A 57,671-nucleotide genomic window follows, 5' to 3' on the forward strand; every position below is an offset into this window, starting at 1 on the left:
CGCGGCGGGGCACGCCTCGTATTGGCGCCAGCTCGGCATGTTCCTCGTCCCGTTCCTGCCGTTCATCGGCAACTCGCTGATCCGCGCGCAGGAGTACACCGCCGACAACCACGGCTACTGCAATCGGCACACGGGCGCACCGGCCGCGATGGGCACGCTGGCGGCGGGCAAGTACCTGAACACGCTGGTCGGCTTCGACGAGATGGCCGACCGGGCGGCGATGGAGAAGGGCTTCTTCGTCTGGGTGGTCAACGCGATGTCCTCGCACCCGGTGCTGACCTGGCGGATGTGGGCGCTGCGTGACCGGAGCAGGCACGGCAAGCTGTGGTTGCGGCCCGCCCCGCCGGCGGGCGCGATGCCACCGCAGGGCTACCCGGGTAGCTACCAGACTCCGGCGCTACCGCCGAAAACCGTTCCGTAGCAAGCACCGAGTGCCGCGGGTCGAGCCCCGCGGCACTCGCCGGTGCTCAGTCGAACTCGGGATCTTCGGTGCGAGTGCGCTTGAGCTCGAAGAAGTGCGGGTAGTCGGCCAGCGTCACCGACGCGTCCCACAGCTTGCCCGCCTGCTCGCCGCGCGGGATCCGGGACAGCACCGGACCGAAGAACGCGGTGCCGTTGATGTGGATCGTCGGCGTGCCGACGTCGGGGCCGACCTTGTCCATGCCGGCGTGGTGGCTCTTGCGCAGCGCCGCGTCGTAGTCGGTGCTCTCGGCGGCCTTGGCCAGCTCGGCGGGCAGGCCGACCTCGGCGAGCGAATCGGCGATCACCGCGGTGAGGGACTCCTTGCGCGAGTCACGCTTGTACTCTTCGCGGCGGTTGTGGATGCGGCTGCCCATCGCGGTGTAGAGCGGCAGCAGCACCTTGTCGCCGTGCTCCTGCGCGGCCGCGATGGCGACGCGGACCGGGCCCCAGCCGGTGTCCAGCAGTTCCTTGTACTGCTCGGGCAGGCCCTCTTTGTCCTCGTTCAGCACCGACAGGCTCATCACATGGAAGCGCGCCTCGATGTCGCGCACCTGCTCGACCTCGAGAATCCAGCGGGAGGTGATCCAACACCAGGGGCACAGCGGGTCGAACCAGAAATCGGCAACATCTTTCGCGGAGCTTTTCTCACTCACGACGGGTCCTCTCGAATCGCATGCTCGACGGGCGGCGCTGAGCCCCGCCGCTATAGGGAACCAACCACGGCGCCGCCCGATTCGTTCCCGTCCGGTGCCGCCGTTTTCCGGAGATGCCGAGGGCGGTCCCAGTAGGGTTTAGCGGCAGGAGTCCCGGTTCCCTCTCGACAAGGAGTCCAGATGAGTTCTGATCAGCGTTTCGTCATCGTCGGCGGCGGACTCGCCGCGGCAAAGCTGGCGGAGGCCTTGCGCGCCAACGACTTTCCCGGATCGGTGACGCTGATCGGCGCGGAGGAATGGCTGCCTTACGAGCGACCACCGCTGTCCAAGGAACATCTGGCGGGCAAGAAGCAACTGACCGAATTCACCACCCATCCGCGGCAGTGGTACCGCGACCACAACGTCGAGGTGCGGGTCGGCACGACCGTCGAACGCCTCGATCCGGCCGCGAAGACGATCGCGCTGCCGGACGGCTCCACGCTGTCCTACGACAAGCTGGCGCTGGCCACCGGATCGACCCCGCGCACCCTGTCCATCCCCGGCGCCGACGCGCCCAATGTGTACACGCTGCGCAATATCGAGGACTCCGACACCCTGATCGAGTACTTCGCGAGCGCCGCGCAAAGCATCGTGATCATCGGGGCGGGCTGGATCGGCCTGGAGGTCGCGGCGGCGGCCAGGGCCGCGGATCTCTCGGTGACCATCGTCGAGAACGCCGAACACCCGTTGCTCGCGTCGCTCGGACAGGAGATGGGCGAGGTGTTCGCCGAGCTACATCGGTCGAACGGGGTGGATCTGCGCCTCGGCGCTCAGGTCACCGAGATCACTACGACCGAAGGGATCGGGATCAGGCTGGCGACCGGGGTGAAACTCGCCGACGGCAGCGTCATCGAGGCCGAGGCGGTGCTGGTCGCGGTCGGCGCCCGGCCGAACATCGAGCTGGCCGCCGAGGCCGGGCTCGACGTCGACGGCGGCGTGCTCGTCGACGAACACCTGGCCACCAGCAACCCGGACATCGTCGCCGTCGGCGACATTGCCGCACAGCAACATCCGGTGCTCCAGCGCCGAATTCGGGTGGAGCACTGGGCAAACGCGCTCAACCAGCCCGCGGTCGCGGCCGAGACCATGCTCGGCAAGCAGGCCAGCTACGACCGGCTGCCCTACTTCTTCACCGACCAGTACGACCTGGGCATGGAGTACACCGGCTACGCGGCGCCCGGCGACTACGCGCGCGTGGTGACCCGCGGGGATGTGGCGAAACGCGAGTTCGTCGCGTTCTGGCTCGACGCGGACAACCGGGTGCTCGCGGGCATGAACGTGAACGTGTGGGACGTGACCGACCGGATCAAGGAACTGATCCTGGCCGGCGAACCGGTCGATCCCGAAGCGCTGGCGGACACCTCGAAACCGCTGTGACACAGGTCACTTCAAGGAGCGAGCGGATGCGTCGAAACGGCACGCTTGGTTCCGACCTCACCGCGAGAGCGTCACACAGGCGCGCCGACCGGTAGCCGGAAAGAGAACCCGATGAAATACATGCTGATGAAGACCTATCGAACCCCCGCCTTCTGCGACACACCGATCAACGAATGGTCCCCGCAGGAGATCCAGGCGCACATAGACTTCCAGCGCGCCCTCGGCGAGCAATTGGCCAAGTCGGGTGAGCTGGTAGACGCGCAGGGGCTCACCGGTCCGACCGAGGCCCGCATCGTCAGCTCCGACGGCCGCTCGGCGCCGGTGGTGACCGACGGACCGTTCCCGGAGACGAAAGAGTTCTTGGCCGGGTACTGGATCGTCGACGTGGAAAGCCCGGAACGGGCCTACGAGATCGCCGCGCACGCCTCGGCGGCACCGGGGCCGGGCGGTAAACCGATCGGCGAATACATCGAGGTACGGCCGGTGATGAGCGTCCCGGCCAGCGACCAGTGACCAACCGGCGAGTGGTGCCCGACGACACACCGCTCCCGGCGAGGGCCGAGGACCTGTTGCGCGAGTTGGCGCCACAGGTCCTCGGTGCGTTGGTGCGCCGGTTCGGCGATTTCGACACCGCCGAGGACGCGCTGCAGGAGGCGATGCTCGCGGCGGCGACCCAGTGGCCGGTGGACGGACTCCCGGACAACCCGCGCGGCTGGCTGATTCAGGTGGCGCAGCGCCGGATGGCCGACACGGTGCGGGCCGAGGTGGCCCGGCGGCGCAGGGAGACAACGGCGTTCGATCGCGACGTGCCCGACGCGATGCCGGTCGATTACGACGACACGCTCGCCATGTTCTTCCTCTGCTGTCATCCCGCGCTGTCCTCGGCCAGTGCTATCGCGCTGACGTTGCGGGCGGTGGGCGGGCTGACCACGGCCGAGATCGCGCACGCGTTCCTGTTGCCGGAAGCGACCATGGCGCAACGGATCACGCGGGCCAAGAAGAAGCTGGCGACGCTCGAGCGGCCGTTCGCGCGGCCGGGTGATGTACCGCCGGGCAGGAGCGAAGCGACCCGGGATTCGGCAGAGCGGCGGGCTCGGCTCGGGACCGTGCTGCATGTGCTGTATCTGATCTTCAACGAAGGCAGTACGAGTACGTCCGGTCCGGATCTACAGCGCGCGGATGTATCCGCCGAGGCGATTCGTCTTGCGCGCGCGGTGCATCGAATGTTGCCCGACGACACCGAGGTCACCGGGCTGCTCGCGCTCATGCTGCTCACCGATGCCCGGCGTGCGGCCCGCACCGGCAGCCGAGGTGAGTTGATTCCACTCGCCGAACAGAACCGGGCACGGTGGGACCGCGAGCAGATCACCGAGGGCGTCACACTGACGACGAGCACTCTCGCACAAGGACTTACCGGGCCCTACCAGATCCAAGCGGCCATCGCGGTGCTGCACGCGCAGGCGATCAGCACCGAGGACACCGACTGGACCAAGATCCTCGCGCTGTACGACCTGCTCGAAAAGCTTTCGGACAACCCGATCGTCACGCTCAACCGTGCGGTCGCGGTCGCGATGGTGCACGGACCCGAGGCCGGTCTCGAACTCGCTGCGACACTGGACGATCAACTGGCAGGCAACCACCGGCTCGATGCCGTCCGCGGCCACTTACACGAAATGGCAGGCGATTTCGACGCCGCCATCACCTGCTACACCACCGCGGCAGGCCGCACCCCCAGCGCGCCGGAAAACCACTACCTCACCGTCCGTGCGGCCCAACTCCGGCATCGGTGACACGTTTTGCCGCAGCCAGGTGCCACTCGCCCACCGGCCCGTGGGGCAGACTGCTTGGGGTGACGGATAAGACGAGTGCGGGGGTTCTGGTGTTTCGGCGCGGCGGCGCGGGCGTCGAGGTGCTGATCGGGCATATGGGCGGGCCGTTCTTCGCGCGCAAGGACAACGGCGCGTGGTCCATCCCGAAGGGCGAGTACGAGCCGGAGCTGGAGGACGCGCAGGCGGCGGCCAGCCGCGAGTTCCACGAGGAGCTCGGACTGGTCGTGCCGCCCGGCGACTGGATTCCGCTCGGCGACGTGCGATACAGCAGCGGTAAGGGCAAGAAGACGCTGACCATCTGGGCCGTCGAGGGCGACCTCGATCCGGCCGACGTGGTCCCGGGGCACTTCGAGATGGAGTGGCCGCCGCGCTCCGGACGGATGGCCAGCTTCCCGGAGATCGACCGGGCGGACTGGTTCGACCTGGCCACCGCGCACGAGAAGCTCGGCGCGGGCCAGCGACCGTATCTGGATCGGCTGAACGACTACCTCGAGCAGGCCTGAGCGCTACTGCGGCACACCGGTCCAGGCGCGGCCGGTGACGAGTTCGTAGGCCTCCACGTACTTTTGGCGGGTGGCCGCGACGATGTCGGCCGGAATCTCCGGGCCCGGGTACTCCTTGTTCCACCCGGTGGAGGTGGACCAGTCGCGGACGAACTGCTTGTCGAAGGAGCGCTGCGGGCGGCCGGGTTCCCACTCGGCGGCGAGCCAGAAGCGGGACGAGTCGGAGGTGAGCACCTCGTCGCCGAGGGTGAGAGTGTCGCCGTCCCAGCCGAATTCGACCTTGGTGTCGGCGACGATCACGCCACGCTCGGTGGCGTGTGCCGCGCCGCGGGAGTACACGTGCAGAGTGAGGTCGCGCAGCTGCTCGGCGACCTCGCGGCCCTCCTGGTTCACCACGTCGGCGAAGGTGATGGGCTCGTCGTGGCCCTCGGAGGCCTTGGTGGTCGGCGTGAAGATCGGCTCGGGCAGCTTGTCGCCCTCGCGCAGGCCGGGCGGCAGCGCGACGCCGGATACCGAGCCTTCCCGCTGGTACTCCTTCAGCCCCGAACCGACCAGGTAGCCGCGGGCGATGCATTCGACCTGCACCATCTTCAGCGGCTTGACCCGGATGCCGCGGCCGGCGAACTCGGCGGGCACGTCGGTGGCCGAGACCACATGGTTGGGCACGTCGGTGAAGTAGTCGAACCACCAGTTGGACAGCTGGGTCAGCAGCGCGCCCTTGTCCGGGATCGGCGTCGGCAGCACTACGTCGTAGACCGAAACCCGATCGGACGCGACGAGCAGCAGGGTGTCGCCGTCCTCGTACAGGTCGCGCACCTTGCCGGCGTGTACATGCTTCACTCCGCAGCTCCGATCATGGATAGGGTTGGTTCCACCAGGCAGTGTTCAATTCAAAAAACTCCCGCGCGGGCAACCTTACCCAGGTGGCATCGTGGGGAACGCCAGAGCTAGTTCTTCGAACCCGAAGGAGCCTTATGTCCGCACCGAACCTGACTCGCGACCAGGCGATCGAACGCGCGTCGACAGTGACGGTCGATAACTACCGCATCGACCTCGACCTGACCGACGGTGCGGGCAAACCGGGCGAGCAGACCTTCTTTTCCCGCAGCACCGTCACCTTCACCGCGACGCCGGGCGCGAGCACCTTCATCGATCTGGTGGCCCGCGGCGTGCGGTCGGCGGTGCTCAACGGCACCGCGCTCGATGTGTCCGGCTACGACGAGTCCACCGGAATCGCGCTGCCCGATCTGGCCGCGACCAACGAGCTGGTCGTCGAGGCCGACTGCGAATACTCGCACACCGGCGAGGGGCTGCACCGCTTCGTCGACCCGACCGACGACTCCGTCTACCTGTACTCCCAGTTCGAAACCGCCGATGCCAAGCGGATGTTCGCCTGCTTCGACCAGCCGGACCTGAAGGCGACGTTCGACATCAGCGTGACGGCCGCGCCCGACTGGCAGGTCATCTCCAACAGCGCCGTCGTGGAAACCCTTGCGGCAGAGCCGGGTAAGCACGTCTTCCGCAGCACGCCGAAGATGAGCACCTACCTGGTCGCGCTCATCGCCGGCCCGTACGCGCAGTGGACCGACGTCTACACCGACGAGCACGGCAGCATTCCGCTCGGCATCTACTGCCGCGCTTCACTGGCCGAGCACATGGACGCCGAGCGGCTGTTCACCGAGACCAAGCAGGGATTCGGCTTCTACCACAGCAAGTTCGGCGTGCCCTACGCGTTCGGCAAGTACGACCAGCTGTTCGTGCCGGAGTTCAACGCGGGCGCGATGGAGAACGCGGGCGCGGTGACGTTCCTGGAGGACTACGTCTTCCGTTCCAAGGTGACCCGCGCGTCCTACGAGCGGCGCGCCGAGACCGTGCTGCACGAGATGGCGCACATGTGGTTCGGCGACCTGGTCACCATGAAGTGGTGGGACGACCTGTGGTTGAACGAGTCGTTCGCGACCTTCGCGTCCGTGCTGTGCATGGCCGAGGCGACCGAATACACCAGCGCCTGGACCACTTTCGCGAATTCGGAGAAGTCCTGGGCGTACCAGCAGGACCAGCTGCCGTCCACCCACCCGATCGCGGCGGACATTCCCGACCTGGCCGCGGTCGAGGTGAACTTCGACGGCATCACCTACGCCAAGGGCGCGAGCGTGCTCAAGCAGCTCGTCGCATATGTGGGCCTGGAGCCGTTCCTGGCCGGTCTGCGGGCCTACTTCGCCGACCACGCGTACAGCAACGCGACCTTCGACGATCTGCTCACGGCGCTCGAAAAGTCCTCCGGCCGTGACCTTTCCGGCTGGGGCACGCAGTGGCTGAAGACCACCGGCCTGAACACCCTGCGCCCGGACTTCACGGTCGACGACGAGGGCAAGTTCACCTCGTTCGCCGTGCTGCAGGGCGGCGCCGAGCCCGGCGCGGGTGAGCGTCGCGTGCATCGGCTCGCCATCGGCGTTTACGACGACCAGGACGGAAAGCTGGTGCGCACCAAGCGGATCGAGCTCGACGTCGAGGCCGCCGAGCGCACCGAGGTGCCGGAGTTGGTCGGTGTCGCGCGCGGGAAGTTCGTGCTGATCAACGATGACGACCTGACCTACTGCTCGGTGCGCCTCGACGCCGACTCGCTGGACGTGCTCGTCAACCGGATCGCCGATATCGCCGAGCCGCTGCCGCGCACCCTGGCCTGGTCGGCCGCCTGGGAGATGACCAGGCAGGCCGAGTTCCGGGCCCGCGACTTCCTCGCGCTGGTGCAGCGCGGCGTCGGCGCGGAATCGGAAATCGGTGTGGTGCAACGACTCCTGATGCAGGCGAACCTCTCGCTGCGCAGCTACGCCGACCCGGAGTGGGCGGCGAGCACCGGCTGGACCGTGTACGCGGACCGGCTGCTGGAGCTGGCCCGCGAGGCCGAGGCGGGCTCGGACCACCAGCTGGCCTTCGTCAACGCGCTCACCGGCGCCAAGCTGTCCGCCTGGCACACCGAGGTGCTGCGCGAGCTGCTCGACGGTGACCCGGGCAAGGTCGGTCTCGGCGGCCTGGCGATCGACACCGACCTGCGCTGGCGCCTGGTGATCGCGCTGGCGGCGGCGGGCGAGATCGACGCCGACGGCCTCGCTACCCCGTTCATCGATCAGGAGCTGGCCAAGGATCCGACCGCGGCGGGCAAGCGGCATGCCGCGACCGCGGCGACCGCGCGTCCGCAGGCCGAGGTGAAGGAACAGGCCTGGACCAAGGTGCTCGGCGACGACTCGATCTCCAACATCACCACTCGCGCGATCATCGCGGGCTTCGCCCCGGCCGGTCAGAGCGAGCTGTTGACGTCGTATGTCGATCGCTACTTCGCGGAGGTGCCCAGCGTGTGGGAGCGTCGCTCCAGCGAGGTGGCGCAGACCGTGGTCGTCGGGCTCTACCCGGGCTGGGCGATCAGTGACGACGCGGTCGCCGCCGCCGACAAGTTCCTCGGCGGCGATCACCCACCGGCCTTGCGCCGCTTGGTGATCGAGGGCAAGGCGGGCGTCGAACGCGCCCTCCGCGCAAGGGCTTACGACGGGCAGTAACCACCGGTGTAGACCCGACCGAAGGCGACCTTCATCCCCGGAGACGGGGCGAAGGTCGCCTTCGGTCATGTCTACGGCTGGCCTTCAGTCGGTACGGGAGGTCAGCGGTGCCTGTACTCCGGAGTCAGCGGAACAGAGCGGTATTCGCTGTGGCCCACTGGGCGAAGGTGGTGGCGGGGGCGCCGGTGAGGTCGGCGATGGTGGTGGTCGGTTCGGGATGCCAGCCGACCATCGAGCCGGTGATTTCTACATACCATTCGGCGGTGCTCATGGTCCGCGCGAAGATTTCGACCGCCTCGTCGGCGGGGACCTGCCGGACGGTCAGGGTCCGGCCGAGGGCGATGCCGATCTGGGTGATGCGGTCGGCTCGGGTGAGTACTTCCGGGCCGGTGAGTTGATAGGTCTGGCCGTGGTGGCCTTCGGAGAGAAGAACTTTCGCGGCGACGCGGGCGATGTCGCCCATCGCGATCGGGACGCTCTCGACCTCCGGGTATGGGTCGCGGATCTCGTCGGACGCGCGGATCTGTTCGGCCCAGACTGTGGCGTTGTCCAGGAAATCACCGGCGAACAGGTGCGTCCAGTCGAGCCCGGAGCCCTCGACCGCCTGCGCTATCGGCGTCCAATGCGCCTCGCCGGACAGATCCACGATCTGCCGGATGCCCGCCCCCTTGGCCAGCGAGACGACCTCATCGATGGTCTCCAGCATCGGCGCGAGATACATCCGGTCCACGCCCTCGAACGCGGCGGGCAGTGACGACACCCTGCCCAGATACCCCTCGGCGATCTCGACGCCCGCGGGCAGCGCGGCCCGCTCCGGATGGTTGGTCAGTGCTCTGACATCGTCCGCACCGCCCGCGAGCAGGTGGTCGACGACCATGCGTCCGATGTTCCCGGTTGCTCCTGTCACAAGAATTTTCACCCCACCACCGTGCTCCAGTCGCGCGGGGGGCGGCAAACCCCAAATGTGGTGCTAGCGAACAGAAAATTTTCCGCGTCTAGCCCGGCAGCGACCCGCAAACGCCACCGGCGCGCTCACCCATATCGGGTGAGCGCGCCGGAAGCATTGCTCGTGACTCCGCCGCGCGGGCGGATGTGGTCAGCGGCCGATCGCTGCGGCCATCACGCGGACCGCGGAAACCAGGCCGTCGATGAGCTGGCCCTGCCGGAACGAGCTGGACGCGGCGGTGACGCCGAGCTGGCAGACCCGATCGTTCGCGCGGTCGGCGACCTCGCGGCCGGAGCGCACCTCGATCGCCTTGTCGTTGGGCGAGACGGCGATGAGCACCGAACGCGTCGCCTCGGGCGTCGACGGGAAGATCGCGTCCGCACCCGCGGCCGGATCGGCGCCGAGATCGCCGATGTAGACGTTGAACCGCACCTTGGTCGCGCGGGTCGCCTCGGTCAGCACGTTGTCCATCGCGAGCCGCTCGTCATCGCTGAACGGGGCCTCCCGGAACACATCGCCGGCCTCGTGCACGCCGGAGACGCGTCCACTTGTGGTGACCACGTACCCGTGCGGCAGGTCGGCCTCGACCACCGCGGGCCACTTAGAACTTGCCACTTGCCCGGCCTCCGATCAGCTCCGCCTTGGTGGCCTCGATCGCCGCATGATGACCATGCGACGACTCGGCCGAATGATGACCGGTCGAGGTGACCTCGTCGGTCGCACTCCACAGCACCGGCGCCGACGTCCACTCTTGACTGAGGTCGTAGTGGGCGGGCTTCGTACCGGCGAGTGGCTTACCGAGATACGTCAATCCGGCGATCGCGCCGTATATCACCAGCGGGATGCCGAGGAAGACCAGCACAGTCTCGAGAATGCTCACGGTCCAACGGTAGACGATGCTGTGTAGTAGTTCTTCTTCTGGTCACACTCACTGTGCTTCGTGTCGAGTCGTCCGGTCCGTCAGACCAGCCAGGCGGCGGCGTTCGGCGGCAGTTGGCCGCCCTCCAGCGGCGCGCTGGCCAGCAGCACATCGCCGGGCGGCAGCTGGGTGGGCGCCTTCGACGCGTTCAGCACGCAGACCAGGCCGCCCTCGCGGCGGAAGGCGAGACAGCCGGGCGGGCTGCCGTACCACTCGATCCGCGTGCCGCTGAATTCCGGTCGCAGGCCACGCAATTCGATGGCCATCCGGTACAGCGAGAGGGTGGAGCCGAGCTCCTCGAGCTGCGCTTCGACGGTGCGGCCCGCCCAGTCGGCGGGCATCGGCAGCCACGGTGTGCCGGTGGTGAAGCCGAACGGCGGTGCGGCGCCCTCCCACGGGAGCGGCACCCGGCAGCCGTCGCGGCCGCGTTCGGTGTGCCCGGAGCGTTCCCAGGCCGGGTCCTGCAGTACCGCGTCGGGTAGGTCGTCCACGTTGGGCAGGCCCAATTCCGCGCCGTTGTAGATGAATACCGAGCCGGGCAGGGCCAATTCGAGCAGCATCATCGCGCGGGCCCGGTCCTCCCCCACCGCGCCGTCACCGTAGCGGGTGACCTCCCGCTTGATGTCGTGGTTGGACAGCGTCCAGGTGGGCGAGGCGGCGACCGGTGCGACCGCGGCGAGGGAATTGTCGATGGCCGCGCGCACGTCGTCGGCGTCGAAATCGGTTTGCGCCAACCGGAAATTGAAGGCCAGGTGCAGTTCGTCGGCGCGAAGGTACTCGCCGAACCGGACGTTGTCGTTGACCCACACCTCGCCGATCGACACCGCGTCCGGATAGTCGTCGAGCACCTTGCGAATGCGGCGGTGGATCTCATGCACCGCAGGGTTGTTGAAGCGCAGATCGTCGTCGTCGTTGGCGAGCAGGGCGGTCTTGACCACCGCCATGTCGGGCAGGCCTGCCGGTTTCGCCATGCCGTGCGCCACGTCGAGGCGGAATCCGTCGACGCCGCGATCGAGCCAGAACCGCAGCGTCTTCTCGAAATCGGCGGCGACCTCGGGGTTTTCCCAGTTCAGGTCGGGCTGCTCGGGAGCGAAGATGTGCAGGTACCACTGGCCCGGCGTGCCGTCGGGTTCGGTGACCCTGGTCCAGGCGGGACCGCCGAAGATGCTCGGCCAGTTGTTCGGTGGCGCGTCACCGCCGGGGCCGCGGCCGTCGCGGAACAGGTAGCGGGCGCGTTCCGGGCTGTCCGGACCGGCCTCGAGCGCCGCGAGGAACCAGGGGTGTTCGCTGCTGGTGTGGTTCGGCACCAGATCCATCGTGACCTTGATGTTGCGGTAGTGCGCCTCGGCGATCAGCTCGTCCATCGCGGCGAGCCCGCCGAAGAGCGGGTCGATATCGCGGGGGTCGGCGACGTCGTAGCCGCCGTCGGCCATCGGTGAGGTCATCACCGGGCACACCCACAGTGCGTCGATGCCGAGCAGCTCGAGGTAGCCGAGTTTGTCGCGGACGCCCCCGAGGTCACCGACTCCGTCGCCGTCGGAATCCGCGAAGGATCTGGGATAAACCTGGTAGAACACGGCCGACCGCCACCATGGTTGCGTGGTGCGATCCACCGGCACCAGTACGGCGGGTGTATCAGTCACATACGTAATAGTGCCAAAGTTTTGCGGCAAAAACTCTTAGGCGGAGCACCGATCTCAACTTGAGGCAAACCGCCAGCGTCCGCCGGGACGCGCCGAAAACCCTCGGCCCGACTCGGTTCTCGACCGAAACGCCCTTACCAGGGGGTGTTCATCAGCGAATTCGCCGCCATCTCCAGGTAGTCCAGCAACGCCTTGCGATGCTCGTCATCGAGCAGCTCCGGCTCGATCTCAGCTACGGCGATTCGCATGCAACGCAACCACGCGTCGCGCTCCAGCGGACCGATGGTGAACGGGTTGTGCCGCATCCGCAGCCGCGGATGGCCGCGCTCCTCGCCGTAGGTGCGCGGGCCGCCCCAATACTGTTCGAGGAACATGCGCAGCCTGCGCTCGGCCGGGCCGAGATCCTCCTCCGGGTAGAGCGGGCGTAGCACCTCGTCGGTCGCCACCTCGCGGTAGAACGCCGCGACGATCCGCCGGAACGTGTCCGCCCCGCCGACCGCCTCGTAGAACGACGCTGTCGTCTGCTCTGCCGAAGCCGCTGCTGTCTGCTCGCCCGAAGTCATAGACCCTCTCGATTCGCTGGATGCGCCGACGTCCATTGTGCCCGCGCTCGGCATCGGCAGCCCACACCGCGGTTTTCCGCGGCAGTAAATCGCGGACCGGCGGCTCTTCAGCCACAGTTAACCGGACATTGTTGAAAATCACCGTGCAATAGCCGTCGTTCCATGGTCAACTGGGTGGCAATCTCTGCCGAGCTAACAGCATGATCCTGCCAATCATGAAATTGAGGTCCAGATGAAGCAGCGGCACAGCGCCAGGTCACACGAGGCGCGGACACACCGACAACTCCAGCCCGCCGACGTCCACAATCGTGGCTCGGGGGCTACTCCGCTGCATATCCTGTCCGATCATTATCCGGGCGCGCATCACGGTCATCCCGATCATGCGCACCGCTCAGCATCGCCGCCCAGTGAGACTCCGAGCTGGTTGAAGCGCCGGGTGCTGCTTCTGAACGCCACCTACGAGCCGCTTACCGCCTTGTCCGCGCGGCGCGCGATCGTCCTGCTCATCTGCGATAAAGCCGACACCGTCCATCACGACGCCGAAGGCCCGGTAGTCCATTCCGCCGAAGCCGCCGTCGCCATTCCCTCGGTGATCCGCCTGCGCACCTATGTCCATGTGCCGTATCGGGCCCGCGTCCCGATGACCCGTGCCGCCCTCATGCACCGTGACCGCTATCGCTGCGGGTACTGCGGTGGCAAGGCGGAGACCATCGACCACGTCATCCCGCGCAGCCGCGGCGGGGAACACTCCTGGGAGAACTGCGTCGCCAGCTGCGCGCCGTGTAATCACCGCAAGGCCGACAAGATGCTGAGCGAACTGGGCTGGACCCTGCGCTCACCGCTCGTCTCGCCGAAGGGGCCGCACTGGCGGCTGCTGTCCACGACGGCCGACCTGGATCCGATCTGGTTGCAGTACCTCGGCGAAGGGGCCGCCTGACTCACGTGTATTCGATCACCAGGGTCGCCCACGTGTGCGGCTCCAGTGCTTCGAAGACGTGTGGGAGATCGCCCGGGTAGGAGATGTAGTCGCCCGGGCCCAGTTCGACGGGTTCGTCGATCAAGCCGACCTTCGCGCGTCCGCTGGCGAGGAGGACGTGCTCGAAGACGCCGGGGATGTGTGGGTCCGAGCGACGGGCGTGGCCTGGTTCGGCGGTGATCCGGAACAGGTCGCGGCGGGAGTTGGGTGGGCTGGCGGCCAGCAGGGTCGCGCGGTAGTCGGATTCCGCCGCGGCGACGACCGGGCCCTCCCCCGCGCGGATCAGTCGCACGGCCGGGCGCGGTGGATCGAGCAGGCCCGAGAAGGGCATGTCCAGGGCGACGCACAGGGCCCAGAGGGTTTCCAGGCTCGGGTTGCCGGTGCCCGATTCCAGTTGGGAGAGAGTGGATTTCGCGATGCCCGCGCGGTGCGCCACCTCGGTGAGCGAGAGGCCGGCCCTGGTGCGTTCGCGGCGCAGGGCAGCGGCGATCACCGCCTGGGGTGTGCCCGTCGGTGAGTCCTGCTGTGCCACTTGTCCTCCCATCGTGTGGTCAACCACTCAACAGGAAACCATATTGACGGATCGGGTCGCGATGTTCACTATAAGCTACATGCGTTCGATATGGCGAACACTCGGGCGGGATACGTTCTCCGGGATCGTGGCGGTGTGCCTGGCGGTTTTTGTGATCGGTGTGTCGTATGGCGCGACCGCGATCACCACCGGTCTGCCCGCGTGGCTGCCGATCGTGCTCGGCGTGGTGGTGCTCGCCGGGGGTGCGGAGTTCCTGTTCATCGGGATCGTCGCGGCAGGCGGTAGTCCGATCGCGGCGCTGCTGGCCGGGCTGGTGGTCAATGCTCGGCATCTGCCGTACGGGTTGTCGGTGCCGGAGGTGGTCGGTACCGGGTGGCGGCGGTTTCTCGGCGTGCATCTGATGAACGACGAGTCGGTGGCGATGTCGCTGGCCCAGTCCTCTATCGAACGCAAGCGAGCTGCCTACTGGGCGTGCGGTTTTGGTGTGCTGCTTGCCTGGCCGGGAGGTGCCGTGCTCGGTGTGGTGATCGGGACCTTCGTGCCGGATACTTCGGCGTTCGGACTGGACGCGGTGTTTCCCGCGGTACTGCTTGCGCTGATCGTGCCAGCACTGCGGGACATCGCGACGTTGCGTGCGGCTGCGGTCGGCGCCATCGCAGCGGTAGCGAGCGCGCCATTCTTGCCCACGGGAATGCCTGTGCTGGTGGCACTTTCGGGATTGCTCTGCGTAGGTCGAGATCACGGAAAGACAGATATCGCCGAACCTGCTGTGCCAGTGGCGGTTACGAATCGCGAACTGAACACTGTCGAATCAGGTGTCGAATGATATTGGTCGCCAGCATGATCGCCCTTGCCTTGGGAACCTACGCATTTCGCTGGTCCGGTCCAGCATTGCGCGACCGTATTCGCTTCCCAGCCCGCACAATTCGGCTCTTGGAAGTCGGCGCCGTCGTCCTGATCGCCGCTTTGGTGGCCGTCACCGCCCTGCCGACTGCCTCCGGGGAGTTCGGATTCGCGCTCCCCGCAGGCGTTCTCGTCGCCGCCGTGCTGGCCTGGCGCAAACAACCCATCCTCGTGGTTATCCTCGCCGCCGCCGCGACCACCGCTCTACTGCGACTACTGGGCCTGCACTGACCCCGCTGACCGCAGTCGCCGTTCAGGGTTTGCGGCCCACGCCTGCCCAGATCCAGGCGGGTCCGGCATCGGGATCGACCTCGTACAGGGATTCCTCGGCGAGTTCGGGGTGCCAGTCCTCGAGCGTGACCACGCCCGGCTCCACGATTTCGGTTCCGGCGAACAGCTTTTCGATCTCGGCGCGGGTGCGCGGGACCATGGCGATACCGGCGTGCTCGCAGGCCTGCACGGCCTGCGCCGTGGCCGTCGGATTGAAATCCGCGGTGGGGTGACTGATCGTCAGGCTGCTGCCCGAGGGCACCGCCTCCAGTAACCGCGCGATGATGCCCTGCGGGTCGTCCGAATCGCGGAAATACATCATGATCATGGTCAGCGTGATGGCGACCGGTTGCTCGAGATCGAGCGTGGCGGCGATGGCCGGGTCGGCCAGAATCGACTCGGGATCGTGCAGATCGGCGTGGATGAACGCGGTTTTACCCGCCTTGGCACTCGCCATCACCGCGCGGGCGTGGGCGAGCACGAGCGGATCCTTGTCGACGTAGACGATGCGGGCCGCCGGATCCACCTCCTGGGCCACCTCATGGGTATTGCGGGCGGTCGGCAGGCCGGTACCGATGTCGAGGAACTGGGTGATACCCAGGTCGGTCATCGCATAGCGCACGGCGCGACCGAGGAAGGCGCGGTTGTGCCGAACCATGGTGCGGATGGTGGGGACGTACGCGGCGATCCGGTCGCCGAGCGCACGATCGACCGGGTAGTTGTCCGCACCGCCGAGCCAGTAATCGTAGAAGCGAGCCTCATGCGGTTTGGTGGTGTCGATGGTGACCGGCAAACGTGGACCTGACCGACCGTGACTATCCGACATGATGCTCCTCTTCTCGGGGGGCGGCCGCACAGGAATCTGCCAACCTCACCACATCAATGTGTCTCCGACACATAGCGACTCGCCAGAACGTACTGCGCCAGCATATTCCGGTGACTGCGCCCTCCGCCGCGAATCCGTGCTGAAGTGGAACGCGCGCCGACGCCCTTTGTGGGCCGATGTGGGCGGGGAACCTCACCGAACACGCTCATCGATGCGGCGGTCGAGGTGACCGAGGGCCAGCAGCGTGAAGATGTCGGCGAGGACCGGAATGGTGAAGCGCAGCGGTCGCGGCCCGATCGAGTCGGAGATGGCGGCGATGCTGCCGTCGTCGCGCTGGCAGGACAGCAGGTAGGTCGCCGCGCGCGCGGCGGGTGCCGGGTCGTCCTGGCGGCACACGGCGATCAGGGCGTAGGCGGTACTGATCGGGTCGCTGGGTTCCCCGTGTTGCTGTCCCCAGCCGCCGTCGGCGTTCTGCCCGTCCAGCACGAGGGTCATGATCTGTTTGGTCATCTGTAGCAGGTGTGCGGGGTGGTGGCCGGGGTTGCGGGTGGTGGCGAGCAGCGCGCGGAAGACGGTGTGTAGTCGGCTGCTCGACCAGTCCGGCGGGAAGGAGCCGTCCGCGCGTTGCTGGTCGGCCAGGAACTCGAGCCCGGAGATGATGGCCGCGTGGCGGCGTTGCCACTGCGGGGTGAGCGCGTCGACGGCGGCGGCGGTCATGCAGGCTTCCGACGCGGCCCCGGCGATGTAGGTGGGGAACCCGCCGTCGGGGTTGCGGACCGCCATCAGTGATTGCTCGCCGCGGCGGATCGGTTCGCGGTACCGGACGGTGTCGAGGGTGTCCAGGAACTGGATGGCGACCGAGGTGTCGTCGACGTCGGTTTGATAGGCCAGGTCGGTGTAGGACCAGCCGCCGCCGGGCTGCTGCTGGGACACCAGGTGCGCGGCGACGGTGTGCAGGACCTCGCGCGGGGCACCGGCGGCGGCGAGTGCGACACCGGCGGTGGCGGTGCACCAGGTGTCGGTGTTGGCGACGAACGGCAGTCCGCCGTCGTCCCGCTGATGAGCCATGGCCTTGGCAACCCCCTCGCTCACGACGTGCTCGGTGTGCGGGAGGCGGTGCAGCGCGTGCAGCGCCCACAGGTGGATGAGGACGTTGTCCTCCCAGACTTGGCTCTGGCGTTGGGTTTCCAGCAGAATCCGCACGTCCTCGTCGCTGATCTGGTCGTGCCGGTCCGCGGCGTCGGCGAGGACTATCTTCACCGCGGTGACCTGCACTCTGGCCCAGCAGTGCAAGCCGGTCAGGTCGAAGGCGCCCGGGTCCAGTGGGCGCGGGGGTACTAGACCGTATAAGGCGAAGGTCGCATCGAACATGGCGTGTTTGCGAGCGCCGGTGAAGCCGGGTGCGCGAGCGAGGAACACCTCGGCCAATCCCGCAGTGGGACCCGCGGTCGCGGTGCGGGTGAGGGCCAGATCGACCAGGATGCGATCCAGTGGGTCCGTCGTGGCCACGGCACGCAGATAGTCGACGAGGCGAGTCCGCCGCTGGGGTTGCAGATCGGTCCGCTCCAGCAGGTTCAGCGCCAGCACGGACTCCAGGACCCGGCTCTGACAAGGGTCGCGGACCGCGCCGTCGGGACCGACGCGCGCCGTCAGCCGGGACCGCAGGCGCGCGGTTGCGGGAGCGAGGAGCGGCGGAAAAAGTTCAGGGGCCCAGCTGATCTGGGCATGGGTGGGTGTCGCGGGTCGCATGGGCAGTCTTTCGGATGCTCGAGGTCGGTGCGTCGCGCGCCGAGTGCCGTCGCCGCACTTGCCGCGCTGTCGGGGGATACCTCAACATGCTCCTCCCGCAACGGAACTGACGCATCGAAAAGACGATCTTGGTGTGCGGCGAACGCCGGATGATCGCAATTGGCCTGCCCGAGGGCATGTTCCACACAAAGCGGCAGCGCACTACTCGGCCTTCGCGACTAGGTCAGCTCGGGGACAGGGAGATGCTGCCTGCGCGGCGGCGGGCCACCGAGCCGTAGCGAGCGTCTATCCGGAGCCAGGTGTTGGTGGCTCGGATGCGAACGATTTCGGTGGGCAGGATGCGGCGGGAGTCGGCCTTGTCACCGGAGTGCGGGATGAAATCCATTGCGGTGAGGGCGAAGACGACGCGCATCGGGACCTGGACCTGGGTGTCGGCGCCGGAGACGGTGAGCACGGTCTGGTCGAGCAGGGAGGCGGGTGGGCCGTGACTGCTGCCGTGTTCCTTGGCCAGTTGGGCGCCCTGTTCGGCGAGTTCGACCAGGGTGCGGGCGGGTACGTCGTCGATGTGCAGGAAGCCGTCGACCGGCGGTAGCGCGCCACGCCATGCGGAATCCATCGAGTAGCCGAGGTCGATGGGCAGGCCGGAGCCGAGCCCGGCCAGCACCATGTCGGCGCCGACGGTGACGTCGTCGACGCCGAGCTCACCGACGATGGTGCGGACCGCGAGCGCCTCGAAACCCGTTGCCACCCAGGCCGCGACGTACTGATCCCCGCGGCGGCGGATACGTACCACCGCCGCGGGGTCCAGCCGCACCGCCCGAGTCAGGAACGTCGCGAGGTTCTCTCGCTCCGCCGGATCGGACACGTGCAATACGCGTTGTTCTGCCATCACGGCTGTGCTGCCGTTCTGGACCAGCGAATACCGATGCGGATCAGTCCAGCCACTCGGCCAGATAGTCGCGTTCGGCCTCGGTGAGCCTGCGCAGGCGCTGCCCGGACATGTCGAACGCGGCGATCTGGGTGGAGGCGATCACCGCGGCAGGCGAGTCCGGTGCCGCACCCGCGGCCCGCACCTCGTAGCCGATGGTGAAGTCGACCGCCCGCAGCCGTTCGATCCACATCGCGATATCGAGCGGTGTGTCCTCGTGCCTGAGCTGTCCGCGGTAGCGCACCCGAAGGTCGGCCAGCACGCAGCCGGTGCCGAGCGCGGCGGTCGGGCGGCCCGGCTCGAGCAGCCACGGGATGCGCGCCTCCTCCAGCAGGGTCACCATGCGGGCATGGTTCACATGCTGGAAAGCATCCATGTCCGACCACCTGACCTCGACCTGGGTGTGAAAACGCTTGGGCAGCACGACATTGCCACCCGTCGCCTTCCCGCTACCGTTCAACGAGCTGGTCAACGTGGTACCTCCGATTGGGCGCCCACCCCACTCACCATGCTTCGCACTTGCCGCGCGGCCACCGACAGCGTGGCGAGATCGTGGGTTCCGGACTCGAACAACTCCGACAGTGCGGCCCGGGCACGCCCGAGCCGAGACTGGTTCTTCGACTCCCAGTATGCAATCTTCTCGTCCGCGCTCTCCTCCGGGTCACCCGCGGAGAGCACATCGAGGGTCAGCGAGCGCAGCGACGAGTACATATCGTCGCGCAGCGCGAGCCGGGCCAGCGAGTGCCAGCGGTCGCCCCGTTCGAGGTGGCTCACCGCCTGGAGCAGCCAGTCGATCTTGAGGTGCTCGTTGAGCGCGTAGTAGAGCGACCCGACCTCGTCACCGTCGCGATCGGTGATGTCGGCGATGTCCACGATGTCGAGCAGCGGGAACAGGTTGAGCAGCCCGAACACCTCGGTGGCCAGGTCGGTCGGCGCACCGCGGGCGATGAGCTCGGCCGACTGATCGGTGAGCGTCGCGACGTGATGTCCGCGCAGCCAGCCCGGCACCTTCGGCGCCAGCGCCTGCACGTCCTGGCAGTACCGGTTGATCTCCGCGCCGACCGCGATCGGCTGCGGCCGGTTGCTCAGGAACCAGCGCGAGGCCCGGTCCAGTGTCCGTTTGGTTTCCAGCTCCAGCAGGTCACGCACCGCGGTGGCGGCGTCGGCCGCGCGGATCCGCGCCCACATCTCCGGCAGCCCGAAGATCTCGGTGGCCGCCGCGAACGCACGCACCGAGTCGGTGGGCGTCGCGCCGGTCTCCTCGCTCAACCGGTGCGCGTAGGTGATGCCGCCGTAGTCGACCATCTCGTTCACGATCATCGTGGTGAGGATTTCCCGGCGCAGCCGGTGCTTCTTGATCGCGGCACCGAACCGCTCCCGCAACGGTGTCGGGAAGTAGTCGGGCAGCCGGGTGACGAAGAAGGGGCTGTCCGGCAGATCCGTCTCGAGCAGGTCGGCCTTGAGCGAAAGCTTCACGTGCGCCATGAGATTGGCGAGTTCCGGGGACGTGAGCCCCGCGCCCTCCTCCAGCATGCGCTTCAGCTGCGCTGCCGAGGGCAGTGCCTCCAGCTCCCGGTCGAGGCCGCGGCGCGCTTCCAGATCGTCGATGAGCCGCATGTGCACGTTCAGCATCTGCGGTGCGTCGGTGCGGGACATGCCCATCAGGAAGTTCTGCGCCACATTGTCGTCCAGCACCATCTGCGCGACCTCGTCGGTCATCGAGGCGAGCAGCGGGTTGCGTTCCGGCTCGGACAGCTGGCCCGCGCTGACGACGCCGTCGAGCAGCACCTTGATGTTGACCTCGTGGTCGGAGCAGTCGACGCCGGCCGAGTTGTCGAGCGCGTCGGTGTTCATCTTGCCGCCACTGCGGCAGAACTCGATGCGGCCGAGCGCGGTCGCACCCAGGTTGCCGCCCTCGCCGATCACCTTGACCCGCAACTGGTTTCCGTTGACCCGGACCGCGTCGTTGGACTTGTCGCCGACGTCGCCGTTGACCTCGGTGCTCGCCTTGATGTAGGTACCGATGCCGCCGTTCCACAGCAGTTCGGCCGGCGCGAGCAGGATCGCGTGCACCAGCTCCGGCGGGGACAGCGATTCGATACCGTCGGCCAGCCCCAACGCCTTTCGGACCTGGGGGCTGATCGGCACCGACTTCACCGTGCGGTCGTAGACGCCGCCGCCCTTGCTGATGAGCGAGGCGTCATAGTCCGCCCACGACGAGCGGGGCAGCTGGAACATCCGCTGCCGTTCGGCGTAGGAAGCCGCGGTGTCCGGGTTCGGATCCAAGAAGATGTGCCGGTGGTCGAACGCCGCGAGCAGGCGGATGTGCTCGGACAGCAGCATGCCGTTGCCGAAGACGTCACCGCTCATATCGCCGACACCGACGACGGTGAAATCCTGTGTCTGCGTGTCGATGTCCATTTCCTGGAAGTGGCGCTTGACGCTCTCCCAGGCACCCTTGGCGGTGATGCCCATCGCCTTGTGGTCGTAGCCCGCCGAGCCGCCGGAGGCGAACGCGTCGCCGAGCCAGAAGCCGTAGCGCTTGGCCACATCGTTGGCGATATCGGAGAACGTCGCCGTGCCCTTGTCGGCGGCCACCACCAGGTAGGTGTCGTCGCTGTCGCGGCGCACCACCCGGGCGGGCGGTACCACCTCGCCGGTCGCGCGATCCACGTTGTCGGTGACATCGAGCAGGCCGGAGATGAAGGTGCGGTAGCAGCTGATGCCCTCGGCGCCGAGTGCTTGACGATCCGCGACCGGGTCACCGGTGGCGGCCGGTGGCTGCTTCACCACGAAGCCGCCCTTGGCGCCGACGGGGACGATCACCGCGTTCTTGACCGCCTGCGCCTTGACCAGACCGAGCACCTCGGTGCGGAAGTCCTCCAAACGGTCGGACCAGCGCAACCCGCCACGGGCTACCGGACCGAACCGCAGGTGCACGCCCTCGACTCGCGGCGAGTACACGAAGATCTCGAATTGCGGCCTCGGCTTGGGCAATTCGCTGATCTCGCGCGGCTCGACCTTCACCGACACGTAGTCACGCGACATGCCCTCGGCGTCGGTGACGTAGTAGTTGGTGCGCAGCGTCGCCCTGATCAGGTTGAGGATGGCGCGCAGGATCCGGTCGGCGTCGAGGCTGACCACGTCGTCGATCCGGCCGCAGACCTGGCCGTCCAACTCGGCGGCGTGCTCGGCCGAGACGGTGTCCGGGTCGAAGTGCGCCGCGAACAGGTCGACGAACAGCCGTGCCACGTCCGGATAGGTGAGCAGCACCCGGGAGATGTTGGCCTGGCTGTACGGAAAACCGGCCTGCTGCAAGTACTTCGCGTAGGTGCGCAGGATCGACACCGCACGCCACGGCAGCCGCGCGCGCAACACCAGTTCGTTGAGCGGGTCGGCTTCCGCGCGGCCGTACCAGGCCGCCTCGAACGCCTCGGTGAACCGCTCGCGCAGGCCGCGAACCTCCGCCTCCAGCACGGCCGCCCGCTTGGACGACTCCAGCAGTTCCGCGTCCAGGTCCCGGTCGAGCGCGCTGCGCAGCAACTCGGGGCGGGCCAGCAGACCGAAGTCGTAGATCCAGCGTTCGCCGCCGGTGCTCGGGTCGCCGCCGGGCTGGGCCTCCAGCTCCAGCTGGTACGGCCGCTCGTCGACCACTTCGACGCCGAGGCTCTGCAGCACCGGAAGCACCTGGCTCAGCGAGATGCCGGGGCCGGCGACGTAGAGCGAGAACCGCCAGGAACCGGGGTCGGACGCGATATTGCGGTACAGGTACTGATCGATGCCGCCGTCGCGCAGGTGCTCCAGGCGGACGATGTCGGCGAGCGCGCGGCCCGCCTCGAAGTCCTCCTTGTAGGCGTCGGGGAACGCCTCGGAGTAGCGCTGCACTACCGCGGGGTCGAGCATCGTCGAGGTGCTGACCTCGTCGTTCAGCAGGTCTTCCCAGGTCCGGCTCGCCTCGCCGAGCAGCGCCTGGATGCGCAGCCGGTTGGCCTCGGAGGTGTCCGCGGCCGGTGCCGCGTAGCGCGGCGCGCCGTGCTCGGCCTCCGGCATGCGCACCGTGAAATACACACTGGCCAAGTCGCTTTCGCCGACCCTGGCGGAGTAATCGATGGAGACGCCACCCAGTTCACGGACCAGGATGTCCTGCATCTCCAGCCGCACCCTGGTGGTGTAGCGGTCGCGCGGCAGATAGACCATGCACGCGACGAATCGGCCGTAGCCGTCCGCGCGCAGGAACAGGCGCACCTGCCGGCGCAGCCCGATGTTCAGCACCGCGAGGGCGGTCCGGCGCATCGTCTCGGCGTCGGAGGAGAACAGCTCGGTGCGCGGGAAGGACTGGATGACCTCGAGCATCGCCTGCCCGGAGAACGACTCCAGGTCGAACCCGCTCTCCTCGATCACCGCGCGCACCCGACGCTCGATCACCGGGATGTCGAGCACGTTCTCGTGCACCGCGGTGACCGTGAAGACGCCGATGAACAGGTGCTCGCCGACGATGGTGCCCGCGTCGTCGAAGTCGGCGACGCCGATGAAGTACGGGTATACCGAGCGATGCACGGTGGCCGGGACCAGGCCCTGGGTCAGCATCAGCAGCGGCCGGTCGGCGGCGTTGATCGGCACCCGGAAATCGGTGCCGACGTCGGGCCGGAGCACGCCGAGGCAGGTGCCCGGCATCGGGTTGGACGACTCCTGCCCCTGCTCGGCGCTCAGCTGGTAGCGGGCGTAGCCGAGCACGGTGAAGTTGCCGCTGGCCAGCCAGCGCAACAGGTTCGCGGTGTCCACCAGGTCGGTGTCGGCGAACGGCGCGGTGCCCGACTTCGCGGCCAGTTCCAGATCGTCGGCCAGCCTGCTCTGCACGTCCTTGATGGACTCGGTGTCACCGATGACCTGACGGACGTCGGCGACCACGTTCGGCATCGCGGATTCGATCCGGCTCAGCAACGCCCGGCTGGTGGACGGGTGCAGTTGCAGGTGCATCCACGACTCGCGCAGCGCGGTCGCGCCGTTGGTGCCGTCCACTTCGTGCGGTGCGGCGTGCTGCAGCAGCCCGTCCGCATCGCGTTCCACCTCGAAGATCGGGTGGATCACTTCGCTCACGCTGACACCGAGCCGGGTCAGCGATGAGGTGATCGATTCGACAAGTAGCGGCATGTCGTCGGTGACTAGCTGTACCGCCGCGCCGAGGCCGGAGCCGTCGTCGGGGTGATACACCCGGACCAGAGCCCGGTCCGCCGGGCGGTGCATGGCCAACTCCATGTGCCGCCGGAAGATTTGAGTGATGCCGGTGATCGCGCAGTCCACATCGCCCGCGTCGACGTGGCGGAAATACGCCTCCTCGAGAGTCGCAAGTTCGCCGCGCAGTGCCTGCGGCAAACTCGCGGCCCACGCCGCACTGGACAATTCGGACGAGACCGTCATTTTTTCGCCAACTCCTCGGATTCGGTTCCGTAACAAAGCGACGCCGGTCCGAGAGTAGCTGTGCGTGGAAGACGAGGGGGTGAAATCCCTTCCAATCCTGGGGTGTTCACCATCACGGCGGTGTTCGCCACGCGATTGCCCAGCTCGGATGAATGATCTCGGCACAGCATCGTTCGGACGCACGAACGTCAGGTGTGCGCGACAGGGTCTTTCTGCGGCGGCAGCGGGGCCGAAGCACCTCGGTTCAGCTCGGCTACCAGGTCGACGGTGGGGACCGCCGATTGCTCGAACTGTGCCTGCGCATTCACGTGTCCCACAGTAGCGAGATTCGTCACGGCCGTGGGACCGGGTCCAGTGCCGTTGTGCCGGATACGAGACATAACGGGCGTACGGTATTGCGTCGCGCGCCGGGACCGAGTCGTGACGTCGTGTTCGACGCCGGCGACTCGGTCCCGATCAGGTCCGCGGCGGAGGGGAGAGGTCCGCCGACGGATCAGTCGCGGGTCAGCTTGCGGTGCGTAACCCGGTGCGGGCGCGCCGCTTCCAGGCCGAGGCGCTCGATCTTGTTGGCCTCGTAGGCCTCGAAGTTGCCCTCGAACCAGAACCACTTGGCGTCGTTGTCGGAGTCGCCCTCCCACGCCAGGATGTGCGTGCAGGTGCGGTCAAGGAACCAGCGATCGTGGGAGATCACGACGGCGCAGCCGGGGAACTGTTCGAGCGCGTTCTCCAGCGAACCGAGGGTTTCCACGTCGAGGTCGTTGGTCGGCTCGTCGAGCAGGATCAGGTTGCCACCCTGCTTGAGGGTGAGCGCCAGGTTCAGCCGGTTTCGCTCACCACCGGAGAGCACGCCGGCCGGCTTCTGCTGATCCGGGCCCTTGAAGCCGAACGCGCTGACGTAGGCGCGCGACGGCATTTCCTGGTTGCCGACCTGAATGAAGTCGAGCCCCTCCGACACCACCTGCCAGACGTTCTTCTTCGGGTCGATGCCGGACCGGTTCTGGTCGACGTAGCTCAGCTTGACCGTCTCGCCGACCTTCACCTCACCGCTGTCCGGCGCCTCCAGCCCGACAATGGTCTTGAACAGCGTGGTCTTACCGACACCGTTCGGGCCGATGACGCCGACAATGCCGTTGCGCGGCAACGTGAACGACAGATCCTTGATGAGCTGACGGTCGCCGAAGCCCTTGTCCAGGTGCGCGACCTCGACCACCACGCTGCCGAGGCGCGGACCCGCCGGAATCTGGATCTCTTCGAAGTCCAACTTCCTGTGCTTGTCGGCCTCGGCTGCCATCTCCTCGTACCGGCCGAGGCGGGCCTTGTTCTTGGCCTGGCGGGCCTTGGCGCCGGAGCGCACCCAGGCCAGCTCGTCCTTGAGCCGCTTCTGCAGCTTCTGGTCCTTCTTGCCCTGGACCTCGAGTCGCTGGGCCTTCTTCTCCAAGTAGGTGGAGTAGTTGCCCTCGTAGGGGTAGGCGCGGCCGCGGTCGAGTTCGAGGATCCACTCGGCGACGTTGTCGAGGAAGTACCGGTCGTGGGTGACGGCGAGCACGGCGCCGGCGTACGCGGCCAGGTGCTGCTCGAGCCAGAGCACGCTCTCGGCGTCGAGGTGGTTGGTCGGTTCGTCGAGCAGCAGCAGGTCGGGCTTGCTGAGCAGCAGCTTGCACAGCGCGACGCGGCGGCGCTCACCACCGGAGAGGTTGGTGACCGGCTCGTCCGGCGGCGGGCAGCGCAGCGCGTCCATCGCCTGCTCCAGCTGGGAGTCGACGTCCCACGCGTCGGCGTGGTCGAGGAACTCCTGTAGCTTGCCCATCTCGTCCATGAGCTCGTCGGAGTAGTCGGTGGCCATCAGCTCGGCGATCTCGTTGAAGCGATCCAGCTTCACCTTGACCTCGCCGAGGCCCTCCTCGACGTTGCCGCGGACCGTCTTCTCCTCGTTCAGCGCGGGCTCCTGCATCAGGATGCCGACCGTCGCGCCGGGCGCCAGGAACGCTTCGCCGTTGTTCGGCTGGTCCACTCCCGCCATGATCTTCAGCACGCTGGATTTACCGGCGCCGTTCGGGCCGACGACACCGATCTTGGCGCCGGGAAGGAAGTTCAGGAAGACATCGTCGAGCACGACTTTGTCACCATGCGCCTTGCGAACCTTCTTCATTGTGTAAATGAACTCAGCCATAAGGAGGAAGCCTATCGGTGTCGGAAACGGTGAGTTGAACCGGCGGATACCCCTCGCAGCGCGCGGCCAAAAGTGCGCGGCCTGGTCAGGCGTCGGCGTGCTCGGGGTGGGTCGTTCGGGGTGGCGCCGTGGAGGCGGCTGCGACATTCTCCCCCAGCCCGTCGCCTGCCGGCACCTGATGTTCAGCACTGAAGCGGTCGCCAGTATTCCGCATCTCCGACCATCTGGTCACCCGGGCGGTGCAGCGGCCGAGGTCGAGTGAGCGTGCATGCCATCCCAACTCTGACGTCACGCCACCCCCTGACGTCGCGTCAGTTCGGCCGTCCGGAAGCAGAGAGAGCACCGGAACCCAGTCAATGCGTGGGATCTGCCGCTGCATGTCCAGCAGACCATCAGCACGACTGATGTCATCGAGCGAGAGTCTCCCCCTGCAACACTCCGTCCCTTAGCCAGCGGCCACGATCCGGTTCCGTTCAGGCGGGACACTCCAAAAGTTATCCTGCCGACTTCGATACATCCGTGACTGAAACGATCCAGTTACTATCCGCCCAGCCTGGCGCGTGAACTCCTACTAGATCGAGCTGAATGGACACTGGACTGAAACAGCCACGCATTCATTCGATTTCAGATAATCGACCAACCGTCGATAAGTGGGTCTTATCAGCGTTCGAGGATCAGCGGCTTCATGCCGAGCAAGCAGTCTGATCAGGAGCGTCCGTATCGACCTCAGCAACTTCTACGCTCAACTTTGAGACGATGTCTTCCACCGCCTTCTCCCAACCGGGCGTATTCCCTCCAGCTGTATGAATCGCAGCCCGAATCGCGCTGGTACTTACATTCCCCGCGTCAAGTAGATCGTGCGCAGTTACCCGCAGTTTGAGCCGAACAACACCATCCATCTGACGATCTACGCTCGCCGCCAGCACCTGATCGAGCGTCCCGAGGACCGACGACACCTCGCTGATGTGCTTAGCCACCTCGCGCTCGTCACCGGGGATGTCGCCTTGCAGCTTAGCTAGGAATATGGCCTGCCAAATTCGTACGACATCAGGCTCGGGGCGCGCCACCACTTCCTTGCTCACACGCTCGCCAATGCGCGCCTCACGTTGCGACCTGCTTCCGCTACCTTTTTCATACTTGATAGCACGAAGCTCTACATCGAAGCCGAGAGCATGCATCATTCGAGCCAAGCTACGCAGGGTTAGATTCCGACGTCCACTCAGTCTGTTGCTGACTTCCGTCGGCCGCACCTTCAGCAAATCCGCCAGTTGCTTCTTATTCTTTCCGGTCGCATGCATGGCCTCATACACCAGCTCGTTCGCAGCCAGAACAAGTCGCTCCTCAGCGAACAGCGCGTCAGATTCCGATGTACGTCTAAACCAAGTTGTCATTTCCGTTGCGCCCCCTTAAATATCTCACGTGCACGCTCGGCTTGTTTGCAAACCTTCCGATCAGGCGGTTTCTTTGCTCCGTGCGTAGCCACCCAGTTCTCCTCGTGCCTGACCGCGTAGAGCCGGAAACCGGTCCTTGTCTTGATCTCTGAGACAGGTGGACTTCCGGGGCATTGTAGGACTCTCATCTCGTCTGGACTCCGTAAGAAGCCCACCTCGGTGAGTCGAGCGAACCGCGCCCGGAATTGGGCACTGGTGCGGTCATCCAGGCCGGCCAGCCACGCCGAGGCTGCACACTCGCCCCTATGGTCGACCACGCCGTACACAGTCAGTCTCGGACCTTCATAGATGATCTCCAGCTGAAGTGAAGTCATATCTTCACCTCCCTCGCAGTGTAGGGTGCGAACCGCAACCTTGGACAGGTCTGCGGCAAACCCGTTGTTGTAACGTTCAACACCCAGCCCTCATCGACGACACTCCCATGGGTGGATATCTCGTGGCCATGCCGGATCTGCAAGCATGGTTGTTATCAGATCGGGCGGCGCGCCACGGGCCGATGCGGGCCCTCGGTGAGTTGAACCGGCGGATACCCTCGCAGTGCGCGGCCTGGTCAGGCGTCGACGTGCTCGGGGTGGGTCGTTCGGGGTGGCGCCGTGGAGGCGGCTGCGACATTCTCCCCCAGCCCGTCGCCTGCCGGCACCTGATGTTCAGCACTGAAGCGGTCGCCAGTATTCCGCATCTCCGACCATCTGGTCACCCGGGCGGTGCAGCGGCCGAGGTCGGGACCGATGGCGGTGGCCCGCATCTCCAGGTCGCGCCGTTCCACCCCGTCCCTGCTGCGGTATTCGTGCGAGCGCAGCTGGCCGTGCGCGATGATCGGGTCGCCGCGCCGCAGCGAGGCGTCCACGCCCGCCACCAGCCTGCGCCAGCAGCTCACGTTGAGGAACAGGGTGCCGTTGTCGACCCACTCCCCCGTCTTCTGGTCGAGTCGGCGCGAGTTGCTCGCCATCCGGAAGATCAGCATCTGCTCGCCGTTCGGCAGCTCACGCTTCATCGGATTGTTGACGATCGTCCCGACGACGGTCGCATTCGCCTCGTACATGATGACGCCCCTTCGCATTCGGCCCGTGGCGGTTGCCCGGAGACTTCCTCCCCGCGAGGAGGACTTCTCCAGCCTCACCGATGCGACGGGTGATCGGGCGACGCGATCCGAGAATGTGGACAACTTTCGCGAATGTGGATATCCGGTGCTTCTTTCGAGGTCGGCGAAGCGGGCGCGAAAGTGGTTACAGCACCGAGAGATCGGTGTTGGCGCCGCAGAGGACGATCACCGGGCGCTCGTCGGGAGCCGGGACGTAGACGCCGCTCTGCACCGCGGCCAGCGCGGCCGCACCGGCGAACTCCACCACGATGCGGAACTCGCGCCACAGATAGTCGCGGGCCGTCGCGATCGCGTCGTCGGTCACCAGCAGCGAACGCACCTGATAGCGGCGCGTGATGTCCATCGCGATGTTGCCGATCCTGGTGGCGCCCAAGGATTCCGCCGCGATGCTGGACACCTCGACCTCGACGGGGCGGTTCGCCGACAACGCGGCGTGCAGGGTCGGAATGCCTTCCGGCTCCACGCCGACCACCTGCTGACGACGGCCGATCGCCGCCGCGATCCCCGCGACCAGCCCACCGCCGCCGACCGCGGCGAGCACCGACGGACGCCCGCGCACCTGCTCCTCGATCTCCAGGCCGACCACCCCGGCGCCCGCGACGATGGCGGGTAGGTCGTAGGCGTGCAGCTGCAAAGCATTGCGTTCCGCGGCGAGCTGGTTGGCGTAGCCGACCGCTTCGGTGTAAGTCGTTCCGTGCCAGAGCACCTCGGCACCGTGCGACCACATCGCGGCGACCTTGGTGTGTGGTGCCGACTCCGGAACGACTACGGTGCAGGACTTTCCGAGATGCGCGGCCGCCAGCGCGGCGGCGATGCCCGCATTGCCGCCGGAGGCGATGACCACCTGATCGGTGCCGTCCGGGGCCGCCAGCAGCGCGTTGAAGCTGCCCCGAACCTTGAAAGTGCCGCCGTACTGCAGGTATTCGAGCTTCATCGTGACCGGCACCGGACCGTTGGGCCCGGCGACGGTGGTGTGGAAGACCGGCGTCTTACGGATCCGCCCGGCCAGCCGCCTACGCGCGGCCCGCACATCGGATCGATAGATCCGATCGATCGGTCTGTGTTCGGAGAAGACTACGGACCGTTCGTTCACAACCACACCTTGACCAACTCGACTCCACCATGACCTGAGACTTCATGCCCGAAGGCATTGCGCCGTCACTTACTTATGTACCCCTCGGTCACGTTTTGCCAGCTCAGCGAACATCGCGTTGTGCGCGGACAGCGCGGCGTCGTGGTCGCGGTCGGCGGCCCGATCGGTGCGCTGCGCCAGCTTCCGATCGCTGCGCGACCATTGGATGAGCAGCGCGAGCATCACCACCACCAACGGCACCTCGCCGCTCGCCCAGGCGAGACTACCGCCGGTGCGCTGGTCGCCGAGCAGGTCGCCGTTCCAGCCGAGGCCGAGGCCGCGATAGAACCAGCCGCCGAGCACCGTGTTCATGCTCATCAACGCGATGCCGAAGAACGCGTGGAACGGCAGCGAGCCGAACACCATCGCGAGCCTGGTCAGTGGTTCCACCTGGCGCGGCTTGGGATCGATGCCGATGACGACCCAATAGAACAGATAGCCGCTGAGCAGGAAGTGCGCGTTCATCATCAGGTGCGCCGCGTGCGAGTCCGCGTACGTGTCGAAGATCCCGCCGAGGTACAGCGCGTAGAACCCGCCGACGAAGATGACCGCCGCCACAATCGGGTGGGTCAGGAAGCGCGACACCGGATTGTGCACGGCGGCAAGGATCCACTCGCGCGGTCCCGGCGCGCCGGTGCGTCCGGCGGGCGGCAGCGCGCGCAGCGCGAGGGTCACCGCGCCGCCCAGCGCGAACAGGATCGGCGCCAGCATGGACAACGCCATGTGCGCGCCCATGTGCACGCTGAACATCGCGGGCGAATACCGACCGACCCCGGACGAGGTGGCGATCAGCAGCACCGCGCAGCCGGACAGCCAGGCGATGGTCCGCCCGACCGGCCACGCGTCGCCGCGCAACCGCAGGCGGCGCACGCCGAGCAGATACAGCACCGCGAGCACGATCGACAGCGTTCCGAAGATCAGGTCGAAGCGCCAGTCGAACAGCAGCCGTGGCACATTCGGCGGGCCGGCCAGGTTGTAGCCGAGTTCGACCTCGGCGGCGGTCGGGATGCTGGTCGGCGGTGGCGGCGGGGTGCGGCCGAGTCCGACGGCCAGACCCATTGTTGCCGCGAAGACCAATACCTCGACACCGGCGAATCGGATCAGCGCACCGCGGTCCTTCGGGTTCGCGGCGAGTGCGGGCAGTGCGGCGCGGCGCTGCACGAAACCGATCAGGCCGAGCACGATCAGCGCGGTGGCCTTGGCGAGCACCAGCTTGCCGTAGGTGGTGGTGAGCAGTTCGTCCCACGGCACCCGGACCCAGGAGTTGATCACTCCGCTGACGCCGATGGTGACGAACGCGATGGTGGCGGTGAGCGAGAAGCGGCGGGCGGCGAGGTCGGTGTGCGCACCACCGCGGCGCGCGTGCGCCAGTAGCGCGAACAGGCCGCCGACCCACACCGCGGCCGAAACCAGGTGCAGGATCAGGCTGTTGGTGGCGAGGTCGTGCGCGCCACCGGAGGACGAGTGGCCGGTCAGCGCCAGCGGCATCATCGTCACGATCGCCCCGGCGAACAGCACCGGCGTCCAGCCCCAGCGCAACGCGAGCCGGGCACCGACGGCGACGATCAGTGCGAACAGCACCGTGGTGCGCCAGGCGCCGGCCAGCTCGATCTGATCGATGGCACGCCACAGAGCTTCCGGGCGCAGCGTGTCGCCGACCGGCTGCCCGGTGGTGTCGGAGACCGTCAGCGGAATGAGCAGCGCCGCACAGCAAGCCCAGATGAGCGCGAAATTGGAGGCCCGGCGCACCGCGCGATACCCGCCGACGTCGAGCAGGCCGTTCGATTGCGGTGGCACCAGGAACGCGGCGAACAACAGCGACCCGACCGTCAGCGCGGCCGACAGATCGGCGAGCGCGCGCACCGCGGGCAGGCCGTATGTGGTCAGCGCTCCGGGGTCCGGAATGCCGAGCAGACTCAGGGCTTGCGCCGCGGAAAGGCCGACCACCAGCGCGGCGACCACCGCCGCGATCGCGCCCGTCAGCGCGATCAGCACAGCGTATGTCGCCGCCGTCCGGGTGACCTCCAGATCAGGTGAAGCGGACGGGTCCTGCGCTGACGACATACGACTGAGCGTAGTTCGATTGTTATCGCGTAGCCGCGCCGGGTTTGGGCCGATAGGGTGGTCGGCGGATCACGGAGGTGCAATGTCGATCGTGTCGATCGTGTTGATTGCCTTGGTGGCGTTGTTCTTCGCCGCCATGGGCGTCTACGGGCTGTTGCGGCCCAGCCAACTCGTCGACCCGCTCGGGCTGCTCGCCGATCGCGCGGATGCCCGCGCCGAGGTGCGAGCCGTCTACGGCGGTTTCGGTGTCGCGATCGCGGTGGTCCTCGGGTTGGCCGCCGCCGATGTCGGCGACCTGAGAACCGGGGCCTGTGTGGCCGTCGCGGCCGCGCTGGGCGGCATGGCGGTCGGCCGGATCTGGTCGGGCGTCGTGGAAAGCCCGTCCGCCTTCTTCCCCGTTTGGTTCTACCTGGTGCTCGAGGTGATCATGGCCGCAATGCTCGTACTCGCGGTCACGCTGACCCCTTAGCCATCTGGTCGGTCGCTATAATTGGCGCGCTGGACAGCACGACCAATGTCGGCCATGGTGGAACCCACTGCCTCCGTAGCTCAGTTGGATAGAGCAAGGGCCTTCTAATCCCTAGGTCGCAGGTTCGATTCCTGCCGGGGGCGCCACACCCCCTGTGGCCTGCACGAACAGTGCACCACAGGGGGATTACCCACCCAGCACAGCGGTCAAACACCTAGGGCTTTTCGTCAGCATCGGCTGACCTTCATCTACATGTACGGCCGTACCAGTTTCTGCATCTTCGTGATCTAGGATGCCGCGGTGCAGATCTCGATGTGGGTTCCCTACGACAAGAAGCGGCAGAAGCGGTTGGTGAAGTTCGTCCTGCGCTCGCAGCTGATCTCCATTCGGGTTGCGGGCGGGGGGATGGTCGTCCTCGGCCTCCTGTTCCTCGCCCAGGATATTTCGACGGTGCTGGCCTACTTCTTGATGCTGGTCGGCGTCTTCTGGGCGGTGGCGGTTCCGCCGCTCACGGTGCGTCAGACGATAGATAATCAGTCCGCTCTCGCGAAGGACGGATGCCAGCTGACCCTCGATGACGAGGGCGTCACGACGGCCCATCCTCTGATCGAATCGCGGGTTCGGTGGGGCGCGCTGAGTCACGTCGTCGAGACTCCCGAGGTTTGGTACCTCGTACTCAGCAAGATGTCGGCAGTCGCCGTCGCGAAGACACTCATGACAGAAGAGCAGCGAGCCACCTTCGCCGAGTTCGTGCGCGGGTTCCGGCCAGTCGCGAAGTAGCAGTGTCGTCCGGCGGACGCATCGCAACTGCCGATTCCCGCTAACGCCGAGGTCGTCTTACTGCGCCCGCTTCTCCGCGCGGCGGGTATTGCAGCGCTCCCCCTCAGCGACCTGATACAGATCGCCACTTCAGCTAATTCGCAACAGTGTCATGCAGCCTCCCATCCCATTGTCTTTCGGTGACGAATACTTACCGCTACTGACATCTATCGAGAGGAGACACTGTTCATGACGGTTTCGATGGCCGCCCGAGGCACCATCGTGCTCGCCGCCCTCGTCACGATGGCAGGGGTATCGGTCATGGCGCATGCCGATACGGCCGATCAGCAGGCGTCCGCCACGGCGTGCGCGAAGGAGGAAACGGAGTATGCGACATCGATATACGAATATTATGCCACTCGCTTCGATGGAGAAGCGGCTGTAGAAGAAGCAGGCATCAAAGCCCACAGGGGTCTCAATTGGCCATACCGGGAGTATGAAACGGATTGGGAATTCATGAGGGTCACGGCAAAGAAGGAACCCTCAGAGGATTACGATGCACGCTTCGATCGCATTGTTCTGGAACCGATGTCGAAGGCACTGCAACCGCTGCTCGACGCAAAGACCAAGCGGATCAATTCCGTAGAAGAATCGCGGTTGGAAAAAGTCGAAATGAAAAACGCCTACGACAGCTGCAAGGGCAAGAAGCCGCTCTGCGAGAAAGAGTTCAACAAGTACATCGAGAAGTCGGACCCGATTGCAAAAGACCTCGAGCAGAAAGAAAAATCGTGGCTTCCGATGACTGGCGGGCAAGGAGAAGGACTGGAATCGGAGAAGGCATCCGATGAATGGGTCCAGAAGCTGGGTGACGTTTACAAGGAGTACAAGACTTCCATCGAAGGCGACGAGTTGTGGGATGCCATGGTGAAGGCCGTCCAGGATGACGACAAAGCTGCCCACGCTGCCGCGCAGAAGAAGTTCCTGGCCGGCGCCGATGCGGACCTCAACAAGACGATCGACGACTTCGTCACCGCCCGGGAGTCAGCACACGATGCCATGGTCGATGCGATGATCACATTCGAGGATCAGCTCAAGGCCCTGACGAAGTGCATTCAACCCACGTAGCAAAAGCTTTAAGCGAAGCACATGCCCGTTCGAGGATGGCTCCACGAAAACGAGGAGACGGCAACGATGCAGCAACAGAACGGCGGAGTCCGAGCCAGTACGAGCAGGGCGGTCCGACTCGAGTTGTTCGGCGGGCCTGAGGTGCTAACCGTCCAGGACGTGCCCGAGCCGCAGGCGGGCGATACGCAGATCCGATGGCGGGCCGACACGTCCGCGGCAAGGTCGTGATCGACCTCTGACCGCGGCGCTCATCAGTCCTACAGGACGCTGACATAACTCCCATACCGACCGTTCAGGGCATCCTTCGCGGCTTCGGCAATGATCTGGCGGCTGTCTTGTGTGCATCGGATCAGGAACGCCCGCACCCTCGGCCCGGACCATCCGGCCGCCGCGACGGCGGGCCAATACGGCAGGTATCTCTCGTGGAACCTGGCCGCGGTGTATTCCAGAATTTGGTCGACTGCGTCTTCGGGAAGGTTCAGCCGGAGCATGGCTACCGCCCGAAGCGCGCCGTCATCGAGGAGCTCCACGTCTTGTTGCAGGCACCAGAGCACTGAGCGCGGGTCGTCGTCGATTTCGCGGTCGAGTCGTATGATCGCGTCTCCGAGAGCCGCATTGACGGCTGTGGGCTTGCGGGGCCGCAGGGCCCATTCTTTCAGGAGTTCGGCGTCGGCGCGTGAGCCCGTCATGCCGAGTGCCATGACCAGTTGATATTGCGTCTCCCAGGTGCGTTGGTCTTGCATTTCACGCTCGAGCGCACCGCGTATCTCGCCTGATGTCGTCGGATCAGCAAGCGCGCGTAGTCTTTTGGCACCACGCCGTCGCTGCGCTGACGCGCGATCAGTAAGTAGCGCCAATGCCTCGTCTCGCGACAGTGCCATGCTGGTCCGCCTTGCGCTCTTTACGTGCTCAACTGAATATCTCTTGATGCCAGACCCGTCGAGCCTGGATCCTCGGCTGCGCTAAGCGTCATAAGCGCGTCATGTCAGGCCAATGGTCAGCTGAGCGCTGCCCTGTAACGGTCGAACTCGGCTCGAGCCTCCTCCGGGAGCGGCCCGTCTGCTGTCACGATCCCGTACCAGTGGTTGTCCTGTGGGTCCAGGATGCGGTCGAGGGCGCGAACCGCTAGAGCATGCAAGTCCTCGTTAGCGCCGAAGTCAAGATCCCGGGCATACTCACGGCCACTGGTATCGGTGATCAGACCAGGCTGCTGCCGGTCGGCGATCAGTGCGACCACCGCCAGTGCGGGGACGGACACGAAGTACTCCAAGTAGTCCGTGGATACCGCCGAATTGAGCAGCTCTCGAAAACGCTCAGTAACGTCACGGCCGGAATCGACAAGGCCATCCAGATAGTCAAGTGCGCTGTCGTCATCAAAGGCTCCGTGGCCCCAGTTTCCCACGTCTTACTGTCTATCAGAAGGTTGATGAAAGTACACATCCGATACCGGGTACATGTTCATTGCGAGCCCCATAGCACCCGGCCGCCGACGATGACGATGACCCCAATATTATATAAAGCACTCCGGCAAATATTGGTGCCAGACCTCCGTCGAGCCTGGATCCTCGGCTGCGCAAGGTCCGGCACCACACCTTTTGACGAGAGCCCGTTGATCGCTGGGCTTCTCACTCCTATTTTCTCGGCCGGAGAATTCTTCACTCTGCTCGACCGCACCCCAGCGGCCGAGCACCACCTCGCCGACCCGGTCAATTCGGATCAACTGGCGGACGAGGGCGCTGTCACAAGCCAGCGCGCATCGCTCCGCCGCACCCAATCACACCCCCGCTCGCCGATAGCCGATCGGCCATTCACCGACGAGCGGCACCCCATCACCTGTTCAGCGACACAACAACTGTCCTGAATATGCCTCCGCGAGAAGCGAACTCGGCAACTGATTGCCGCAACCGAGCGTGTATTATTTCGGGCAGCCGCCGGTGGTCGGGTTGGTGGCACACAGGGCGGCGCTGCCAGTGCTGGCACTTCCGGTGCCCGCGCTGCCGGTCGAGAGCGGGGTTCCGGCAACGTTGCCGTTGCCGACCTTGACACCACCGCTAACCGAGGAACCGGAGTCACTACTACCGGTGGCCAGCACATCGATCAGGCCGCCCAGCGTGCTCGCCGAACCGGTGCTCGCGACGGGCGCGGCCTCCTCGGCCGAGGCCGTACCCGCCATTGCCAGCATCAGACCCGATGCCACGACCACCGCAGCGCCGATCGCACGAAAATTCCTCATCGAATTTCTCCTCATCAGAAGTTTTAACGCCACCCCGATGGTCCCCACCGAAAGGGGTGGCGGCCGAGTCAACTAAATCTACGGCGACGAATTTTTAACACATCGCCGCGAGGCTTACAAATCGGAGAGATCAAACCTGCGCAAACCATCGCGACCTCGATAAATTGAATCGTCTGACTCTTATGAGCATGTCGAATCGCCCGTACCCACAATTCAGGTACAGGTCGATTTCGATATGTGCGCCAACTGAATTCTTCCCCCGCCGACAAACGCCGGAGAGACCTTCATCGCAGAGATAATATTCGCTACCTCATAAGCCCTATGCGGTGTAGCTGGTGGCGGTGGCGTGTATTTGCCTCACGTAGGTGTCGGAGTGGTTGTAAGCGAAGATGGCTTGTCGCCATCCGCGTGCGGTGGACAGGTCACCACCGGAGGCGCACAAGTAGCGTCCTGCTGCCAGTGCGGCGTCGTCGATGTTGTCCGGGCTGCCGACCTGTTCGCTGGCTGCGGATTTGGCCTTGGCGAGAGTAGTGGCCAGGGTTTTGTAGTCGGTATCGGCACGCACACCCCACCGCTTCCACGTGTCGGGGATGAACTGGAACGGACCCGCCGCCGTCGCATAAACGGTGTGACCAGTGCGCGCCGAGGCATCGGGATCGATGATGCGAGCGTTGCCGTTGGTGCCATCGAGCGCGACACCACGGATCGGAGGTTTCACCAGACCATCGGTGGCGATCTTCGCGCCACGATGACGGCCGTGGTCGCTTTCCACGCGAGCGATACCGGCCAGCGTGGTCCACCCCAGATGACAGCCGGGTTGGGTTTTCGCCAGCACGACCGCGGCATACCCGTAGGCCTGCAACGCCCGCACCGGAATCCCGTACTTGCCGCCTCGGCTGCGCGCCCAATCCTGCAACGGGGCGGCCTGGCGACCGGCCGCGACCAACTGGATCATCGGCACCGGCTCACCGGTGCCGGGCGGCGCGGCCCCGACCTCTCGATCGGGTCCGCGACCGCAGCCCGCGACAGCGGTAGTCACCGCGACTACCGCCACCAGCAACGCCAGAAGAGGCGCGATCCCCCGCCGACCCCGCGCGCTCGATGGGTATCTGTTGCTCATCATCTCTCGAAACTCACTGACACTGTTGCCGATGCCACGTGTCCAACTACGTCACCTACTTGCACGACCGGGCCGTAGTTGTAGGCGTGGTTGCGGTCGGCTTCTTCGACGTCGAGGGCGGTGTTGTCGTGCGCTGTGGGCTCGTCGTCGACGGCGCCCGGGTGGTCGTTGTCGGTGACGGCGTCGTCGTTGTCGTCTTCGTGGGTGTCGTTGCTGTCGGGCACCCCGTCGGCTTCGACGTCGACGGCCGCGGCGGTGTTGTCGTCGCCGGGACAATCACGGTGACGGTGGACGGTTGCGGTGGTGTTGTACCGGCCGGGACAACCACGGTGACCGTCGACGGGCCACCACCAGGAACCTGAGTAGACGGCTGGCGCGACGCCTGCACCGAAATGCTGCCGTCGATCGAGAAGCCGGGGCTCGCGGTCGGTGTCTCCGTAATCGTGGACGGCGCAACGGTTTCGGTCGTAACACCGGTTTCCGTCGTCACCGGGTCTCCGCTGACGTTCTCGATCGGGGCCGAGTCGGTCACCGTCACCGTGGCCGGCGTGACCGACTGATCGCCGCCCACCGGTTCAACACTCGGAATATCCCCCGGCGGGGGCACATCACCCGGTGTCTCGGAAACAGTTGTCGGGAAACTGGTTTCGAGCGGTGTCGTCGTGCTGGCGAGCCCGCCCTGCAGCAGTTGAGTGATGTCATCGAAGCTCTGAGTCCCTGGCGACGCGTCCGACGACGAGGCGGCATCAGTCACCTCGCCTGTTTTTTTCGGATTAGTCGCTGTCACGATCACGACGGTTATCACCGCGATCATCACGACGGCCGCAGCCGCGGCGTAGGGCAAGTGCCGGCGGACGTCACCCGCGGTGACGTAGTCGCTGACCCGCCGCCACCGCCGCACCAGCGGGGACACCGCTTCCTCGCCGGGAGCCGCATCCTCGCCGGGAACATCCCCCTCCGACACATCGTCCGGATCGTCGAAGGCATTCGGCTCATCCGGACTGTGCTGATCCTCGTGGATGCCGGCGGGAATGGCGATGACTTTGGTCGCCTCAGGGTCGTCGTAGCCGGGGTCGTATTTGTCGGGATCTTTGTTGTCGGGTTCTCGCACCAGAGTGCTGCTTTCTTCTCAGAGACGAGTCGCCCCACCGCCTGATGGCATGCGGGATCAACCCGTCGACGGCCCACACGGGCACGTACTACGAGTGACGAACTGTCGGAGGTGTTGATCCGCGGAATCGCGCTGCCCACTCGGTTCCGCGAGTCGCGGGCGGCTGTGCCGGTCAGGCCTGGCACAGCCGCCCGCAATTGGTGATAACGGAGCTAAGAACCAGTCACCACGCCACGCAGAACACGCCCCAAGAACCGCCCATTCGAAGACCCCGACGATCCGTCGCCCTCGTCCGTCCCATCCTGCGACCCGGTATTCAGCGAACCCGACGACCCAGTTGTGGACGAACCCGAAACCCCCGGCCCGGAGAACGATGAACCACTACCGCCCTGATCAATCTGCTCGACATTCGCGATGTAGCGCACCACTGGCAATGGTTGCGCAGACGCGGCCACCGCAGGCAGTGTCAGCGCCCCCAACAAAGCACCAGCGAATATTCCACCAGATATTATGTTGATCTTTTCCATCTAGCCTATTAGCCCCTTCAACTGAACCGACGCAAAGACGCACTGGACTATTCCCATTTCCACCCAGAACATGCCATTCAACGGTGCGATATAGCCGCACGCCCTCCAACGGCGTGAGAGTCAGCCCTATCGCTTCAACGAACCGAATCGACTCCTCAGCGTCTTTCGGATTGGTAATGCACGCCTATTCAAATCACCAGTTCTGAGCCCGTTCTTCACACAGCTACCCATCATCCGAACTGACTAAATCTGCATCAGTGCCGGCGCAGACCCACTACCCGTTCGTTTCCTTTCCGATCGCTCGAAGAACATCCGCTAACCAAATGAGTCCGTAGGAAACGATGTCTTCGTTAGCAATCATTGCCGCAACATTGCTCCACGATTCGGAGATCTGGCCAACCGTCAACCCCGGAGGATCCGAGTACACGTTGTTCATCTCCGCCACCGGCACCGACCAGAAATAGTCGTCATTAATTGATACGTTGCCGTCCGGCGACATACGTCGGACGTGATCAATCAGCACATTGAATGCGTCGATCAATTGCCCATAAGTCATGACCACAGCTGGTTCGCTATTCATTTTATCAGCCATTTCTGATCCTCGCGATCTCATCTTTGAAGTTTTGAATCTCATGCTCCAAGTGCCGCACCCGACCTTCGATGATATTCTGACGAACCTCCTCGCTCGGTGCATTCTTCAGAAACTCTTTGTTGTCATACGCATCGGGGTTGGCCTTGTACGCCTGAAGCTTTGCTTCATGCTCTTTTATTCGTTCCTCCAACGATCTAATACTCTTTTGTTCCTGCGTCGTCAGTTCACGTGGCCGGGTGCCCGCTCCCGCCGCAGTGCCAGCATCTGCCGGGGCAGGCACCGCTTGGGCAGGTGCTGGCACTGCCGCTGCAGCTGGTGGATCGGCTGGCTTCGCAGGGTCTGGCTTGGCCATCTCGTTGCCGAGGTCTATTGCACCCCAGACAGCGCCTGCGGCAGCACCGGCCAACACGGCACCTTCGACAATGGCAGGGATAGCGGGGACAAGGAGGAAGACGAATGTGCCGGTGAGGTCGCGGGAGTTGATCGGGTCGCCGTTGCAGTACTCGTAGCCGTTGGCTGACCCTCCGGGCACGGGGTCGACTTGCAGGAACCGGCCCAGGATGGGCAGGTAGGTGCGGGCTCCCATCTCGAGGGCTTGTTGGCTGGCGAGGTGCTCGATGGGGACGGTGTGCTGGCCGAGGTAGCCAAAGTCCATGCCGCCTTCGGCGGTGGCCGGTATCGGGATGTCACCAAAAGCGCCGGTGCCGGGGTCGATGTTTTGGCCGTACGGGTCGTACAGGTGAATGGTTCCGGTACGGGTGGCGGTGCTGTCTGCGGTGAACAAGATGTCACCATGGACGTTCGGGTATGACCAGTTGGCGTCGTTCGAGGTGTAGTTCTTGGTGAGCACGGCACCGCCGGGCAGCTTCAGCACACGCTGGCGCAGGTTCCCCGAATCGTCAAGGATGAAGTCCGGTCCGCCGGAGTCGGAGGTGAAGCCGTATCGAGTGACCTGTCCTGGTTTGCCCTTCTCCTTGACCGTTCGGGCGGTAATGCGGTCGTTGACATCTCGGGTGTACTGCACCGACCGGCCGGAAGCGGTGGCCGTGGACATATGCCGGAGTGTGGAGTCGTAGCCGAGTGTGTCGGTGCCGATCTTGGTGGTGTTGCCGTAGTTGTCATAGGTCAACGACAGATTTGTGGCACCGCTGGTGGACAGCAGCCGGTCGGCGTCGTCGTAGCAATAGCTGGTAGCGCTGGGTGTGGCGCCGTTGAAGCTGTCGGTGAAGGCGGTGCGGTTGGTATTCAGGCCCGCCTTCTTGTTCGGACCGCACCCGTTGTCACTGTCGAATACGTAGGTCAACTGGTGGTGCGGAACGGTGGCCGCGACCAGGCGGCCGATGCCGTCATAGGTGTAGGAGGAGCTGTAGGCAGAACCGGAATTTGCTGTGTCGGTGATTGTTTCGTCGATGATGCGTTGGTCGCGAGAGCGGGTCACCGCGCTGGTGACCTTGGATCCGGGCACCTCCCAAGTGAACGCAGCCAGTGAGCCCGTGTCGTTGTGGGTAATACCGAGGTTGGAGTTATTGCCATACGCGACGCGCTGCAGAACTCCCGCGTCGTATCCAGGAGTGGCAACTGTGGTCCCGTCCAGGTCCACACGGATCAGGCGGAACGCGTCATCCCAGACGTAGGAGAGAGTCGAGGTGACTCCCTTGACCGTGGATTTCTCGCTGACCTTACGCCCGGCGCGGTCGTATCCGGTTGTCGTGGTGACGCCGGCGGCGTCGGTGTAAGAGGTGATCCGGCCGAGCAAATCGACCACTTTGGCGCTAAACCCACTGTCGTCGCTGACTTTCAGCTCCCGCGGGTCACCGCCTGCCGCGTAGCCGTAGGTGATGGTGCGACCTTTTTGATCGCCCATCGCCGGAAACGACTTCTTCACGGTGCGTCCGCGGGCGTCGTAGTCCAAACACAACCACGGCTCACTGTTGGTCCGCAGCGCGACGACACGGCCAGCGGCGTTGTAGACCGTCTCGACGGTGTTGGTTGAACCGTCGGAGTTCTTCGGCCCGCGAATGGTTTTGACTCTGCCGCCCTGGTTGACAGCAACGGACTTGGCATCACAGGGGTTGGCGCGGGTTTCGTTGTCCCCGTAGTAGGTGGAGGTACCGCGCTTATCAGGATTGGTGAGCTCACCGGTCGGCAACGTTTCGGCCAGTTGGCGAAGAAAGCCTTGACCGGGCCGCTCGAACAATTTTCGGCCAGTCAGGTTGAGCCCGCCCGGATCTCCGGTCTTGGATACCACCAACCCGAAGACCGGGTCGATGCCATTGGCCGGGTCCGAGTAACCCTTGACCACCTGCTTCGACGGTGCCCGCTCGATGTCGCCACCGGAAGTGTTACCGGTGGCCGTGCTGGTTTCGAGGCCGTAACGGGGTGCCAGGTTCTGCCCTGGAACCGTGACCTCAGTGCCTGCACCCGAGCGTGTCCAAGTGAAGTCGAGTGCACCGGTGGTGCCGCCGCGGTTGTAGTAGTCGACCCGAACTCGATGCCAGCTACCAGCGGTGGTGTTGGTGTAGGTGCCGGATACAGCGGTGGCGGCCTTGTCGGTCCAGCTGTCCACCGTGAGCACGTCGTCGATCCACAACCGGACACCGTCGACAACGGTGAACCCGAGTTTGTACTCACCGGTTACGGGGAACTTGACCTCACCAACGAACCGGCCCGACCAGCCACCACTGTTCGCGACAGGCGGCGTCGAACCCCAAATGCGTTTCAGGCTGCCGTCGGCGGTGCCGACACCGGTCGCCCATTCCTTCGGGATGCCCGCGAGGAAGGGGTTGTCGTAGAAGGCAGTCTCCAACCCCGCCAGATTCTCGTCATACCCCTTCCGGGTATGGGGCATGGTGTCAGCGCACTCAGGCTTGGGCAATTGCCCATCGAAGCAATCCGCAGGAGCCGGACCATACTGGTCCGTCGGGCGATCGGCGTGATCATAGATCAACGTCGAACGCCGACCAGTCGTGTCGATCGTGGCTGTCAGCTTGTCTTTGGCGTTCCATTCGGTTCGGACGGTGTCGCCGACGGCGTCGGTCGAGGTGAGCTGGCGACCGGCGTCGTCCCAGGTCACGGTGCGGGCGTATAAAGTATCGAGTCCGCTGACACTGAAGGACGCTTTTTTGTTGACGATTTCGTACCGGTAGTTGCGGGTCACCCGGTAGCCCATGTCGCTGCCGTCCCATTTAGGTGCGGTGACCTGAACCGGCCGCGAATGCGGACGCGCGGGATCGTTGTCGTCGTAGAATGTGTCGTACTCGACCAGCCAGCGTTCGGCGTTCAAGTTGTAGGACGGCAGTGTGGCCCGCCAGTCCACCGCCAGACTGTCACGGACTTCGTTCAGCGGCCCGACCCGGTCGAGTGCCTTCTGCTTTTTCTCGGTGTCGTTACCGGCCTGGTCGTACAGGTATTTCGCGGCATCCAGATCCAGGTAGCTGTAGTCGCGGATCTCTGAACCCGGGTTCTCGATCCGGGCCAGTGCGCCGACGATGTACCAGAGCCGGGTTTCGGTGCCGTCCCAGTACTTGATCCGGCACAACTTCTGTTCTGGCGCGGAGTAGGTGCCCGGCGGCCGGGATACACCGCCATAGCATTTGTCGCTGTTGTCGGTGTTGTAGTACAGGGTGTGCGACCGGCCCGACACCGGGTCCTTGATCTGGGTCAGCCGTGCTGGTGTGCCACTGTAGAGATACTGCAGCGACGCCGGTTTCTTGCTGTCGGCTACTTTCGACACCGCGGCCAGGGTGCCATCGACGTTGAACACCGACACCACACCGTTCTTTGTGACCGAGATCCGGCCACCGGCATCGACAGCAAGGACACCGGCTTCATCCTTGGGCGGGGTGTATCCACCGGCCGAGGCCTTGGCCCAACCGTGTTTCCCACCGGAGGCGTCGGTGAGCACCACCGATCCGTCGAGCATCTCGGCCGCGACGTACTCGCTGCCCATCAGTCCCAGCGTCCAGCCGCCCGGCAGCGGTGCGGGGTCTTGGGCGAACAACCAGTCGGTCGGCACGACCTTGGGCCCGATGTTGTGGGAGCGGTTGTCACCGGTGCCGGTGGTGCTTTTGGCCCACAACACCATTCGTGGCTTTTCTGTCGTGTGGTGATACAGCTCGACCTTGATCGGCACCCGCTGCCCCGCGGTCAGCGACACATCGGTCTTCTTCTTGGCAGTGACCGCGGCGAATTCGTCACCGACCGCGGCAGGGTTCGCATTGTCGTAGGCGAGGGTGTTATCGATCCAGATCTTCGCGCCGTCGATATGGGAGCCCGCGAAGCTGAAATCACCGGTTACCGGAGCCCGAAAGTATCCTTCCCACCGCACGACGAACCACTGCTTGTCCAGCGCGGCAGGTACCGGATCTTCCTTCCACGGCTGGGTGTCCGCGGTACCGGTCCAGGTGCTGCGGTAGTCCAGGTTCACCTGTGGTTCATTGCGCACCATCACCGGCGTCGTATCCGCAGCACCGTTGTGGTCGGCGTCGTTGAAATACGACCCCCGCACACCATGCCCGTCGCCGCCCTGGCGCGAGTTGTACGAGAAGGTCACTCCTGCGGATCCACCAAGTGCCTCGAAGACCGGGCCCGCCGCAGTGGTCTGGAGATTGCCGTTGAACTGGTTGATCGTGACCGGGCCCATCGAGTCGGTCGGTGCAGGCCCCGCGTTACCGATGCGCTTGTCCACGGTGAAGTGCCCGACCCACTTCGACGGGGTCGGCGTCGAACCGCCGGGTGGCACCGTTGCTGCGGTCCAGCTGTAGCGGGCACCGTCACGCAGCACATACTGGGGGACCGTCCACTTCGGGGTGTTCAGGCAGCCGGAGTCGACCACGCTGCCTGAGCGGCCGTCGAAACCGGTGGAAATCTTGAAGCAGTACTTGACCCCGGATCCGGCGGCGCTGACTTCCAGCGTCGGAGTATCGGTTGCGATCACCGAGTCCTCGACCGGGGCAACCAGGTTCACCTGCGGGCCTGGATTGGGATTGGTCGGGTCGGTGGGATTGGTGCCTGTGCCGTCGCCGTAGTCGACGACCAACGCCGCTTGCAACAGCTTGTAGGAGTATGAGCTGGTTTCGGTGCCACCCAGCATGAACCAGGTATTCTTGTCGGTGGCTTTCACGCGGTCACCGAGGAAGCTGGTCAGCGCGGGCGCGGTCAGCGAGCCGGATTCGCCGATGCTGGCCGAGGCCAGTTCCGGGCCGATCGCGTCGTAGCCCAGCGGCGTTTTGGCCTGGTACAGGGTCACCGTGGACGTGGGCTTCATCTCTGCCAGCGGTGCCATCAGTTTCAGGTCCATGCGGGCGCCGGTGACGTTCTTTCCGGCCAATGGTGTGAGGTTGTAGCGAATGGCGGAGCGCCAGAAGGCGTCCCGGCCCAGCCCGGATCTCGCGTTGCCGACCCGGATGCCGCAGTCGTCTTCTGCTGAGCATGGGGCTGCGCCCTTTTGGTAGGCGATGGCCTCGGCTTGCTGTCCGAATCCGAAGGTGTAGGTCGGGTCGACCACCACCGGGAACTTGCGGGCCGAGTCTTTCAGCCACTTCGTGTCGACAGCCACAGTGAGCTGCCACGCCTCGCCGTCGCGGGCCAGGGTGTAGCTGCCGTCGGTACGTGCCGAGGGCGTCTTGTCCTTGTCGTTGCCCGAAGAATCCCAGACCTCGATCGGGGGCAGCGCGGCGACGACCTTGCCTGCCTTGTCACTGATCTTGACGGTCTTGCCTTCCACCTTCGGTGTCAGCGCACCGGTGTTCAGCTTGAACACCCAGCGCCCTTCGCCCACAGCAGAAGCGGCCTTCAGGACGATCGGCTCTTTGATCGCGTCCGCGGACACGTCATAGGTGACATCAGTGTTCGGCAGGGCGTTGGCATAGGTCGCGGTCGAGCCGGTGACCTTACGGCCGGCCTTGCCTGCGCCCTTCAATTCGAGGGTGACCGGAGTGCCGTTCTGGTTGACCCGGAACAGATTCGGGTCATTGGCGAACTCGGCCAGGTCGATCCCGACACCCGTTCGTGCCGCGGTGACCCGCTTGGAATCTTTCTGCTCCACCAGCCGGGTATCGATCGGATCCCAGCCGCCGCGGCTGTTACGGACACTGATCGGCACCTGCGACAACACCATCGTCTTGGTGCCGTTGGTGTTGGTGAACTCGACCGAGTCCTCGGTCCGCGCGGACTCTTTCGACGTCTTCGGATCGAAACCACTCTGCACCGGAGCGGCAGCGGCAGCGCCGCCCGCGAGCAACGGCGTGAAATCCGCCTCCGGCTCCGACGCCTTAGTAGTCATCGAAGGCTTCGCGACGGCCTTCGACAACATCAGCGGGATATCCCGCGGATTCTTCCCTTTCGGCGCCGCGGCGGCCTCCGGAGAAACAACCACCTGCACCAATGTCGCGATCAACGTGGCGACCAAGACGGCCGACCACGAGACCACTTTCAACCGATACCAACTAGCAGGGAACCAACGCACCAACGCGTCGCCCTGACGGCGAAACCTCATCACACTCCACAACACCCGAGCCCATCCCCTTGATAGGCCATCCCCAAATCGGGCGAAAGAGTAGCAACGCAACAAAACAACTCGAGGCGGGATTAATTGTGCACGATCCACCCGGATTGTGAAATAGCTCACTCGACGAGACTCGACGTATGACTTTAGCAAATTTCCATCTGTTGATTCTTCAACTTCATTCCGGGGCAAGCGATTTGAGCTATTCACGCCACCGGACCCATTGTGCCCTATGAGCGACCTGGGCTGCACTCCCTTTGCGCACAGCACTTTTCGATGCCGCCGCCCTCGCGGCAAGAAACACCGCAAACGCCGCATCGTCGGTATATCCGTTGACTCCGAACAACATTGGCGGACACTCTTTCCATCCGGAAGGTCTCACGCCTATGTGACGACGCCAATGATTGGATTGCGGCCCCACCGCAACCCGGACACAGCCCTCAGGAGGCCGAACCCATGGACTCGGTCGCCCGAGATTGCCTACACAACAGCTTCCCGCACGCAACCAAATCAGCTGCGCAGCTTCATATCTGATGAAATATCGGCGTCAGCAACCAGGCAGCACATCATCAGACAAGCAGGCTCGACCTAGGCACCGACCAACCCCAGACACCGGCACGCTCAGGCTTCTCTCAGCTTCCGCTCAGCCTCCCCTAACCCGAATACTCCATAACATCGAGCCGGACGGCTTCACGGCGACAAGATAACCTGTTGCAGCACAAGCATTTTCAGAATCTGGCTGATAACCGGTCACTCGAGACCGCATCCCATCAAGTGGTACAGCAAACCTCGCGCGACAGCAGTCGACGAACACGTCGACCGACGGATCGGTGCCCGAACTGTGGGATAGATCACTACGAATGAGGTCGGCAGTAACTTTCCCGCACGCTCCGATGTCGCGATTGGGCCAGGTGGTGGCCCAACCAGTTGTCCCGACACGGTCAGTCCAACAACACATTCCAACACCGATCCCGGCCAATACTTCGTCGGCGCGCGCCCCGCCGTTCAGTCGGGCAGGGGTTCGGATGGGTCGAGGGTGTCGTCATGCAGCGCGGGGCTGAGAACGGCGATCAACGCCAGCAGGCCCATTGCCGCGGCGATGGTCAGCGCTGTGGTCCGGGTGCCGAAGCTGCTCAGCAGCAGACCACCGACGAACGCGCCTGCGGACGCCGTACCGGAGGAGACGAGCGCGAAGACGCTGCTGACCCGTCCCTGCAGCCTGCCGGGGGTCGCGGCCAGCTGGCGTACCCCGATCACCACGTTCATCAGCGCGCCGGCGAAACCCATTCCGGCCATGAGCAATCCGAACGCGAGGGGCTCGTGGGTAAAGGCTACGGGCGTCATCAGCGCCGTCCAGACGATGAGCGCGCCTGCGATCACGGTGAACAGTCGCACCCGATCGACCACCCTGGCGCCGGCCAACGCCCCTGCTATGCCACCCAGCCCACCTACCAATCCGATGAGACCGACGGACAACGCCGATCCGCCGTGCTCCTTGACGGTGAGCGAAAGTGTCAGTACGAGAACCTGAAAGAGCAGATTGCTCGCTGCGATGAGCCCGAAGGCGGCCCGCAGGAATCGCTGCCGCCACACCCACCGCATCCCTTCGATCACCTCGGCCCGGATATTGCGGGGGGATGCGGTCCGCGGTCCCTGCAGATCCTTGCGGATGAACAGCAACGTGATGAGAGCCAGCAGATGGGCCAGGGCGGTGAAACCGAACGGCACCCAGGAGCCGAGGGTGAAAAGGCCGCTCCCGGTGGGCTGGCCGAGCAACCCGGCGGCCTGTCCACGCGCCTCGTTCTGCCCCATGGCCTGGGGCAGTTGGTCGCTGGGCACGATATGGCCGATGGCCGCCCGCTCGCCGAGCCGGTAGCAGAGCGCGGCCGAGCCATCGACGAACGCCGCCACCATCAGCACGGGCAACCACAGGCTGCCCGAAATCAGCATCGCCACGACCACGACCATGGCGAGCAATCCGGCCAGGTCACTGCCGATCAGCAGCCGCCGCCGATCCCAGCGGTCGACCAGCGCGCCGGCGGGCAGTTGCACCACCAATTGCGGTAGCAGGACGGCGAATCCGACGAGACCCGCGCCGATCGGGCTGTTCCCGTACCACAGCATGAGCAGCGGGTAGGCGACCACGCTCGCGCGCAGGCCGAGCATCGAGAGGCCGGCGCCGGTCCACAGCAGCAGGAAGTCCCGATTACGACGCAGCGGGACCGTCTCGGCGCGCACACCCTCCGGCGCGGACTCGTCGAGCAGACTCACAGGGGTCCACCGGCGGCCGCGACGACGCCGACCCGGCACCATTCCAATACCGCCATCGCGCTGTGCATCTTGTTCTCGGCCTGGTCGAAGGCGATGCTGCGCGGACCGTCCAGCACCCCTGCCGTCACCTCCTCGCCCCGGTGGGCGGGCAGGTCATGCAGGAAGACGGCCTGTGGACTGTCCTGCCACAGCGCCTCGGTGACCTGGAACGGCGCGAAGATCCGGCGCCAGTCGGGATCGGGCTTGCTGGTGCCGGTGGTCTGCCACCGCGTGGTGTAGATGGCGTCCATCCCCGCGGGGAGGTCGGCCATATCGTGCCGCTCGCGCAGCATCGATCCGTGTGCGGCGGCCCAGGTTTCGGCTCGCCGCCGGATATCGGCGGTGAGCCCGTAGCCCCGCGGCGTGCGCAGTTCCAGTTCGGTGCCGGGGAAGCGGGTCAGCCCGAGGGCGAGCGCGGCGGCGGTGTTGTTGCCCTCGCCGACGTAGAGCACACGCAGCCCGGACAGCTGGCCGAAATGCCGCAGCAACGTGCTGAGATCGGTCAAGCCCTGGGTGGGGTGCTCGTCTTCGCTCATCGCGTTCACCACCGACATGCGGTCCTGGGCCGCCCAGACGCGCAGCTCGGCGGGATCGCCCGCGGTCCGCGCCACCAGCGTGTCGAGCATGCGGGACAGCACCCGACCGGTGTCCTCGCTCGTCTCTCCGGTGTTGATCTGCAGATCGGCGCCGTTGTACGCGATGATCTGCGCGCCGAGTCGCAGCGCGCCCGCGGAGAAGGCGGTCCTGGTCCGGGTCGAGGTCTTGCGGAAGTAGATACCGGTCACCGTTTCCGCTAGCGGTCGGCCGGAAGTCGGTGCGCCCGAGGCGAACTCGGCGCCGCGAGTCACCAACGAATGCAGGTCGACATCGGTGAGGTCATCGAGAGAAATGAGATGGCGGATGGCCACAGCGTGCTCCTTTCCAACCTGCAGCGTCGGCGACGGGTCTATCGGTTTTCTATTTAGAGACGCCGTATAGCCGCCGGGGACAGGGTCGACCGGAACCGGGCCGTGGATCGTCCGGTCGCGACCGGCTATCGAGAGGAACGAACAGGCATGCTGATCCTTCGGCGATCCGACGTGGTGGAGACCCTGCGAGACCAGGAATTGGCGATCATCGACGTGGTCGCCGAGGCGTATCGGCTGCACGACGCGGGCAGCACGACACTGCCGCATTCGACGTTCCTGCGCTTCCCGGAGGAGCGACACCGGCGTGACCGCATTATCGGCCTGCCCGCCTATCGCGGCGGCGCCGCGCCGATCGCCGGGATGAAATGGATCGCTTCCTTTCCCGGCAATGTCACGGCCGGCCTGGAGCGGGCCACCGCCACCGTCGTCCTCAACTCGGTCGAGAACGGCCGTCCGACAGCGTTTCTCGAGGGCTCGGTGATCTCCGCCAAGCGCACGGCGGCCAGCGCCGCCCTGGCGGCACGCCTGCTCGCAGGCCCGGACACACCCACCGGCGTGACGCTCGTCGGCTGCGGCGTGATCAACCTCGAGATCCTGCGCTTTCTGGCGGCCGCCCTGCCCGGCTTGGCCGAAGCCACGCTCTACGACCAGGATCCGGCGCGCGCCGAGGCGTTCGCGCGGACCAGCGCCGAGGCCGTGCCCGGCGTGCGGACGGTGCTGGCGAGCACTCTCGACCAGGCCCTTGCCGCCCACCCGCTGCTGTCGCTGGCGACCACCGCGGCCGAGCCGCACCTGGACCTGTCGCCCTGTCCCCCGGGCAGCACGGTACTGCACGTCTCGCTGCGCGACCTGACGGTGCAGACCATCCTCGACGCCGTCAACATCGTGGACGACACCGATCACGTCTGTCGTGAGCGGACCTCGCTACACCTCACCGAACAGCACACGGGTAACCGGGATTTCGTGACCGCGCAGATCGGGGCGCTGCTGCGCGGCACGGCACAGCTGCGGCGCGAGCCGGGGCGGCACGTGGTCTACTCCCCCTTCGGGCTCGGCGTGCTCGACATCGCACTCGCGGAATTCGTGCGGGCGCGAGCGGAGCGCGACGGGCGGGGCACCCGGGTGCCCGACTTCCTCGCGTCGTGACGCGAGCCGGGTGAAAGCTGTTGTGCCGGAGGGAAAACCCTACCTCGGATTGGTCGGTATCCTTGGCTGACCGGTCCGTCGCCGATCGCCAGACTGGAAGACATGCTGAGTTGGCCAGAACATCGTCCCCTCGTGACCCGGCCGCGGCGGGCTGCGCAGTCCCCGGGCCACCGATGGGCGGTGCTGTGCGCTGGAGGCGTTACGGTGCTACTTATTCCATGGTGTGTCATCCTCTTCGCCACCCTGCCGCAGACCGTGCGGGTGGGGAACTGGCCGCTGCTCTGGCTCGGTCTCGACGCCGCGGAGGCCCTCTGCGCGGCGGTGACCCTGCTGTTGCTGCTGCGCCGCAGCCCCGCCGCCGCGCTGAGCGCCTCGGTCGGCGCGGGGCTGTTCTTCGCCGACGGCGTGTTCGACATCGGGACCTCACTGTCCGTCGGTGGATTCACGGTGTCGCTGCTGATGGCGGTGTGTCTGGAATTCCCGGTCGGTATCGCCGCACTGTGGTTCGCCGCGCGGGCGCTGCGGGAGCGGCCACTGCCGTCGGACAATGAGGTCGCCGACGACGTTTCGCGGAGTCCATCGCGCGGGCGCGCCATGGGGAATCGCGCATGACGGCACAGTCCGTTATCACGATTCCGGCGCGCCTGCTGCGCCCGTGGCGGACGGCGGCGTTGTGGACGGCGTGCGCCCACGTGGCCGTCGACGGCGTGGTCGCCGTGCTCGGCGCGCTGGCGGTGACGTGGTTCGCGGTGGCACTCGTCCTGGTACCGATCGGTCTCGGCATTCCGCTGGTGATCGCCGCCAGGTGGACGTTGTACGGGCTGGCGGTGTTCGAGCGTAACCGGTTCGCCGCCACCGGAGGCCGGGAAATCCCGCCCCCGACGCCGCCGGATCTGTCCGGTCCGGTGATGCAGGCCGCCCGCCGCCTGGTCAACGATCGCACGCTCTGGCGCCACATCGGCTACTTCGTCCTGCTGGTGCCGGTGTCGGCGGTGACCCTGGGCGGCCTGCTGATCGCATGGTCGTTTCCGCTGGCACTGCTGCTGATGCAGGTGTATTGGGCGCGCAGGCCGGCGGGCGAGATCGTCGTCGGCCCGCTGGCGCTCGGCGGCATCGGCGGGGCGATCGCGGTGACGGTGGTGACGCTGACGCTCGGCGCAGTGCTGATACCTAGGGGGATGCGGCTGCTGCTGGCGCTGGACGTCGCCCTCGCCGACGCGCTGCTACTCCCGTCGCCGCACGCGGTACTCACCCAGCGCGTCGAGCATCTGCAGCGCACCAGGGCCGCGACCGTCGAGGCGGCCGAGGCCGAGCGGCGGCGCATCGAACGCGATCTGCACGACGGTGCCCAGCAGCGCCTGGTCGCCCTGTCCATCATGCTCGGCCGAATCAGCGCCCGCCTGAAGAAATCCGGCGACCTCGAGACCCGTGCCCTTGCCGAAGAGGCCAAAAGGAATGCGAACGAGGCGATTACGGAACTGCGCAATCTCACCCGCGGCCTGCACCCGCCGGTGCTGACCGATCGCGGCCTGGATGCCGCGCTGTCCGCGGTGGCCGCCCAGTGCCCCATCCCGGTCGAGGTCGACGTGCGCGTGACGCCGCGCCCGTCGATCACGGTGGAGAGCATCACCTACTTCGTGGTGACCGAGGCCTTGACCAACGTCGCCAAGCACTCTCGGGCCGAGCGGGCGCGGGTGGCGATCACCCGCACCGGCGACCGCCTCACCGCGACAATCACCGACGATGGTGTCGGCGGCGCCGATCCGGCGTGCGGCAGCGGGCTACGCGGCCTGACCGACCGCGTTGCCGGTGTCGACGGGCGGATCCGCATCGCCAGTCCCGCCGGTGGCCCTACGGTCATCGAAGTGGAGATGGCATGCGAGTGATGATCGCCGAGGATTCGGCGCTGCTGCGGGAAGGCATCGCGGCCCTGCTGCGGGAGCAGGGCATCGAGGTGTGCGCCACCGTCGGCGATGCCGACGCCCTGCTGAGCGCCCTCAGCGACGACGAACCCGACGTCTGCGTCATCGACGTCCGGATGCCGCCGACCTTCGTGGACGAGGGCCTGCGCGCCGCCTTGACGATTCGCTCCAGCTGGCCCGGCGTTGGTGTGCTTGTGCTGTCCCAGTACGTCGAGGAGCGCTATGCGCTCGACCTCATCGGCGCCGACAAGTCCCGCGACGACCCCGATGGCGGTGGTGGTCTCGGATACCTGCTCAAGGACCGGGTGTCCGAGGTCGAGGACTTCGTCGACGCCCTGGCCCGGGTCCATCGCGGTGAGACCGTGCTGGATCCCGAAGTGGTCAAACAGCTACTCGCCCGGAGCCGCCGACAGGATCCGCTGGCTACCTTGTCGGCCAGGGAGCGTCAGGTGCTCGCGACGATGGCGGAGGGGCGCTCCAATGCCGGAATCGGCGCCGAACTGTTCATCGGCGCGGCCGCCGTGGAGAAACACATCCGCAATATCTTCACGAAATTGAGCCTGCCCGCCGAGGACGGTGACAACCGCCGTGTCCTCGCCGTGCTGCAGTACCTGGGGGTCTCCGAATGACACCGCGGACCCGCCGCTGGTTCCTTGTCACCGGCCTGCTGGTGTTCGCCGTCGTGGTCGCCAGCGGCCTCTCGTTGATCATCGATCATGTGCTTCCGCGAAAACCGTTCTCCGCGACCGCCACCGTCGCCGCGGGCACCAGCCTTCGGGTGGCGGCCGAGGCCGCCGACATCACCCTGCGCGCCGGGACAGACGAATCGGTACACGTCACCGCCACCGGCGACTACCCCTACACCGCCACACCGAACACCATGACGGCGTCCACCGCGAACTCCGTCACGACAGTGACCGGCGGCTGCCGGAGCGCGTGCTCGCTACACCTGGACATCACCCTGCCGGCCACCCTCACGGTCCAAGCCGAGGTCAAGTCGGGCAGTATCACCACGACCGATATCACAGGCCCCCTCACCGCGCGTACTCAATCCGGCTTCATCGAGGTCGCGAACCCGGCGAGTCCGGTCGAATTGCACAGCGGCAGCGGACAGATCGTGGTGCGCGGCAGCCGCTCGAACCGGCTGATCGCCACCGCGGCCAGCGGCGAGGTCCGGGTCGGCTTCACCGCCGTCCCCACCGCGGTGACCATCACCACCGCCGCCGGTCACGTTGACCTGAACCTCCCGACCGCCGAGTACTACATCGACGCCACCAGCCGGTCCGGTACCCCGACGATCGACGTACCCAACAACCGCTACGCCGGCAACACGATCAAGGTCAAAACCGAATCCGGTGGTATCGACATCCACTGACCCGACCTCGGCGCAAAGCCCAGTTGACTGCCGTAACTCTTTGCAGCAGTAGGTATTCCACCACGATAGGAGCTCTGTCATGGCCATGCTCGAACCGAACGACGCCAGCGGGATCCGCTTCCTCACCGACGAGGAAACCGACGCACTCCTGGCTGCCCCGGACGGATCGACCTGGATCGGCCGACGTGATCGCACCCTGCTGCAGGTGGCGGTGCACACCGGGCTACGAGCATCCGAAATAGTCGGGCTCTGCCGCGAGGACGCGCACCTGGACACCGATCCACACCTGTGCTGCCATGGGCCGGAGGGTGCCTATCGGGCGATCCCATTGACCCCGGAAACCGTTGCCGCACTGAGCACGTGGCTCGCCGAAGGCAACGACACCGAGCTGATCTTCTGCACTCGATCCGGCGGAGCACTCAACCCCGCCGCGGTGGAGCGGCTGATCGCCGGCCACGCAGCCACCGCCGCACGCGCCAACCCGGCACTGCGGATCACCGACGTGTCGTCGCACACCCTGCGCCATACCGCCGCACGGTCGCTCCTGCACAACGGCGCCGCCCCGTCGGTGGTCCCGTTCCTGCTCGGATACGAGACCGCCTGACGGGGCGGCGCCAGAAGGAGCGGAAGGCTACTCGCGCACCGCGATAGCCTCCACCGCGCGCGTCCGGCAGAGCAGCCAGGCCGGAATGATGGTCGAAAGACAGGCTGCGGCAACGGTTCCCACGATCGTCACCAGATAGGTGGTGGCATCGATCGACGGGACCACCGAGCCGGTGATCCCCTTGCTGAACGCCGCGAGCGTGAGCAGGGTGACGAAGGTCCCCACGATCACCGAAACCACGCCCACCGCACCGGCTTCCCACCCGAGCATGGCCATGATCTTGGCACGGCTCATGCCGATGAGGCGCAGCGCGGCCAGTTCCCGGCGGCGCTGGAAGGTCGCCATGGCAAAGGTATTCACGACGGCGATGCCGGTGAAGGCGATCACCAGCCCCACGACGAGCGCATTGAGGGCCTCGTTGTTGCGCGACTGAACCGGCGCCGGAGCGTTGTCGGTGATGCCGACCCCCGGGAATGCGGCCGTGGCCGCTTCGATCCTGGCGCGGTCGCCCCCCTTGATCAGAATGGCATTGTCCTGCAGCGTATCGACGTGGGCCGCAAGCAGATCGCGGGGCAGAATCAGGTCACCGAAACCGAGGTTTCGACGGTAGAGAGCCACCACGCGCATCGTGGCCGCGGTGCCGTCGGCGAGGGTCAGTTTCAGTTCCGAGCCCACCTTGGTCTGTGCGCCGTCGGCGGCGTTGTCACTGACCGCGACCGTGTCGGCGGCCATCCCGGCCAGCGAGCCCGCGTAGATCTCCGGGTCGACCATGGTGCTGAGATCAGCCGGCGTCATGCCCTGCACGGAATATCGGTTTCCGTCCACAAAGGCGCTGCCGCCGACCATCTCGGTGACCGCGGCCACGCCAGGCTCCGATCGCAGCGTGGCGGCCAGGGCCGGCGGCACGCCGGCCTGTCCGGTGACGGTGTAGTCCGCGAGAATCCCGTCCCGGGCCTGCACCCCGGCCGCCCCGGCCAGCGTCGGCGCGAGGGACAACGCGGTGCACGTGACGGATACGGCCAGGATGAGTGGGGCGAATCCCGCTGCGAGACGGCGTGGTTCGAATCGGCCCGCGGCGGCGGCGAGGTATCCGCTGACGCGGGAGAAACGGGCGCCTGTCGAGGTCAGGACCACCGCGAGCCCGGCGAGCGGCACGGAGAGGAATCCGGCGGCGATCGCCGGGACCAGGATACCGCCCATGCTGACCGGCAGCCCGGCCTTCTGGGTATGCGCCAGCACCAGCGTGGTCAACACCCCGGCGAATCCGATGATCGCGACCACGCCGGCCACCTTTGCCCACCACGCCGTGCCCCGGCCCGACAGTGCCACCTCGCGCAGTCCCTCGACCGGATGCATCCGGCTGGTGCGCCAGACCGCCACCACGGCGGCACACCAGGCCGCAAGCAGGGTGGTCGCCACGGCGACGGCGGCGGGAATCGGACTGAGCGACAAGCGAAGTGTGGCCGGAATGATGCCGGAGTCGACCAGCCACCCCTGAGAGAGCGCGGCCAGCGCGGTCCCGGCCACCGCCCCCGAAACCCCGGCTGCCAGGCCGAGCCCGATCGCCTCCCGGCCGATCATGGACCGAACCTGCCGGGGCGTCGCGCCGACGGCTCGCAGCAGTGCGATCTCCCGAAGCCGCTGCTGGGTGGCGAGGGTGAAGGTGCCGGCCACCACCACCAAGGCGATCCCCAGGGCGGTCCCGCCCGCGGTGGCGCCCATGCTGATCAGCTTCACCCGGTAGCTCGAGGCGTCGGGAAATTCCTGGGTGCCACGCCCGTCACCGACTTGAACGCTCGCGGGCGTATCCCGAAGCGCCTGCCGCACCGCGTCTTCGGCCGAGGCAGGCCAGACGCCGATCGCCGCCACCTGGCCCTGGTGACCCGCCAGGCGCCGGGCCTCGGCGGTGGAGAAATAGAACAGCCGCTGCCGCAACCCGTGATCGGTGATGCCGGTGACCGTATAGCTGCCGGGCCCGTCGCCGGCGATCACCTGGATCTTGTCTCCGACATTCAGGTTCTCCGCCGCCGCGGTCCCGGCATCAACGACGACGTCACCGGCGCCCGACGGAACGGCGCCGGCGCCCAGGCTCATCGGAGTCATTGCGGCAGAGTCCCATTCGTGCCCCGACGACTCCGGTCCGTCGACAACCTGCCCGTCCTTGACGAGATGTACCGGGAAGGTGAGTTCCGACACCACGCGCGTCACGCCTGGCACGGCGGCGAGGCGGGCGGGGACGGTGTCGCTCACCCAGGCCCGGTCCGGCAGGTCCTTGGTGCGATACCGGGGCGCACCCTTGTGGTACTGCGTCCAATGCACCTGCTGATCGCCGGTGACCACGAGGGGCGATCCCGCATACCGCTCGGGTGCCATGGATCCGGCCAGACCGGTCGCCAGCAGCACCCCGCACAGCGCGACCAGGGCGGCGGCGAAGAACAGGGCGACCAGCGCCGCCTTCCGGTGCCGAACGGTAGTCCAGAACTGGGTCACGACACCCGCTCCAGCTCGGTCATTCGCTTCGCGACGAGATCGGCGGTCGGTGCGGTGATGATGTCGGCCACCCGCCCGTCGGCGAGAAAGACCACGGAGTCGGCGAAGGACGCGGCAACCGGATCGTGGGTCACCATGATCACCGTCTGCGCCCATTCGTCTACCGCTCGACGGAGCAGCTCCAGTACTCGCCGGGCGTTGCTGGTGTCGAGCGCACCGGTCGGCTCGTCGCCGAAGATCACCTGTGGGCGGGTGATGAGCGCGCGGGCGAGGGCCACCCGCTGCTGCTGACCGCCGGAGAGCGCGGCAGGCAGGCGGCCCGCCTGATCGGCGAGCCCCACCAGTGCCAGGGCCTGCTCCACCCGGTTGCGCTCCGCTTTGATTCCCGCCAGGCGCAACGGCAATGCCACGTTCTGCGCCGCCGTGAGCGACGCGATGAGGTTGAAGGACTGGAAGACGAAACCGA

47 protein-coding genes and 1 tRNA gene (2 of these 48 running past the window's edge) are annotated in these 57,671 nt (G+C 66.0%); 19 read left to right on the forward strand and 29 right to left on the reverse strand.

All coding sequences use genetic code 11. From position 1 onward, the window contains the following. Window positions 1-421 carry the final stretch of a M48 family metallopeptidase gene (locus tag ACIBK2_RS16080; RefSeq protein WP_396967840.1) on the forward strand. Its footprint begins 659 nt before the window's first position, so only the last 421 of its 1,080 coding nucleotides appear in the window; the start codon falls outside the window, past its left edge; its stop codon occupies window positions 419-421. A gap of 46 nt (window positions 422-467) precedes the next feature. Here the strand turns inward: ACIBK2_RS16080 and ACIBK2_RS16085 are convergent, their stop codons facing one another. Next, window positions 468-1,115 carry a disulfide bond formation protein DsbA gene (locus tag ACIBK2_RS16085; RefSeq protein WP_396967842.1) on the reverse strand — a complete coding sequence of 216 codons (648 nt, stop codon included), beginning with the start codon at window positions 1,113-1,115 and terminating at the stop codon, window positions 468-470. A gap of 180 nt (window positions 1,116-1,295) precedes the next feature. Between ACIBK2_RS16085 and ACIBK2_RS16090 the strand changes: the two genes are divergently transcribed. From ACIBK2_RS16090 to ACIBK2_RS16105, 4 genes are all read left to right on the forward strand, one after another. Continuing rightward, window positions 1,296-2,531: an NAD(P)/FAD-dependent oxidoreductase gene (locus ACIBK2_RS16090; protein ID WP_396967844.1), complete on the forward strand. Its 1,236-nt coding sequence runs from the start codon at window positions 1,296-1,298 to the stop codon at window positions 2,529-2,531. Window positions 2,532-2,642: 111 nt separating this feature from the next. Further along, the gene (locus tag ACIBK2_RS16095; RefSeq protein ID WP_396967846.1) at window positions 2,643-3,044 is read left to right on the forward strand and encodes a YciI family protein; all 402 of its coding nucleotides are present in this window, start codon (window positions 2,643-2,645) and stop codon (window positions 3,042-3,044) included. Next, window positions 3,041-4,321, forward strand: coding sequence for an RNA polymerase sigma factor (locus tag ACIBK2_RS16100; RefSeq protein WP_396967848.1), 1,281 nt, complete (start codon window positions 3,041-3,043; stop codon window positions 4,319-4,321). Before ACIBK2_RS16095 ends, ACIBK2_RS16100 begins: the two co-directional genes overlap by 4 nt. Before the next feature lie 59 nt (window positions 4,322-4,380). Next, window positions 4,381-4,863 (forward strand): NUDIX domain-containing protein, encoded by a 483-nt coding sequence (locus ACIBK2_RS16105; RefSeq protein WP_396967850.1) that lies wholly within the window; start codon window positions 4,381-4,383, stop codon window positions 4,861-4,863. 3 nt (window positions 4,864-4,866) lie between these two features. Here the strand turns inward: ACIBK2_RS16105 and ACIBK2_RS16110 are convergent, their stop codons facing one another. Further along, complete coding sequence (locus ACIBK2_RS16110) at window positions 4,867-5,703, reverse strand: phosphoribosylaminoimidazolesuccinocarboxamide synthase (protein WP_396967852.1); 837 nt, start codon at window positions 5,701-5,703, stop codon at window positions 4,867-4,869. A gap of 134 nt (window positions 5,704-5,837) precedes the next feature. On the opposite strand from ACIBK2_RS16110, the gene pepN reads away from it, so the two are divergent. Next, window positions 5,838-8,417 (forward strand): aminopeptidase N, encoded by a 2,580-nt coding sequence (gene pepN / locus ACIBK2_RS16115; protein ID WP_396967854.1) that lies wholly within the window; start codon window positions 5,838-5,840, stop codon window positions 8,415-8,417. A 124-nt stretch (window positions 8,418-8,541) separates the two neighbouring features. Here the strand turns inward: pepN and ACIBK2_RS16120 are convergent, their stop codons facing one another. From ACIBK2_RS16120 to ACIBK2_RS16140, 5 genes are all read right to left on the reverse strand, one after another. Beyond that, complete coding sequence (locus ACIBK2_RS16120) at window positions 8,542-9,336, reverse strand: SDR family oxidoreductase (RefSeq protein ID WP_396967856.1); 795 nt, start codon at window positions 9,334-9,336, stop codon at window positions 8,542-8,544. 177 nt (window positions 9,337-9,513) lie between these two features. Then, a complete protein-coding gene (locus ACIBK2_RS16125) occupies window positions 9,514-9,978 on the reverse strand; it encodes a DUF5130 domain-containing protein (protein ID WP_396967858.1) in 465 nt (154 codons plus the stop codon). Beyond that, window positions 9,965-10,243: a hypothetical protein gene (locus ACIBK2_RS16130; protein ID WP_396967860.1), complete on the reverse strand. Its 279-nt coding sequence runs from the start codon at window positions 10,241-10,243 to the stop codon at window positions 9,965-9,967. The genes ACIBK2_RS16125 and ACIBK2_RS16130 overlap by 14 nt, the downstream gene beginning before the upstream one ends. 80 nt (window positions 10,244-10,323) lie before the next feature. Beyond that, entirely contained in the window at window positions 10,324-11,925 is a 1,602-nt protein-coding gene (locus ACIBK2_RS16135) for an alpha-amylase family glycosyl hydrolase (RefSeq protein WP_396967862.1), read from the reverse strand. A 134-nt stretch (window positions 11,926-12,059) separates the two neighbouring features. After that, window positions 12,060-12,488, reverse strand: a complete 429-nt coding sequence (locus ACIBK2_RS16140) for a globin (RefSeq protein WP_379282364.1) — start codon at window positions 12,486-12,488, stop codon at window positions 12,060-12,062. Window positions 12,489-12,720: 232 nt separating this feature from the next. Between ACIBK2_RS16140 and ACIBK2_RS16145 the strand changes: the two genes are divergently transcribed. Beyond that, window positions 12,721-13,425, forward strand: a complete 705-nt coding sequence (locus tag ACIBK2_RS16145; protein WP_357391719.1) for an HNH endonuclease — start codon at window positions 12,721-12,723, stop codon at window positions 13,423-13,425. 1 nt (window position 13,426) lies between these two features. Here ACIBK2_RS16145 and ACIBK2_RS16150 read toward each other — a convergent pair whose 3' ends face one another. Continuing rightward, complete coding sequence (locus ACIBK2_RS16150; protein ID WP_396967865.1) at window positions 13,427-13,996, reverse strand: helix-turn-helix domain-containing protein; 570 nt, start codon at window positions 13,994-13,996, stop codon at window positions 13,427-13,429. Window positions 13,997-14,075: 79 nt separating this feature from the next. Here ACIBK2_RS16150 and ACIBK2_RS16155 point away from each other — a divergent pair, with 79 nt between their 5' ends. After that, on the forward strand, window positions 14,076-14,822 hold the full coding sequence (locus ACIBK2_RS16155) for an AzlC family ABC transporter permease (protein WP_396967867.1): 747 nt from the start codon (window positions 14,076-14,078) through the stop codon (window positions 14,820-14,822). Continuing rightward, entirely contained in the window at window positions 14,819-15,130 is a 312-nt protein-coding gene (locus tag ACIBK2_RS16160; RefSeq protein WP_396967869.1) for an AzlD domain-containing protein, read from the forward strand. The genes ACIBK2_RS16155 and ACIBK2_RS16160 overlap by 4 nt, the downstream gene beginning before the upstream one ends. Window positions 15,131-15,152: 22 nt before the next feature. Here ACIBK2_RS16160 and ACIBK2_RS16165 read toward each other — a convergent pair whose 3' ends face one another. The 10 genes from ACIBK2_RS16165 to ACIBK2_RS16210 form a co-directional block, all read right to left on the reverse strand. Next, window positions 15,153-15,995, reverse strand: coding sequence for an SAM-dependent methyltransferase (locus ACIBK2_RS16165; RefSeq protein WP_396967871.1), 843 nt, complete (start codon window positions 15,993-15,995; stop codon window positions 15,153-15,155). A gap of 192 nt (window positions 15,996-16,187) precedes the next feature. Next, window positions 16,188-17,744: a prenyltransferase/squalene oxidase repeat-containing protein gene (locus ACIBK2_RS16170; RefSeq protein WP_396967873.1), complete on the reverse strand. Its 1,557-nt coding sequence runs from the start codon at window positions 17,742-17,744 to the stop codon at window positions 16,188-16,190. A 223-nt stretch (window positions 17,745-17,967) separates the two neighbouring features. After that, window positions 17,968-18,633: a hypothetical protein gene (locus tag ACIBK2_RS16175; protein WP_396967875.1), complete on the reverse strand. Its 666-nt coding sequence runs from the start codon at window positions 18,631-18,633 to the stop codon at window positions 17,968-17,970. A gap of 43 nt (window positions 18,634-18,676) precedes the next feature. Beyond that, window positions 18,677-19,132, reverse strand: a complete 456-nt coding sequence (locus tag ACIBK2_RS16180) for an acyl-CoA thioesterase (protein WP_396968480.1) — start codon at window positions 19,130-19,132, stop codon at window positions 18,677-18,679. A gap of 8 nt (window positions 19,133-19,140) precedes the next feature. Continuing rightward, the gene (locus tag ACIBK2_RS16185) at window positions 19,141-24,090 is read right to left on the reverse strand and encodes an NAD-glutamate dehydrogenase (protein ID WP_396967877.1); all 4,950 of its coding nucleotides are present in this window, start codon (window positions 24,088-24,090) and stop codon (window positions 19,141-19,143) included. Between the two features lie 493 nt (window positions 24,091-24,583). Then, window positions 24,584-26,260 (reverse strand): energy-dependent translational throttle protein EttA, encoded by a 1,677-nt coding sequence (gene ettA, locus ACIBK2_RS16190; RefSeq protein ID WP_396967879.1) that lies wholly within the window; start codon window positions 26,258-26,260, stop codon window positions 24,584-24,586. 683 nt (window positions 26,261-26,943) lie between these two features. After that, window positions 26,944-27,651, reverse strand: coding sequence for a helix-turn-helix domain-containing protein (locus ACIBK2_RS16195; RefSeq protein WP_396967881.1), 708 nt, complete (start codon window positions 27,649-27,651; stop codon window positions 26,944-26,946). A gap of 610 nt (window positions 27,652-28,261) precedes the next feature. After that, complete coding sequence (locus ACIBK2_RS16200) at window positions 28,262-28,753, reverse strand: single-stranded DNA-binding protein (protein ID WP_396967882.1); 492 nt, start codon at window positions 28,751-28,753, stop codon at window positions 28,262-28,264. 184 nt (window positions 28,754-28,937) lie between these two features. Next, entirely contained in the window at window positions 28,938-29,906 is a 969-nt protein-coding gene (locus tag ACIBK2_RS16205) for a serine/threonine dehydratase (protein ID WP_396967884.1), read from the reverse strand. Between the two features lie 69 nt (window positions 29,907-29,975). Next, a complete protein-coding gene (locus ACIBK2_RS16210) occupies window positions 29,976-32,009 on the reverse strand; it encodes a cytochrome c oxidase assembly protein (protein ID WP_396967886.1) in 2,034 nt (677 codons plus the stop codon). An 82-nt stretch (window positions 32,010-32,091) separates the two neighbouring features. Between ACIBK2_RS16210 and ACIBK2_RS16215 the strand changes: the two genes are divergently transcribed. From ACIBK2_RS16215 to ACIBK2_RS16230, 4 genes are all read left to right on the forward strand, one after another. Next, the gene (locus ACIBK2_RS16215) at window positions 32,092-32,478 is read left to right on the forward strand and encodes a DUF4345 family protein (RefSeq protein WP_396967888.1); all 387 of its coding nucleotides are present in this window, start codon (window positions 32,092-32,094) and stop codon (window positions 32,476-32,478) included. A gap of 69 nt (window positions 32,479-32,547) precedes the next feature. Then, window positions 32,548-32,624, forward strand: a tRNA-Arg gene (locus tag ACIBK2_RS16220). Window positions 32,625-32,778: 154 nt separating this feature from the next. Beyond that, window positions 32,779-33,258, forward strand: coding sequence for a YcxB family protein (locus ACIBK2_RS16225; protein ID WP_396967890.1), 480 nt, complete (start codon window positions 32,779-32,781; stop codon window positions 33,256-33,258). Between the two features lie 228 nt (window positions 33,259-33,486). Continuing rightward, window positions 33,487-34,362 carry a hypothetical protein gene (locus ACIBK2_RS16230; RefSeq protein WP_396967892.1) on the forward strand — a complete coding sequence of 292 codons (876 nt, stop codon included), beginning with the start codon at window positions 33,487-33,489 and terminating at the stop codon, window positions 34,360-34,362. 257 nt (window positions 34,363-34,619) lie between these two features. Here the strand turns inward: ACIBK2_RS16230 and ACIBK2_RS16235 are convergent, their stop codons facing one another. The 9 genes from ACIBK2_RS16235 to ACIBK2_RS16275 form a co-directional block, all read right to left on the reverse strand. After that, complete coding sequence (locus tag ACIBK2_RS16235) at window positions 34,620-35,243, reverse strand: hypothetical protein (protein ID WP_396967894.1); 624 nt, start codon at window positions 35,241-35,243, stop codon at window positions 34,620-34,622. A gap of 116 nt (window positions 35,244-35,359) precedes the next feature. Next, window positions 35,360-35,764 carry a DUF4259 domain-containing protein gene (locus ACIBK2_RS16240; protein ID WP_396967896.1) on the reverse strand — a complete coding sequence of 135 codons (405 nt, stop codon included), beginning with the start codon at window positions 35,762-35,764 and terminating at the stop codon, window positions 35,360-35,362. A 513-nt stretch (window positions 35,765-36,277) separates the two neighbouring features. Continuing rightward, window positions 36,278-36,595 (reverse strand): hypothetical protein, encoded by a 318-nt coding sequence (locus tag ACIBK2_RS16245; RefSeq protein WP_396967898.1) that lies wholly within the window; start codon window positions 36,593-36,595, stop codon window positions 36,278-36,280. 319 nt (window positions 36,596-36,914) lie between these two features. Continuing rightward, window positions 36,915-37,634, reverse strand: coding sequence for a murein transglycosylase (locus ACIBK2_RS16250; RefSeq protein WP_396967900.1), 720 nt, complete (start codon window positions 37,632-37,634; stop codon window positions 36,915-36,917). Between the two features lie 136 nt (window positions 37,635-37,770). After that, a complete protein-coding gene (locus ACIBK2_RS16255; RefSeq protein ID WP_396967902.1) occupies window positions 37,771-38,826 on the reverse strand; it encodes a hypothetical protein in 1,056 nt (351 codons plus the stop codon). 801 nt (window positions 38,827-39,627) lie between these two features. Continuing rightward, window positions 39,628-39,945, reverse strand: a complete 318-nt coding sequence (locus ACIBK2_RS16260) for a hypothetical protein (RefSeq protein WP_396967904.1) — start codon at window positions 39,943-39,945, stop codon at window positions 39,628-39,630. Continuing rightward, a complete protein-coding gene (locus tag ACIBK2_RS16265) occupies window positions 39,938-46,441 on the reverse strand; it encodes a PA14 domain-containing protein (protein ID WP_396967906.1) in 6,504 nt (2,167 codons plus the stop codon). The genes ACIBK2_RS16260 and ACIBK2_RS16265 overlap by 8 nt, the downstream gene beginning before the upstream one ends. 1,014 nt (window positions 46,442-47,455) lie before the next feature. Then, the gene (locus ACIBK2_RS16270) at window positions 47,456-48,721 is read right to left on the reverse strand and encodes an MFS transporter (protein WP_396967908.1); all 1,266 of its coding nucleotides are present in this window, start codon (window positions 48,719-48,721) and stop codon (window positions 47,456-47,458) included. Further along, the gene (locus ACIBK2_RS16275) at window positions 48,718-49,668 is read right to left on the reverse strand and encodes an ornithine carbamoyltransferase (protein ID WP_396967910.1); all 951 of its coding nucleotides are present in this window, start codon (window positions 49,666-49,668) and stop codon (window positions 48,718-48,720) included. Before ACIBK2_RS16275 ends, ACIBK2_RS16270 begins: the two co-directional genes overlap by 4 nt. 147 nt (window positions 49,669-49,815) lie before the next feature. On the opposite strand from ACIBK2_RS16275, the gene sbnB reads away from it, so the two are divergent. From sbnB to ACIBK2_RS16305, 6 genes are all read left to right on the forward strand, one after another. Continuing rightward, complete coding sequence (gene sbnB / locus ACIBK2_RS16280) at window positions 49,816-50,814, forward strand: 2,3-diaminopropionate biosynthesis protein SbnB (protein WP_396967912.1); 999 nt, start codon at window positions 49,816-49,818, stop codon at window positions 50,812-50,814. Window positions 50,815-51,018: 204 nt separating this feature from the next. After that, window positions 51,019-51,426 carry a hypothetical protein gene (locus tag ACIBK2_RS16285; protein ID WP_396967914.1) on the forward strand — a complete coding sequence of 136 codons (408 nt, stop codon included), beginning with the start codon at window positions 51,019-51,021 and terminating at the stop codon, window positions 51,424-51,426. Beyond that, window positions 51,423-52,700, forward strand: coding sequence for a sensor histidine kinase (locus ACIBK2_RS16290; protein ID WP_396967916.1), 1,278 nt, complete (start codon window positions 51,423-51,425; stop codon window positions 52,698-52,700). The genes ACIBK2_RS16285 and ACIBK2_RS16290 overlap by 4 nt, the downstream gene beginning before the upstream one ends. After that, window positions 52,691-53,365, forward strand: a complete 675-nt coding sequence (locus ACIBK2_RS16295) for a response regulator (protein WP_396967918.1) — start codon at window positions 52,691-52,693, stop codon at window positions 53,363-53,365. The genes ACIBK2_RS16290 and ACIBK2_RS16295 overlap by 10 nt, the downstream gene beginning before the upstream one ends. Further along, window positions 53,362-54,111, forward strand: coding sequence for a DUF4097 family beta strand repeat-containing protein (locus ACIBK2_RS16300; protein WP_396967920.1), 750 nt, complete (start codon window positions 53,362-53,364; stop codon window positions 54,109-54,111). The genes ACIBK2_RS16295 and ACIBK2_RS16300 overlap by 4 nt, the downstream gene beginning before the upstream one ends. A 79-nt stretch (window positions 54,112-54,190) precedes the next feature. Continuing rightward, the gene (locus ACIBK2_RS16305; protein ID WP_396967922.1) at window positions 54,191-54,715 is read left to right on the forward strand and encodes a tyrosine-type recombinase/integrase; all 525 of its coding nucleotides are present in this window, start codon (window positions 54,191-54,193) and stop codon (window positions 54,713-54,715) included. Window positions 54,716-54,742: 27 nt separating this feature from the next. On the opposite strand, the gene ACIBK2_RS16310 is transcribed toward ACIBK2_RS16305, so the two are convergent. Together ACIBK2_RS16310 and ACIBK2_RS16315 are read right to left on the reverse strand one after the other, a co-directional pair. Continuing rightward, window positions 54,743-57,205: an FtsX-like permease family protein gene (locus ACIBK2_RS16310; protein ID WP_396967924.1), complete on the reverse strand. Its 2,463-nt coding sequence runs from the start codon at window positions 57,203-57,205 to the stop codon at window positions 54,743-54,745. Continuing rightward, window positions 57,202-57,671, reverse strand: the 3' portion of a protein-coding gene (locus ACIBK2_RS16315) for an ABC transporter ATP-binding protein (protein ID WP_396967926.1). It continues 313 nt past the right edge of the window; the window shows 470 of its 783 coding nt (coding positions 314-783); its start codon lies beyond the right edge, outside the window — the gene reads right to left on this strand; the stop codon is at window positions 57,202-57,204. The genes ACIBK2_RS16310 and ACIBK2_RS16315 overlap by 4 nt, the downstream gene beginning before the upstream one ends.

Source organism: Nocardia sp. NPDC050175, assembly GCF_044459885.1.
Classification (GTDB): Bacteria; Actinomycetota; Actinomycetes; order Mycobacteriales; family Mycobacteriaceae; genus Nocardia.

What these genes read in the sequence shown, in the direction of transcription:
- ACIBK2_RS16090 (WP_396967844.1), top strand. Translation starts at nt 1,296, where the DNA reads ATGAGTTCTGATCAGCGTTTCGTCATCGTCGGCGGCGGACTCGCCGCG.
- ACIBK2_RS16095 (WP_396967846.1), top strand. Translation starts at nt 2,643, where the DNA reads ATGAAATACATGCTGATGAAGACCTATCGAACCCCCGCCTTCTGCGAC.
- pepN (WP_396967854.1), top strand. Translation starts at nt 5,838, where the DNA reads ATGTCCGCACCGAACCTGACTCGCGACCAGGCGATCGAACGCGCGTCG.
- ACIBK2_RS16140 (WP_379282364.1), bottom strand. Translation starts at nt 12,488, where the DNA reads ATGACTTCGGGCGAGCAGACAGCAGCGGCTTCGGCAGAGCAGACGACA.
- ACIBK2_RS16145 (WP_357391719.1), top strand. Translation starts at nt 12,721, where the DNA reads ATGAAGCAGCGGCACAGCGCCAGGTCACACGAGGCGCGGACACACCGA.
- ACIBK2_RS16155 (WP_396967867.1), top strand. Translation starts at nt 14,076, where the DNA reads ATGCGTTCGATATGGCGAACACTCGGGCGGGATACGTTCTCCGGGATC.
- ACIBK2_RS16160 (WP_396967869.1), top strand. Translation starts at nt 14,819, where the DNA reads ATGATATTGGTCGCCAGCATGATCGCCCTTGCCTTGGGAACCTACGCA.
- ACIBK2_RS16165 (WP_396967871.1), bottom strand. Translation starts at nt 15,995, where the DNA reads ATGTCGGATAGTCACGGTCGGTCAGGTCCACGTTTGCCGGTCACCATC.
- ACIBK2_RS16170 (WP_396967873.1), bottom strand. Translation starts at nt 17,744, where the DNA reads ATGCGACCCGCGACACCCACCCATGCCCAGATCAGCTGGGCCCCTGAA.
- ACIBK2_RS16175 (WP_396967875.1), bottom strand. Translation starts at nt 18,633, where the DNA reads ATGGCAGAACAACGCGTATTGCACGTGTCCGATCCGGCGGAGCGAGAG.
- ACIBK2_RS16185 (WP_396967877.1), bottom strand. Translation starts at nt 24,090, where the DNA reads ATGACGGTCTCGTCCGAATTGTCCAGTGCGGCGTGGGCCGCGAGTTTG.
- ettA (WP_396967879.1), bottom strand. Translation starts at nt 26,260, where the DNA reads ATGGCTGAGTTCATTTACACAATGAAGAAGGTTCGCAAGGCGCATGGT.
- ACIBK2_RS16195 (WP_396967881.1), bottom strand. Translation starts at nt 27,651, where the DNA reads ATGACAACTTGGTTTAGACGTACATCGGAATCTGACGCGCTGTTCGCT.
- ACIBK2_RS16200 (WP_396967882.1), bottom strand. Translation starts at nt 28,753, where the DNA reads ATGTACGAGGCGAATGCGACCGTCGTCGGGACGATCGTCAACAATCCG.
- ACIBK2_RS16210 (WP_396967886.1), bottom strand. Translation starts at nt 32,009, where the DNA reads ATGTCGTCAGCGCAGGACCCGTCCGCTTCACCTGATCTGGAGGTCACC.
- ACIBK2_RS16215 (WP_396967888.1), top strand. Translation starts at nt 32,092, where the DNA reads ATGTCGATCGTGTCGATCGTGTTGATTGCCTTGGTGGCGTTGTTCTTC.
- ACIBK2_RS16230 (WP_396967892.1), top strand. Translation starts at nt 33,487, where the DNA reads ATGACGGTTTCGATGGCCGCCCGAGGCACCATCGTGCTCGCCGCCCTC.
- ACIBK2_RS16235 (WP_396967894.1), bottom strand. Translation starts at nt 35,243, where the DNA reads ATGGCACTGTCGCGAGACGAGGCATTGGCGCTACTTACTGATCGCGCG.
- ACIBK2_RS16245 (WP_396967898.1), bottom strand. Translation starts at nt 36,595, where the DNA reads ATGAGGAATTTTCGTGCGATCGGCGCTGCGGTGGTCGTGGCATCGGGT.
- ACIBK2_RS16260 (WP_396967904.1), bottom strand. Translation starts at nt 39,945, where the DNA reads ATGGCTGATAAAATGAATAGCGAACCAGCTGTGGTCATGACTTATGGG.
- ACIBK2_RS16265 (WP_396967906.1), bottom strand. Translation starts at nt 46,441, where the DNA reads ATGAGGTTTCGCCGTCAGGGCGACGCGTTGGTGCGTTGGTTCCCTGCT.
- sbnB (WP_396967912.1), top strand. Translation starts at nt 49,816, where the DNA reads ATGCTGATCCTTCGGCGATCCGACGTGGTGGAGACCCTGCGAGACCAG.
- ACIBK2_RS16290 (WP_396967916.1), top strand. Translation starts at nt 51,423, where the DNA reads ATGACGGCACAGTCCGTTATCACGATTCCGGCGCGCCTGCTGCGCCCG.
- ACIBK2_RS16295 (WP_396967918.1), top strand. Translation starts at nt 52,691, where the DNA reads ATGCGAGTGATGATCGCCGAGGATTCGGCGCTGCTGCGGGAAGGCATC.
- ACIBK2_RS16300 (WP_396967920.1), top strand. Translation starts at nt 53,362, where the DNA reads ATGACACCGCGGACCCGCCGCTGGTTCCTTGTCACCGGCCTGCTGGTG.
- ACIBK2_RS16305 (WP_396967922.1), top strand. Translation starts at nt 54,191, where the DNA reads ATGGCCATGCTCGAACCGAACGACGCCAGCGGGATCCGCTTCCTCACC.